Annotated in this window: 55 protein-coding genes and 1 pseudogene; 32 read left to right on the plus strand and 24 right to left on the minus strand. The window is 73.5% G+C overall.

The genetic code is table 11. From position 1 onward, the window contains the following. The 3 genes and pseudogenes from E4P41_RS05685 to E4P41_RS05695 all read right to left on the minus strand — a co-directional run. Nucleotides 1-527 (minus strand): annotated as a pseudogene (locus E4P41_RS05685) (hypothetical protein); the annotation flags it as partial. A gap of 508 nt (nt 528-1,035) precedes the next feature. Further along, a complete protein-coding gene (locus E4P41_RS05690; RefSeq protein WP_135139961.1) occupies nt 1,036-1,347 on the minus strand; it encodes a hypothetical protein in 312 nt (103 codons plus the stop codon). Nucleotides 1,348-1,720: 373 nt separating this feature from the next. Next, on the minus strand, nt 1,721-2,899 hold the full coding sequence (locus tag E4P41_RS05695) for an acyl-CoA dehydrogenase family protein (RefSeq protein ID WP_135139962.1): 1,179 nt from the start codon (nt 2,897-2,899) through the stop codon (nt 1,721-1,723). A gap of 238 nt (nt 2,900-3,137) precedes the next feature. Here E4P41_RS05695 and E4P41_RS05700 point away from each other — a divergent pair, with 238 nt between their 5' ends. From E4P41_RS05700 to E4P41_RS05710, 3 genes are all read left to right on the plus strand, one after another. After that, nucleotides 3,138-4,169, plus strand: a complete 1,032-nt coding sequence (locus E4P41_RS05700; protein ID WP_135139963.1) for an aldo/keto reductase — start codon at nt 3,138-3,140, stop codon at nt 4,167-4,169. A gap of 131 nt (nt 4,170-4,300) precedes the next feature. Next, nucleotides 4,301-5,473 carry an HD domain-containing phosphohydrolase gene (locus E4P41_RS05705; protein WP_135139964.1) on the plus strand — a complete coding sequence of 391 codons (1,173 nt, stop codon included), beginning with the start codon at nt 4,301-4,303 and terminating at the stop codon, nt 5,471-5,473. Between the two features lie 141 nt (nt 5,474-5,614). Further along, the gene (locus E4P41_RS05710) at nt 5,615-7,324 is read left to right on the plus strand and encodes an ATP-binding protein (RefSeq protein WP_167760936.1); all 1,710 of its coding nucleotides are present in this window, start codon (nt 5,615-5,617) and stop codon (nt 7,322-7,324) included. An 86-nt stretch (nt 7,325-7,410) separates the two neighbouring features. Here the strand turns inward: E4P41_RS05710 and E4P41_RS05715 are convergent, their stop codons facing one another. The 3 genes from E4P41_RS05715 to E4P41_RS05725 all read right to left on the minus strand — a co-directional run bounded on the left by E4P41_RS05715 (nt 7,411) and on the right by E4P41_RS05725 (nt 12,663). Continuing rightward, a complete protein-coding gene (locus tag E4P41_RS05715) occupies nt 7,411-10,020 on the minus strand; it encodes an EAL domain-containing protein (RefSeq protein ID WP_135139966.1) in 2,610 nt (869 codons plus the stop codon). 4 nt (nt 10,021-10,024) lie between these two features. Beyond that, nucleotides 10,025-11,911, minus strand: a complete 1,887-nt coding sequence (locus E4P41_RS05720) for a S8 family serine peptidase (RefSeq protein ID WP_209307560.1) — start codon at nt 11,909-11,911, stop codon at nt 10,025-10,027. A gap of 122 nt (nt 11,912-12,033) precedes the next feature. After that, nucleotides 12,034-12,663, minus strand: a complete 630-nt coding sequence (locus tag E4P41_RS05725) for a dienelactone hydrolase family protein (RefSeq protein ID WP_167760937.1) — start codon at nt 12,661-12,663, stop codon at nt 12,034-12,036. Between the two features lie 267 nt (nt 12,664-12,930). Here E4P41_RS05725 and E4P41_RS05730 point away from each other — a divergent pair, with 267 nt between their 5' ends. Together E4P41_RS05730 and E4P41_RS05735 are read left to right on the plus strand one after the other, a co-directional pair. Further along, nucleotides 12,931-13,551, plus strand: a complete 621-nt coding sequence (locus E4P41_RS05730) for a hypothetical protein (protein WP_135139968.1) — start codon at nt 12,931-12,933, stop codon at nt 13,549-13,551. A 225-nt stretch (nt 13,552-13,776) separates the two neighbouring features. Then, nucleotides 13,777-16,032 (plus strand): EAL domain-containing protein, encoded by a 2,256-nt coding sequence (locus E4P41_RS05735; protein ID WP_135139969.1) that lies wholly within the window; start codon nt 13,777-13,779, stop codon nt 16,030-16,032. A 49-nt stretch (nt 16,033-16,081) separates the two neighbouring features. Here the strand turns inward: E4P41_RS05735 and E4P41_RS05740 are convergent, their stop codons facing one another. Next, nucleotides 16,082-17,338: a multidrug effflux MFS transporter gene (locus tag E4P41_RS05740; RefSeq protein WP_245177135.1), complete on the minus strand. Its 1,257-nt coding sequence runs from the start codon at nt 17,336-17,338 to the stop codon at nt 16,082-16,084. Nucleotides 17,339-17,603: 265 nt separating this feature from the next. On the opposite strand from E4P41_RS05740, the gene E4P41_RS05745 reads away from it, so the two are divergent. Continuing rightward, nucleotides 17,604-19,052: a M1 family aminopeptidase gene (locus tag E4P41_RS05745; RefSeq protein ID WP_135139971.1), complete on the plus strand. Its 1,449-nt coding sequence runs from the start codon at nt 17,604-17,606 to the stop codon at nt 19,050-19,052. Between the two features lie 202 nt (nt 19,053-19,254). Here E4P41_RS05745 and E4P41_RS05755 read toward each other — a convergent pair whose 3' ends face one another. The 3 genes from E4P41_RS05755 to E4P41_RS05765 form a co-directional block, all read right to left on the minus strand. Further along, nucleotides 19,255-20,010 (minus strand): succinate dehydrogenase/fumarate reductase iron-sulfur subunit, encoded by a 756-nt coding sequence (locus E4P41_RS05755; RefSeq protein WP_135140015.1) that lies wholly within the window; start codon nt 20,008-20,010, stop codon nt 19,255-19,257. 68 nt (nt 20,011-20,078) lie between these two features. After that, nucleotides 20,079-22,025 (minus strand): fumarate reductase/succinate dehydrogenase flavoprotein subunit, encoded by a 1,947-nt coding sequence (locus tag E4P41_RS05760; RefSeq protein WP_135139973.1) that lies wholly within the window; start codon nt 22,023-22,025, stop codon nt 20,079-20,081. Between the two features lie 13 nt (nt 22,026-22,038). Continuing rightward, nucleotides 22,039-22,740 carry a succinate dehydrogenase cytochrome b subunit gene (locus tag E4P41_RS05765; protein ID WP_245177137.1) on the minus strand — a complete coding sequence of 234 codons (702 nt, stop codon included), beginning with the start codon at nt 22,738-22,740 and terminating at the stop codon, nt 22,039-22,041. 180 nt (nt 22,741-22,920) lie between these two features. Here E4P41_RS05765 and E4P41_RS05770 point away from each other — a divergent pair, with 180 nt between their 5' ends. The 3 genes from E4P41_RS05770 to E4P41_RS05780 all read left to right on the plus strand — a co-directional run bounded on the left by E4P41_RS05770 (nt 22,921) and on the right by E4P41_RS05780 (nt 24,809). Beyond that, a complete protein-coding gene (locus E4P41_RS05770; RefSeq protein WP_135139975.1) occupies nt 22,921-23,529 on the plus strand; it encodes a sulfite oxidase-like oxidoreductase in 609 nt (202 codons plus the stop codon). Further along, nucleotides 23,522-24,232 (plus strand): FAD-binding oxidoreductase, encoded by a 711-nt coding sequence (locus E4P41_RS05775; protein WP_135139976.1) that lies wholly within the window; start codon nt 23,522-23,524, stop codon nt 24,230-24,232. Before E4P41_RS05770 ends, E4P41_RS05775 begins: the two co-directional genes overlap by 8 nt. Before the next feature lie 61 nt (nt 24,233-24,293). Further along, nucleotides 24,294-24,809 carry a GNAT family N-acetyltransferase gene (locus E4P41_RS05780; RefSeq protein ID WP_209307561.1) on the plus strand — a complete coding sequence of 172 codons (516 nt, stop codon included), beginning with the start codon at nt 24,294-24,296 and terminating at the stop codon, nt 24,807-24,809. Here E4P41_RS05780 and E4P41_RS05785 read toward each other — a convergent pair whose 3' ends face one another. Next, on the minus strand, nt 24,810-25,508 hold the full coding sequence (locus E4P41_RS05785; protein WP_135139977.1) for a monooxygenase: 699 nt from the start codon (nt 25,506-25,508) through the stop codon (nt 24,810-24,812). Nucleotides 25,509-25,633: 125 nt separating this feature from the next. Between E4P41_RS05785 and E4P41_RS05790 the strand changes: the two genes are divergently transcribed. Next, entirely contained in the window at nt 25,634-26,446 is an 813-nt protein-coding gene (locus E4P41_RS05790; RefSeq protein WP_135139978.1) for a formate/nitrite transporter family protein, read from the plus strand. An 87-nt stretch (nt 26,447-26,533) separates the two neighbouring features. Continuing rightward, nucleotides 26,534-26,665, plus strand: a complete 132-nt coding sequence (locus E4P41_RS23575) for a hypothetical protein (protein ID WP_280659415.1) — start codon at nt 26,534-26,536, stop codon at nt 26,663-26,665. On the opposite strand, the gene E4P41_RS05795 is transcribed toward E4P41_RS23575, so the two are convergent. Then, nucleotides 26,662-27,207 (minus strand): DUF1990 domain-containing protein, encoded by a 546-nt coding sequence (locus E4P41_RS05795; RefSeq protein WP_135139979.1) that lies wholly within the window; start codon nt 27,205-27,207, stop codon nt 26,662-26,664. The two genes, E4P41_RS23575 and E4P41_RS05795, sit on opposite strands and share 4 nt — an antisense overlap. Before the next feature lie 45 nt (nt 27,208-27,252). Between E4P41_RS05795 and E4P41_RS23055 the strand changes: the two genes are divergently transcribed. Next, nucleotides 27,253-27,507, plus strand: coding sequence for a hypothetical protein (locus E4P41_RS23055; RefSeq protein ID WP_245177138.1), 255 nt, complete (start codon nt 27,253-27,255; stop codon nt 27,505-27,507). Between the two features lie 135 nt (nt 27,508-27,642). Next, nucleotides 27,643-28,128, plus strand: coding sequence for an alkaline phosphatase PhoX (locus E4P41_RS05805; RefSeq protein WP_209307562.1), 486 nt, complete (start codon nt 27,643-27,645; stop codon nt 28,126-28,128). 31 nt (nt 28,129-28,159) lie between these two features. Here E4P41_RS05805 and E4P41_RS05810 read toward each other — a convergent pair whose 3' ends face one another. The 6 genes from E4P41_RS05810 to E4P41_RS05830 all read right to left on the minus strand — a co-directional run bounded on the left by E4P41_RS05810 (nt 28,160) and on the right by E4P41_RS05830 (nt 32,002). Then, entirely contained in the window at nt 28,160-28,462 is a 303-nt protein-coding gene (locus tag E4P41_RS05810; RefSeq protein WP_135139981.1) for a 4a-hydroxytetrahydrobiopterin dehydratase, read from the minus strand. 17 nt (nt 28,463-28,479) lie between these two features. Further along, nucleotides 28,480-29,190, minus strand: a complete 711-nt coding sequence (locus E4P41_RS05815) for a phosphoadenylyl-sulfate reductase (protein WP_135139982.1) — start codon at nt 29,188-29,190, stop codon at nt 28,480-28,482. Then, the gene (locus tag E4P41_RS21935; protein WP_167760938.1) at nt 29,187-29,354 is read right to left on the minus strand and encodes a hypothetical protein; all 168 of its coding nucleotides are present in this window, start codon (nt 29,352-29,354) and stop codon (nt 29,187-29,189) included. The genes E4P41_RS05815 and E4P41_RS21935 overlap by 4 nt, the downstream gene beginning before the upstream one ends. Before the next feature lies 1 nt (nt 29,355). Next, nucleotides 29,356-31,047 carry a nitrite/sulfite reductase gene (locus E4P41_RS05820; protein ID WP_135139983.1) on the minus strand — a complete coding sequence of 564 codons (1,692 nt, stop codon included), beginning with the start codon at nt 31,045-31,047 and terminating at the stop codon, nt 29,356-29,358. A 226-nt stretch (nt 31,048-31,273) separates the two neighbouring features. Beyond that, nucleotides 31,274-31,459 (minus strand): hypothetical protein, encoded by a 186-nt coding sequence (locus E4P41_RS05825; protein WP_135139984.1) that lies wholly within the window; start codon nt 31,457-31,459, stop codon nt 31,274-31,276. Nucleotides 31,460-31,516: 57 nt separating this feature from the next. Next, nucleotides 31,517-32,002 (minus strand): Rrf2 family transcriptional regulator, encoded by a 486-nt coding sequence (locus E4P41_RS05830; protein ID WP_135139985.1) that lies wholly within the window; start codon nt 32,000-32,002, stop codon nt 31,517-31,519. 35 nt (nt 32,003-32,037) lie between these two features. On the opposite strand from E4P41_RS05830, the gene E4P41_RS22600 reads away from it, so the two are divergent. Then, nucleotides 32,038-32,799, plus strand: coding sequence for a (deoxy)nucleoside triphosphate pyrophosphohydrolase (locus E4P41_RS22600; RefSeq protein ID WP_209307563.1), 762 nt, complete (start codon nt 32,038-32,040; stop codon nt 32,797-32,799). Nucleotides 32,800-32,873: 74 nt separating this feature from the next. Here E4P41_RS22600 and E4P41_RS05840 read toward each other — a convergent pair whose 3' ends face one another. Beyond that, nucleotides 32,874-33,047, minus strand: coding sequence for a CsbD family protein (locus E4P41_RS05840; RefSeq protein ID WP_135139986.1), 174 nt, complete (start codon nt 33,045-33,047; stop codon nt 32,874-32,876). 348 nt (nt 33,048-33,395) lie between these two features. Here E4P41_RS05840 and E4P41_RS05845 point away from each other — a divergent pair, with 348 nt between their 5' ends. The 7 genes from E4P41_RS05845 to E4P41_RS05875 all read left to right on the plus strand — a co-directional run bounded on the left by E4P41_RS05845 (nt 33,396) and on the right by E4P41_RS05875 (nt 40,649). Continuing rightward, a complete protein-coding gene (locus E4P41_RS05845; protein WP_209307564.1) occupies nt 33,396-35,057 on the plus strand; it encodes an ABC transporter substrate-binding protein in 1,662 nt (553 codons plus the stop codon). 135 nt (nt 35,058-35,192) lie between these two features. Next, the gene (locus E4P41_RS05850) at nt 35,193-36,116 is read left to right on the plus strand and encodes an ABC transporter permease (protein WP_135139988.1); all 924 of its coding nucleotides are present in this window, start codon (nt 35,193-35,195) and stop codon (nt 36,114-36,116) included. Then, nucleotides 36,109-37,110 (plus strand): ABC transporter permease, encoded by a 1,002-nt coding sequence (locus tag E4P41_RS05855; protein ID WP_135139989.1) that lies wholly within the window; start codon nt 36,109-36,111, stop codon nt 37,108-37,110. Before E4P41_RS05850 ends, E4P41_RS05855 begins: the two co-directional genes overlap by 8 nt. Before the next feature lie 71 nt (nt 37,111-37,181). Next, a complete protein-coding gene (locus tag E4P41_RS05860) occupies nt 37,182-38,189 on the plus strand; it encodes an ABC transporter ATP-binding protein (protein WP_245177139.1) in 1,008 nt (335 codons plus the stop codon). Beyond that, nucleotides 38,161-39,195, plus strand: a complete 1,035-nt coding sequence (locus tag E4P41_RS05865) for a dipeptide ABC transporter ATP-binding protein (protein ID WP_135139990.1) — start codon at nt 38,161-38,163, stop codon at nt 39,193-39,195. Before E4P41_RS05860 ends, E4P41_RS05865 begins: the two co-directional genes overlap by 29 nt. Nucleotides 39,196-39,324: 129 nt before the next feature. Next, the gene (mshB, locus tag E4P41_RS05870) at nt 39,325-40,218 is read left to right on the plus strand and encodes an N-acetyl-1-D-myo-inositol-2-amino-2-deoxy-alpha-D-glucopyranoside deacetylase (protein WP_135139991.1); all 894 of its coding nucleotides are present in this window, start codon (nt 39,325-39,327) and stop codon (nt 40,216-40,218) included. Then, the gene (locus E4P41_RS05875) at nt 40,215-40,649 is read left to right on the plus strand and encodes a hypothetical protein (RefSeq protein ID WP_135139992.1); all 435 of its coding nucleotides are present in this window, start codon (nt 40,215-40,217) and stop codon (nt 40,647-40,649) included. Before mshB ends, E4P41_RS05875 begins: the two co-directional genes overlap by 4 nt. On the opposite strand, the gene E4P41_RS05880 is transcribed toward E4P41_RS05875, so the two are convergent. Together E4P41_RS05880 and E4P41_RS05885 are read right to left on the minus strand one after the other, a co-directional pair. Next, nucleotides 40,622-43,486, minus strand: a complete 2,865-nt coding sequence (locus E4P41_RS05880) for an EAL domain-containing protein (protein WP_135139993.1) — start codon at nt 43,484-43,486, stop codon at nt 40,622-40,624. The genes E4P41_RS05875 and E4P41_RS05880 overlap by 28 nt on opposite strands. A gap of 63 nt (nt 43,487-43,549) precedes the next feature. Then, entirely contained in the window at nt 43,550-44,302 is a 753-nt protein-coding gene (locus tag E4P41_RS05885; protein WP_135139994.1) for a GNAT family N-acetyltransferase, read from the minus strand. Between the two features lie 157 nt (nt 44,303-44,459). Here E4P41_RS05885 and fdxA point away from each other — a divergent pair, with 157 nt between their 5' ends. Together fdxA and dapC are read left to right on the plus strand one after the other, a co-directional pair. Further along, complete coding sequence (gene fdxA / locus E4P41_RS05890; RefSeq protein ID WP_012947287.1) at nt 44,460-44,786, plus strand: ferredoxin; 327 nt, start codon at nt 44,460-44,462, stop codon at nt 44,784-44,786. 8 nt (nt 44,787-44,794) lie between these two features. Then, nucleotides 44,795-45,919, plus strand: a complete 1,125-nt coding sequence (gene dapC / locus E4P41_RS05895; RefSeq protein ID WP_135140019.1) for a succinyldiaminopimelate transaminase — start codon at nt 44,795-44,797, stop codon at nt 45,917-45,919. Nucleotides 45,920-45,947: 28 nt separating this feature from the next. Here the strand turns inward: dapC and E4P41_RS05900 are convergent, their stop codons facing one another. Continuing rightward, nucleotides 45,948-47,786, minus strand: a complete 1,839-nt coding sequence (locus E4P41_RS05900) for a gamma-glutamyltransferase family protein (RefSeq protein WP_245177140.1) — start codon at nt 47,784-47,786, stop codon at nt 45,948-45,950. 223 nt (nt 47,787-48,009) lie between these two features. Here E4P41_RS05900 and E4P41_RS05905 point away from each other — a divergent pair, with 223 nt between their 5' ends. Both E4P41_RS05905 and E4P41_RS05910 read left to right on the plus strand, forming a co-directional pair. Continuing rightward, nucleotides 48,010-48,549, plus strand: coding sequence for a hypothetical protein (locus E4P41_RS05905; RefSeq protein ID WP_135139995.1), 540 nt, complete (start codon nt 48,010-48,012; stop codon nt 48,547-48,549). Continuing rightward, on the plus strand, nt 48,549-48,788 hold the full coding sequence (locus tag E4P41_RS05910) for a hypothetical protein (protein ID WP_135139996.1): 240 nt from the start codon (nt 48,549-48,551) through the stop codon (nt 48,786-48,788). Before E4P41_RS05905 ends, E4P41_RS05910 begins: the two co-directional genes overlap by 1 nt. A gap of 131 nt (nt 48,789-48,919) precedes the next feature. Here the strand turns inward: E4P41_RS05910 and E4P41_RS23580 are convergent, their stop codons facing one another. Next, nucleotides 48,920-49,861, minus strand: a complete 942-nt coding sequence (locus E4P41_RS23580) for a hypothetical protein (protein WP_135139997.1) — start codon at nt 49,859-49,861, stop codon at nt 48,920-48,922. Between the two features lie 116 nt (nt 49,862-49,977). Further along, on the minus strand, nt 49,978-50,952 hold the full coding sequence (gene dapD / locus E4P41_RS05920) for a 2,3,4,5-tetrahydropyridine-2,6-dicarboxylate N-succinyltransferase (protein ID WP_135139998.1): 975 nt from the start codon (nt 50,950-50,952) through the stop codon (nt 49,978-49,980). Between the two features lie 358 nt (nt 50,953-51,310). On the opposite strand from dapD, the gene dapE reads away from it, so the two are divergent. The 7 genes from dapE to E4P41_RS05955 are packed head-to-tail and all read left to right on the plus strand — an operon-like array spanning nt 51,311 to nt 56,220. Continuing rightward, entirely contained in the window at nt 51,311-52,450 is a 1,140-nt protein-coding gene (gene dapE, locus E4P41_RS05925) for a succinyl-diaminopimelate desuccinylase (RefSeq protein ID WP_135139999.1), read from the plus strand. Continuing rightward, on the plus strand, nt 52,447-53,286 hold the full coding sequence (locus E4P41_RS05930) for a TIGR00730 family Rossman fold protein (RefSeq protein ID WP_135140000.1): 840 nt from the start codon (nt 52,447-52,449) through the stop codon (nt 53,284-53,286). Before dapE ends, E4P41_RS05930 begins: the two co-directional genes overlap by 4 nt. A gap of 9 nt (nt 53,287-53,295) precedes the next feature. Continuing rightward, entirely contained in the window at nt 53,296-53,670 is a 375-nt protein-coding gene (locus E4P41_RS05935; RefSeq protein ID WP_135140001.1) for a DivIVA domain-containing protein, read from the plus strand. Beyond that, nucleotides 53,663-54,121: an SRPBCC family protein gene (locus E4P41_RS05940; RefSeq protein ID WP_135140002.1), complete on the plus strand. Its 459-nt coding sequence runs from the start codon at nt 53,663-53,665 to the stop codon at nt 54,119-54,121. The genes E4P41_RS05935 and E4P41_RS05940 overlap by 8 nt, the downstream gene beginning before the upstream one ends. 29 nt (nt 54,122-54,150) lie before the next feature. Next, a complete protein-coding gene (locus E4P41_RS05945) occupies nt 54,151-54,708 on the plus strand; it encodes a Uma2 family endonuclease (RefSeq protein ID WP_135140003.1) in 558 nt (185 codons plus the stop codon). 22 nt (nt 54,709-54,730) lie between these two features. Continuing rightward, the gene (locus E4P41_RS05950) at nt 54,731-55,636 is read left to right on the plus strand and encodes a DMT family transporter (RefSeq protein ID WP_135140004.1); all 906 of its coding nucleotides are present in this window, start codon (nt 54,731-54,733) and stop codon (nt 55,634-55,636) included. A 35-nt stretch (nt 55,637-55,671) separates the two neighbouring features. After that, entirely contained in the window at nt 55,672-56,220 is a 549-nt protein-coding gene (locus tag E4P41_RS05955) for a DNA-3-methyladenine glycosylase I (RefSeq protein WP_209307565.1), read from the plus strand. Nucleotides 56,221-56,394: the final 174 nt, after the last annotated feature.

Raw genomic sequence — 56,394 nt, forward strand, 5'->3', positions numbered from 1 at the left:
TCGTGCCGCGGCGCGTTGACCAGCACGAACCACGACTCGCTGTCGGCGTCGGGGCGGGTGGCCGGGTCGTCGGGGGCGCTGACGTACACGGTGGGGTCGGCGACCGCGTCGGGCGCGGTCTCGGTCGGCGCGGTCTCGGTCGGCTCGTCCCCGGTCGGCTCGCTCCCGGTCGGCTCGGCCTCGGCGACCGGCAAGAGGCTGTCCGAGGTGGCTGTCGAGTATTCGATCCCGTAGTGCCGGTAGAGCGCCCCCTCCTGGTCCCGGGACAGCTCCCGCGAGGGCCCGAACCGTGGTGCGCCGTCCACGTCGGCCCGCGTGACCGTGACCTGCACCCGGCCACCGCTGTCGGTCGCGTCGAGGAGCGGGACCACCACGGTCTCCCCGTCGCGTTCGGCGTACATCCACTCCGGCAGCCCGGTCACCTCGTCGGCCAGCAGGGCGGCGCACACCCCGATCTCGGCTCCGTCGCGGTCGACGACCGTCCTGCCGATCCAGTCCCTCGCCGCGTCCCGGTCGGGCAGTGTCATGGTTGCTTCCTGTCGTGAGCGATGGGCCGCCGCGTCGGCGGCCGTCGCCCGCAGCTACCCAGCAGGTGTCGCGCCAATCCGCACCGTCGGTCGGACACCGGGATCATCCTGGCCGCCGGTGCACCAACGGGACGCGCTGACGACGTCGCGTCAGGACCGGGCCCGGGGCCGGTCGACCGGGCGCTCCGTGTACCCGTCCAGACCCCGGACTCCAGACTCCGGGCTCCTGGGAGGTCCGGGCCGCAGCGACAGGCCTGCATCCGCGCCCTGGCCTCGCCGACCGGGTGGAGGTCCGCGTCGGGGACGTCGAGCACCTGGACTTGCTCGATGCGTCGAGGGACGGTGGGTGTGAATGCGCAGGTCCCCGGCGACTCGGCATCCGCGCACACCGTTGCCGAGGCGTCAGCCGGTGAGGGTCGAGTGGCGTCCGCCGACGAGACGTTCCCGCGGAAACATCTCCGCGGGAACGTCTCCGCGAAACGTCTCCGCGGGAACGTGGACGGTGAGCTCAGGCGGCCAGGGGGTGGTGGCGGCAGCGGCCACCGGCGGTCGCGCGGGCGCCGCACGGCGCACCGGCCTTGGTCCGGCCGCCGCTGTCACCGCAGCGGGCGGGCGCGGAGACGGCCGACGCGGCGACGGCGGAGGCCACGACGACCGGATGCGGGAAGGGCAGGACGACGGCGTCGTGCTCCTCGACCGGCGCGGCCGGGAGGGCAACAGCCTCCGGCGCGGGACGGGTGGCGCGACGGTGCAGGACCGTGGCGGCTGTCGATCCGGCGAGGAAGGCAGCGAGGGCGGTGGCGACGTGGCTGGCGCGCATGCCCGCGTCATCGGCGGGCCGTGCGTAGGGCGAGACCCCGGGTGCCACACGCGCCGCATGTGCCGCAGCGCGCTCACGGGTGCCCTGCATCCCCCGTGGCGGTCGGGGTAGCGGGCTGCTCCGTTGCCCGCGACGAGGAAGGACCAGCGACGAGCCACCGAGGCCGAGAGGTCGATGCAGGTCGACGTCCCGGCGGCACTTCATCGGCGGAGTGGAGGAGGCCGGCCAGCTCCACGACCGGCACTGCACTGGGGCGCCGAGATCGCCCGGTCATCCCAGCGCTCCGTCCGCCACCGGGATCGGCGGGACCGCCCGCATCCGCACCGCGGTGCACCCGAGAGGGCTCGTGCGGCAGAGCGGCTGTCCGCTCCGCTCAGACGAAGGCGCTGTGGCCGGTGAGCGCGCGACCGACGATCAGGTGGTTGATCTCGCGGGTCCCCTCGTAGGAGTAGAGCGCCTCGGCGTCGTTGAAGAACCGGATCACGTCGCGGTCGAGCAGGATGCCGTTGCCGCCGAAGAGCTCCCGGGCCCAGGCCACGGTCTCCCGAGCGCGGCTGGTGACGAAGGCCTTGGCCAGCGCGGCGTGGTCGTCCCGGAAGACGCCCTCCTCCTGGAGCTGCGCCACGCGGACGGCCATGCCCAGCGAAGCGGTCACGTTGCCGGCCATCCGGGCGATCAGGTCCTGGATGAGCTGGAAGCCCGCGATGGGCCGGCCGAACTGGACCCGCTCCTTGGCGTAGGCCAGCGCGGCCTCGAAGGCGCCCATCTGGCAGCCGACCGCGTTCCACGCGACACCGCCACGGGTCAGCTTGAGCACCCGGTTGACGTCCTTGAAGGTGTTGCCGCTCTCGAGCTTGTTCTCGGCGGGGATCCGGCAGTCCTCGAACGTCAGGTCGGCGTTCTGCACCGTGCGCAGCGCGTACTTGCCCTCCATCTTGGTGGCGGTGAAGCCGGGGGTGCCCTTCTCGACGACGAGGGTCTTCACCTCGTCGTCGTCCTCGTCGCGGGCGAAGACGACGACGAGGTCGGCGAAGGTGCCGTTGCCGATCCAGCGCTTGGCGCCGCCCAGCACCCACTCGTCCCCGTCGCGGCGCACCGTCGTCTCGAGGCCCAGGGCGACGTCGGAGCCGCCGTGCGGTTCGGTCAGCGCGAAGCAGCCGATCTTCCGCAGCGCCACCATGTCGGGCAGCCATCGCCGCTTCTGCTCTTCCGAGGCGAGCAGGACGATCGAGCCCATCGCCAGGCCGTTGTGCACGCCGAGGAAGGTCGCCATCGACGGGTCGACCCGGGAGGCCTCCAGCGAGATGAAGCCGGTGAACAACCGGGAGGCACGCGGCGACCCCGCGGTGTCGTAGCTGCGACCGACCAGCCCCTCCTCGGCGAACCGCGGGATGAGATCCATCGGGAAGGTGGCCGCCTCCCAGTGCTCGGCGACCCGGGGCTTCACCTCGGTCTGCAGGAACTCGCGGATACCGCTCAGTTCCTTGCGTTCCTCGTCGGAGAGCAGTGACTCGTAGGAGTAGAGGTCAGCCAGGAGATGGTCGTCGGACATCGCGGCACCCTTCCGTCGTCGCGCCCACCGTCCTACCCCGTCCGTGGCGTCCGAACATGCCGGGCCCGACGGCGGCCGGCAGCCCGCGCGCCGTTGGGGACGACGACGCGCGCGAGGACTGGGCGGGTCCGCCCCGGGGCGGGCTTCCGGTGGTGATCACCCGGTTCCTGCGGCAACGTCCGGCGAGGCTCGTCCGGGAGCCCGGACCGGCGCAGTCCCGAGGAAAAGGAGCACCGTCGTGGAGTACCGCACGCTCGGCCGCAGCGGCTGCTCGGTCTCTGCTCTCACCCTGGGCACGATGACCTTCGGGGCGGAGACCGACGAGGCGGGTGCGCACGAGCAGCTCGACACCTTCGTCGAGGCCGGCGGCACGCTGGTCGACACCGCCGACGTCTACTCGGCCGGCGCGGCCGAGGAGATCGTCGGGCGCTGGCTCGCCTCCCGCCCGGCCGACGTCCGCGACCGCGTCGTCCTGGCCACCAAGGGCCGCTTCCCGATGGGGGAGGAGCCCAACGCCCTGGGCAACTCCCGCCGGCACCTGCGCCGCGCCCTCGACGACTCCCTGCGCCGGCTCGGCGTCGACCACGTCGACCTCTACCAGCTGCACGCCTGGGATCCGATCACCCCGCTCGAGGAGTCGCTGCGCTTCCTCGACGACGCCGTCTCCGCCGGCAAGATCGGCTACCCGGGGCTGTCGAACTTCACCGGCTGGCAGGTGCAGAAGGCCGTCGACCTCGCCGAGCACGAGCACCTGGCCGTGCCGGTCACGCTGCAGCCCTCCTACAGCCTGCTGGTCCGGGACGTCGAGTTCGAGATCGTCCCCGCCTGCCGGCACAACGGCCTGGGCCTGCTGACCTGGGGCCCGCTGGGCGGCGGATGGCTCTCCGGCAAGTACACCCGCGACCAGCGGCCGGAGGGCTCGACCCGGCTCGGCGAGGACCCCGGCCGCGGCATGGAGGCCTACGACCGGGTGAGCTCGCGGCAGCGCACGTGGGACGTGCTCGAGGCCGTGCAGGACGTCGCCGAGGCGCGCGGCGCGTCGATGCCGCAGGTCGCCCTGGCCTGGCTCGTCGCCCGGCCCGCGGTCACCTCGGTGATCCTCGGCGCGCGCACCACCGAGCAGCTGCGCGACAACCTGGGCGTCGTCGACCTGACCCTCGATCCGGAGGACGTCGCGCGACTCGACGCCGTGAGCGACCCGGGGGCGTCCGACTACCCGTACGGCGAGGTGGGAATCGAGGCGCGCAGCCGCGAACCCTCCGGCCCCTGACCTCGAGGAGCCGCCCGCGTCGGCCCTGGGACGGCGGAAGGCCCCGGCTACGCCTCAAGTCGGAACGTCGCCTGCCGAAACCGGTGGTGCGCCTCCACGGGCGCCCAGAGCCGTGATCACCGGAGTGCCGCATGACTTCTCTCCCCGCCGTGCTGCCCGGGGCAGGTGCCGACCTGGCCCCGATCCTCCTCGTCGACGACGAGGTGGCGATCCTCGATGGCCTGCGCCGTCAGCTCCGCAAGAGGTTCGCCGTCCACACGGCGACGAGCGGCGCCGCCGCGCTCGAGCTGCTGGAGACGCAGCCCGTGGCCGTCGTCGTGTCGGACATGCGCATGCCGCAGATGGACGGCGCGACGTTCCTCGCGAAGGTGCGCGCGTCCTACCCGGACGTCGTCCGCATCCTGCTGACCGGTCAGGCCGACACGCAGGCCGCCATCGACGCCGTCAACCAGGGCCAGATCTACCGCTTCCTCACCAAGCCGTGCCCGCCGGACGTGCTGCTGGACGAGATCGGCAGCGCGGTGGAGATCAACCGCCTGGTGACCGCCGAGAAGGAGCTGCTGCGGACGACGCTGCGCCGCACCGTCGAGGCGCTGACCGAGACCCTCTCGCTGGCCCAGCCGGCCGCCTTCGCGCGGGCCCTCCGCGTGACCCGCACGGTCACCGAGCTGACCCAGCAGCTGGAGATCGAGGAGCCGTGGGAGGCGGAGATCACCGCCATGCTCGCGCACCTCGGCGCCGTCACGCTCCCGCCCAGGCTGCTGGAGAAGCTCGACTCGGGGCGCCCCCTCGACGACGACGAGCGGGAGATGGAGCGCCGCGTGCCCGCCATCAGCCGCGACCTGGTCGCCGGCATCCCCCGGCTGGAGTCCGTGGCCGAGGCGATCGGCTGGCACCGTGCCCGCTACGACGGGGCCGGGGCGGTCGGTGACGTCCCGCGCGGCGACGAGCTGCCGATGACGGCCCGGATCCTCCGGGTGGCGGTCGACTTCGACGCCGGCATGTCCCAGCGGCCGTCGGTGCAGGACACGATCCAGGCGATGCGCGCCGACGCCGGCGCGTACGACCCCCGGGTGCTCGACGCCCTGTCCGGCAGCCACGACGTCGAGGGCGGCGAGCCGGCCCCGAAGGCCGTGTCCATCGCCGACCTCGTCCCCGACATGGTGGTCTTCGACGACGTGCTGACCACCGACGGCGTGCTCCTCGTCGGTCGCGGCACGGTCGTCACCGAGCCGCTCGTCCACCGCCTCGAGAACTTCGTCCGTCAGCACCGGGTGCGCGACGAGGTCTGGGTGCGGGGCTAGCTCCTGCTCCACCGGTGGCCCGGACCCGCGGCGATGCGGGACCGGGCCGCCGCCGTCCTCGCCACCGACCGCGCCGGCCCGCGGCCCGAGCGCCCCGGCTCCGCGGACCCCGAGTCCCGACGTCCGAGAGGTAGGGAAGTCATGACCGCCGCACTGGAGACCCCGCTCTCCCTGATGTCCTTCGACGAGGCCAGCGCCGCCGTCGTGTCCTTCCTGAAGACCGCCGTCCCCATGGGGTCCTGGTCGGTCACCCGGGTCGGGGACGGCCGGCAGGTCCACCTCACCGTCGAGGACGACGCCTACGGCCTGACGGCGGGTGACGGGGTCGACTGGTCGGACACCCTCTGCCGGCACATGGTCAGCGGCGCCGCCCCGCAGATCGCCCCGGAGGCCATGGCCGTCCCGGAGTACGCGACGGCGGGGGCCGCCCGGCGCGTCCCCATCGGCGCCTACGTGGGCGTCCCGATCCGCGCCGGGGACGGCAGCCTGTTCGGGACCCTGTGCGGGCTGGACCCCACCGTCCAGAGTCCGGCGCTGCTCGAGCAGGCCCCGGTGTTCCGCATGCTGGCCGACCTGCTGGGCCGCGTGCTGGAGGCCGAGGAGCTGCGCCGCGACGCGGAGGAGCGGGCGGCCGAGCTGCGCCGGCAGACCTCCGCACTGGCGCGGTCGGAGACCCTGCACCGCCTCCTGGCGGAGGAGAGCAGCGACGCCATCAGCCGGCACGCCCCGGACGGCCGCATCCTCTACGTCTCGCCCGTGGCGCAGGACCTGCTCGGCGTCTCCTCCCAGGAGCTGCAGCAGGCGAACCTGGTCGACCTGGTCCACCCCGACGACCTGGCCGACCTCCTCCGCGGTGAGGACGAGCACCAGGGGGAACTGACCTTCCGGCTCCGCCACCGGGAGGGGCACTGGGTGTGGGTCGAGTCGACCCGGTCGGTGCTCCGGGACCCGCGGGGCGAGGTCACCGAGATCCAGATGGTCACCCGCGACATCACCCAGCGCCGCGCCCGGGAGGCCGAGCACCACCGGGAGTCCAAGCTCGAGTCCCTGGGGCGTCTCTCTGCGGGCCTGGCCCACGAGATCAACACGCCGATCCAGTACGTGGGCGACAACGCGCGCTTCCTGGAGGAGGCCTACCAGGAGCTCATCCGCGTCGTCGAGGTCTACCGGGGCCTGCTGGACACCTCCAACCCCATCGGCTGGGCCGAGCGGCAGGAGCGGGTCCGCGAGGCGGAGGCGGGCATCGACTTCGAGTACCTGGAGGAGGAGATCCCCAGCGCCGTCGCGCAGACCCTGCAGGGGATCGAGCGGGTCGCCACGATCGTCCGGGCCATGAAGACCTTCAGCCACCCCGGTCACCAGGAGCAGGCGCCGGCCGATCTCAACGAGGCGCTCGCGGCCACGGTGACGGTGACCCGGCACCAGGTCAGCGACGTCGCCGACCTGCACCTCGAGCTCGGCGAGCTCCCACCCGTGCGGTGCAACATCGCCGACCTCAACCAGGTGTTCCTCAACCTGATCGTCAACGCCGCGGACGCGATCGAGGAGACCGGGCGGCGCGGCTCGATCACCGTCTCCACGTCGGTGGACGGCGAGGACGTCGTCGTCCGGATCACCGACACCGGCGGCGGCATCCCCGACGACGTCCGCGCCCGGATGTTCGACCCGTTCTTCACCACCAAGGACGTCGGCCGTGGCAGCGGACAGGGGCTGCCCCTGGCCCGCGGCGTCGTGCAGGAGGGCCACGGCGGCAGCCTGGTCTTCGACTCGGTCCTCGGGCAGGGGACGACCTTCGTCGTCCGCATCCCCGTCGAGGGCCGGGCACCGGAGACCGACGGGGCGGACGCCTGACCTCCGGCGCGGCCGGGCCCGGTGCCCGGCCGCGCACCGGAACGGCCGCCGCCGGGGAGGACACGTCCCCGGGCGGCCGTCCGTGGTCAGGCGGTCGCCCCGACCTCCTGCCGGGACGGCGCGAGGGCGGAGGTCGCCGTGCCGGCCATGACCGCCAGGACGGTCTCCGCGTCGACCGGGCGGGAGAACAGGTAGCCCTGCGCGAGGTCGCAGCCGAGCCCGGCCACGTGATCCTGCTGGTGTGGGGTCTCGATCCCCTCGGCGACCGTGAGCAGCCCCAGGGCCCCGGCGAGCTCCACCACGGCCCGGGTCACCACGTCGGCGTTGGCGTCCCGGCCCAGGCCGTCGACGAACTCCCGGGCGATCTTGAGCATGTCCAGCGGAAAGCGGCACAGGTAGGCCAGCGAGGAGTAGCCGGTCCCGAAGTCGTCGATGGCGATGCGGACGCCGAGGGCCTTGAGCGCCGCGAGGTTCGCGGCGGCGGCCTCCCGGTCCTGCATGAGGACGGTCTCGGTGATCTCCAGGACCAGCCGGTACGGGTCCAGCCCGGCCTCGGCGAGGGCGGCGCCGACCTGGTCGACGATCCGCGGATCGGTGACCTGCCGGGCGGACAGGTTCACCGTGACCATGGGCGCCGGGACGGCGGCGTCCGGGCCGGTCCACCGCGCGGCCTGCCGGCACGCGTCGCGCAGCACGAAGGCGCCGATCTCGGTGATCAGGCCGGTCTCCTCGGCCAGCGGGATGAAGGTGTCCGGCGGGCGGAAGCCGTCGGTGGGGTGCTGCCAGCGGACCAGCGCCTCGGCACCGGCCGGCCGGCCGGTGCGCAGGTCGACCAGCGGCTGGTAGACGACGGTGAACTCGCCGCGCGCCAGGCCGGCGGCCAGCTCGGCACCCGGGTCGGGCCGCTCGGGCTCGCCCTCGCCGAGGCCGGGCTCGTAGAAGGTGGAGATGCCCCGCCCGCCGCGCTTGGCGGCGTACATCGCCACGTCGGCGTGCCGGATGAGGGTGTCGACGTCGGTGCTCGGATCCGCGATCGCCACGCCGATGCTCGCGCCGACGGTCGCGACCCGGCCCGCGCCGAGGTCGATGGGCAGGTCCAGCAGCGTGCGGATGCGCGCGAGCACCTGCCGGACGCCGGCCTCGTCGATCGGTCCGTGCAGCAGCACGGCGAACTCGTCCCCGCCCAGTCGGGCGGCGGTGTCGGCAGCGCGCAGGCACCCGTGCAGCCGCTCGGCGAAGGCACGCAGCAGGACGTCGCCGGCCTCGTGGCCGTAGGTGTCGTTCACCGGCTTGAAGCCGTCCAGGTCGATGTAGAGCACCGCCGGCCAGAGCCCGTTGCGGCCGGCGAGGTTGAGGGCGTGCTCGGTCCGGTCCAGGAACAGCGTGCGGTTGGGCAGCCCGGTGAGCGCGTCGTGCATGGCCTGGTGGCGCAGCTTCTCCTTGAGCTCGGTGACCTGGCGCAGGTCGTGCTCGAGCCGGCCGCGCTCCAGCGACGTCGCCACGTGGCGGGCGAAGGTCTCGAGCAGCGTCAGGTCGTTGCGGCTGAACGTGGCCACGTCCCCGAGCCGGTCGCCCACGAGGAGCAGCCCGTGCGTCCGGTCGTCGGTCCGGAGCACCGACACCATGGCGTCCTTGAGGCCGCGGTCGGCCGCGTAGCGGTCCAGCGCCTGGCCGCGCGCGGCGCCGGTGCGGGTGGTGAACGTGCCGGTGGCGATGGCGCAGTCCACCAGGCGAGTGGCCCCCTGCGGCTGCTCGAGCGGTGTCAGCGCCACCGGCTCCTGGCCGTCACGGCTGCGGCTCATGGTCGCGGCGCCGTCCTCGCCGAGCAGGACCAGTTCGGCCACCCCCGCGGAGAACGCGCCGCGCACGGAGGTGAGGAACTGCCCCAGGGCGGTGTCCGCGTCACCGGTGTAGAGCAGCGACGTGGTCTCGTGCAGCAGCCGCAGGTTGTCCTGCTGCTCCCGCGCCCGCGTGTAGGCCCGATAGGCCGCGAAGACCAGCGCGGTGGGCACCGCGAGCAGCCCGAGGGCCGCAGGGTCGTCGATGGCCATCCGCTCCACGACGAGGCCGACCGCGCCGGCGCCGAGGCTGAAGGGCAGCGAGAGGGTCAGCATGCCCGGCAGCCGGCGCCAGTCGGCACGGCCCTCGGACAAACTGATCACGGCGAAGATGCACACGTCGGACGTGACGGTCAGCACCAGGACGGCGACCAGGGCGGCCAGCCAGTGCCACGGGTTGCTGCCCGCCTGCCCGCCGGTCAGGGCGACGAAGACGATCACCGCCAGGGTGCTGCCCAGCAGGAGCACGGCGGCGTTGAACGCCAGCTTGACGCCCCGCTGGCGCCGGTACAGCAGCAGGGCGACACCGGCGCCCACCACCTGCGCGAGCACGAGATCGGCCGGGGCGAGGAGCAGCAGCCCGGCGGCCAGCAGGACGTCGCCGAGGGAGAAGGTGTGCGCCTCCCGCTGGAACGGCACGTGCACCACGACGACCTCGCTGAGGGCGAAGGCGACCACCCACACGAGCCAGGGCAGCGCGACCGTCGTCGCCGGAGCCGGCAACGCCTGGACGACGACGACGAACAGCGCCACCGCGGCCGCGGCCACGGTCGCCGTCAGCGCCCAGATCCGCTGGATCGAGCCCATGCGGGACCTCCGGATGCCGGCGGCGAGGCCGCCGTTCGTCATCGTCGTCATGGCGTCACGCCCCCCAGATGGCGCTGGACCAGGTCTTGGCCGACCAGGTCTTGGCCGACCAGGTCTTGGCGGACCAGGTCTTGGCGGACCACGTCTTGGCCGACCACGTCTTGGCCGACCACGTCTTGGCCTCGAGCGCGCTCTCGCCCCCCTCTGCCCACGGCGCGATCCACTGCGTGCCGTCCCAGAACTGGCCGTAGAAGCCGTCGGCGTTCCAGGTGTGGCCGTTCCAGGCCGCCCCGTTCCACGCGCCCGCGGTGAAGCCGGTGCTGTGCTTCTCCCGGACGACGGTGCCGCCCTGCCAGGTCCGGCCGGCCGCGGCTGCCTGCGCCCACGTGGCCGGCGACCAGGTGGCGCCGGTGGCGTCGGTCTCGCCGGTCAGCTCGGCGCCGGCGATCTGGACGTGCGCCGTGCCGCGGGCGGCCTCCAGTGAACCGGCGCCGGTGGCGCGGGGCCACGTCTGCACCGATTGCGGGGTGGCCGCGTCACGGGCGTTCACCAGGTCGAGCATCCCGCCGCCCTGGGCGATCCGGTCGGCGACCGGCAGCGTCTCGGCGGTGCCCGTCAGCAGCGCCTTGAGCTGGTCGGGCGTCATCTGCGGGCGTTGCTGGAACAGCAGGGCCGCCGCCCCGGAGACGACCGCGGCCGCCTGCGAGGTGCCGCTGCCGCGGAAGAATCGCTCACCCTGCCGAGCGGCCGGATACTGCGTGTCCAGGTAGGACCCCGGGCTCCGCAGGCTCACGACCGAGGCGCCGGGGGCGACCAGGTCGGGGTTGCGGGTGCCGTCACCGGTGCTCGACCACGCCGGGACGACGTCGTCCTGCACGCCGTAGGTGCCGCGGCTGTCCGCGCCGCCGACGGCGATCAGGTACGGGTCGTAGGCCGGGTTGTTCAGCTTCGGCGTGCCGTACCCGCCGTTGCCGGCCGCGACGACGACGGCGATGCCGCTGTGCCAGGCCACCTCGGCGGCGTAGGTCAGCGGGTCGAGCTGGTAGTCCTGCACGCCGTCGGTGCCGAACGACAGGTTGAGCACCCGGATGTTCAGCCCGTTGCGGTCCCTGTTCTGCACCACCCAGTCGACCGCGGCGATGACCTGGGAGACGTCGGTGGCGCCCGTGGCGTCGGCGACCTTGACGCTGACGATGCGGGCACCCGGCGCCATGCCGGCGAACGTCTCCGGGTCGCGGTAGCTGCGCGGGTTCGCGTTCGAGTCCCGCCCGGCGATGATGCCGGCCATGGCCGTGCCGTGACCGAAGGAGTCGAGGTTCTCGGCCGGGCCCGCGACGCAGCCGGCCTCGTCGCACACCTCGGCCTCGAAGGAGAGGTCCGGGCCGTAGACGACCTTGCCCCTGGTGTCCAGGCCCTCGACCGGCACGACACCGGAGTCGATGACGGCGACGTCGACGCCCGTGCCGTCGATGCCGCGCTCCCACATCGCGGTCGCGCCGGTCACCTCGTGGGTGATCCGGTACATCGACCCGGCCTGGCCGGTGGTCCCGGCGGTCTCCCTGCCGTGCAGCTGCACGGCGGCGTCCTCGGTGACCGACGCGACGCCGGCCGCCGCGTTCAGCGCGCCGAGCCGCCCGGCCGGGACCGTGGCGCTGAAGCCGTCGATGATGCCGAGCGGCTCCTCGACGGTGCCGCCGAGCGCGGTCACCGCCTCCTCGGGGGCGGTGCCGGCGCCGGGGACCTCCCGGACGATGACCGGCACCGGCTCGGTACCAGCGTCGGCCGAGGCCTGCGCGGTGGCCGGGCCGGCCAGTCCCGCGGCGACGGCCGCGGCGGTGGCGACCGTGATGACCCGCTGGGGGACGCGGGACAGCCTGCCCCGCGGTCCTCCGGACGGGAGCCCGGCCGGTGGCCGCCCCCTCGCCGTCGTGTTCCTGCGCATGGCCTCTCCTCTCTGCCTGGATCGCTCCAGCAGGGAGGTCGGCACGGAACGGGATCGGCTGTATCACCCGGCGGGCACGAGGTGCGAGGTTCACCCCCGAGTGGGAGGTCGGGTGCGCGGGCCTACCCCGCGGTCGCGCCGAGCTGCACGAGCACCCGCTGCCGCGCGCGCTCGGTGGCCGCCGCGTCGTGGCCGGGGGAGCCGACCTCGGCGAACCAGTGCCCGCACCCCTCGTACCGGTGGACGACGACCTCCGCTCCGACGTCGCGGAAGCCGGACGAGACCTCACCGAGCTCCTCGTCGGTGAACCAGGGGTCGCCCGGCGCCACGTGCAGCTCCACCCGGCGGGTCCGGACGTCGGCGCCCGCGGGCGGCCGGCCGCCGTAGAAGAGGACGAGCTCGTCGGGGCCCGCGGCTCCCCGGCCGGCCAGGGGGCAGGCCAGGAAAGCCCCCAGCGAGAACCCCATCGCCGCCCACGGCGCGCCCTCGGCGGCGAGCGCATCGGCGCAGCGCGCCACCAGCGCCGCGGTCGCGGGGTCGGCCAGGGTGGCGTCGGCAAGTGCCTCGGCCTCCTCCTCGGTGGCCGGCGTCGCGCCGCCGAAGAGGTCCGGGAGCACCACGCGGCGGCCGCCGCCGGCCAGCTCGTCGGCCCACCACCGCACCGCCGGCGTCACACCCCACCACGGGTGCAGCAGCAGGACACCCGGCGCTCCGTCCGGTCCCAGCGTCGTCACCTGGTCACTCGTCGGCATCGCTGCACCGTAGCCCCGCCGTCCCGCCCGGCGCCCGGACCGTGGGCAGGAGGACCCCGACCGCGGGAAGCCGGGAGCGATCCGGGCGTTCCCCGATGTGCCCGGCACGGCGTCCCGCGAGCCTCTTCCCATGACCTCTCCTCTCCCTCCCCAGGGCTCCGCTCCGCGGCGCTCGCCGGCACCCGCACGTCGGCTGCGGCCGGCGACCCGGGATGCGACACGATGACGCCGCAGGCCCCCGCACCCGATCAGCACGGGAGACCCGACGTGACCGTTCCGCCCGGACCGCAGCCGCCCGCCCCCATGGTGGTGCCGGCCTTCTTCGTCAGGCAGCGGATCACGCTGATGGTCAACCGCTACGAGGTCCTCGCCGCCAACGCCGACGGCTCCGAGGGCCCGCTGCTCGCCCTCGCCGAGCAGAAGCGGATGAAGCTCAAGGAGGAGGTCGTCTTCTACGCCGATGCCTCGAAGAGCCGCCCGGTCTTCTCCTTCAGGGCGCGCCAGCGGCTCGACGTCCACGCGCAGCACGACGTCTTCGACGAGTTCGGGACGCCGCTGGGCACGTTCGGCAAGCAGTTCGGCGCCAGCCTGCTGCGCTCGACCTGGAACCTGGCGGCGCCGGGCATCCAGGCGGTCGGCCGGGAGCGCCGGCAGTCCATCGCCATCCTGCGGCGGGTCTGGGACCTCATCCCGTACGTCGGTGACGTGTGGGTGCCCTTCGTCTTCCACTTCGACTTCGTCGACACCGCCACCGGCGCTCCGGTGCTGATCAGCGAGCGGCGGAAGGCGGTCCGCGACCGCTACGTCGTGACCGTGCCCGACCCGCGGTTGGACTTCCGCGTCGCGGCGTCCATGGCGGTCGCGCTGGACGCGCTGCAGAGCCGCTGAGCAGCCAGCGCCCGGCTGCTCCAGCGGTCGGACGCCCCGACCGGACCCGTGGCCGGGCATGAGCACGTGGCCGGGGCCGACCGCCGGGACGACGCGGCAACGGCCGCCGGCTGACCGTGCGGCCTCCCTCCACGGGGGAGCAGCGGCCTCGGGGACGGCTTCCGGCTGGAGTGGCCGGGCGTTCCGGCCGATCCCGTGTGCATGCAGCGGGGTGGATGGCGCGCGATGCGGCGCGTCGGGGACCGGCGGCCGGCCGACCGGCTGCTGCGGCTCGTCCGCCGGGCCGCGGCCGTCCTCGGGGCCACCTACGCGATCTCCGTGCTGATCACGGTCCTGGGCAGCGGGGCCCTCGCCACGCTGGCGGTCAGCGGCAAGTGGGTGTTCCTCGCGGGGCTGACCGGGCTGCTCGCTCTCCGGGCGCGCGTGTCCCCCGAGGACCGCACCGCCTGGCTCTGCTTCGCCGGTGCCGTCGCGACCTACACCGTCAGCGCCTCGGGCTACGCCCTGTCCAGCCGCGGGACGGCGGTCGTCGACCGTCCGGCCTGGTTCGACCTCGGCTTCATCGCCTTCTACCCGCTGGTCAGCGCGGCGCTGTTCGGCATGCTGCGGGCGCGGGTGCGCCGGCTGACCTCCAGCATGTGGCTCGACGGCGTGGTCACCGGGCTGACCGCGGCGGCCTTCGCCGCGGCGTTCGTGCTCGGCGCCTCCCTGCACACGGCCCTGGACCGGGTGGCGCTGGTCGCCGTCTACCCCGTGGCCGACCTGCTGCTCCTCGTGCTCATCGCCGGGGCGCTGGCCGTCATCGGCCGTGGTGCCGGTGGGTGCTGGTGGTGGCTCACCGCCGGCACCGGGCTGTTCGTGCTCACCGACACCGCCTACGCCTACCAGGTCGTCCAAGGCAGCTACGCCGCCGGCGGCCTCCTGGACGTGGGCTGGGGGCTGGTCTTCGTCTGCTACGGCCTGGCCGCCTGCCAGCAGCCGTCGCCCGCGGTGACCGCGCGGCTCCGCACCATGCGCGTTCTGGTCATCCCGGGAGCGTGTGCGCTCGCTGCGCTGGCCCTCCTGCTGCGGGGCTACGTCGAACACGGCGACCCGGTGGCCGGGGTGCTCGCCTTCGGTGCGGTCCTCGCCGCGCTCGCCCGCACCGCGCTGACCTTCCGCGAGGTGAAGGCCCTGGCCGACAGCCGACGTCAGGCGCGGACCGACGAGCTCACCGGCCTGCCGAACCGGCGGCGGCTCTTCGAGACGCTGGGCGCCGCCGACGTGCGGATGGCCCGGGGCGGGACCACCGCGGTGCTCGTCCTGGACCTCGACCGGTTCAAGGAGATCAACGATTCCCTCGGACACGCCGTCGGGGACGCCCTGCTGCGCGAGGTGGGCCCGCGGCTGGCCGGCCAGCTCCGATCCGGCGACCTGCTGGCCCGCCTGGGCGGGGACGAGTTCGTCGTCCTCGCCGCGGGCCTGGACGACGCCGGTGCGCTGGCCCTGGCCCAGCGGCTCTGCGCCACGCTGCAGCGGCCCTCCCAGCTCGCCGGCATGGCGCTCAGCGTGGACGCCAGCGTCGGCGTCGCGGTCGGTCCGCTGCACTCGACGCGCGCGGAGGAGCTGCTGCAGATGGCCGACCTGGCCATGTACTCGGCCAAGGCCGGCCGCAGCGGCGCGGTCGTCTACGACGAGGGGCGCCACGGCTCCGGCCGGCACCGGCTCGAGGCGATCGCCCAGCTGCGCCGCGCGATCGACGACGGCGAGCTGGTGCTGCACTACCAGCCCAAGCTGAGCCTGCCGACCGGCCGGGTCGACGGGGTGGAGGCGCTGGTGCGCTGGGAGCACCCCGAGCGCGGACTGCTGTTCCCCGACGCCTTCATCGAGCTGGCCGAGTCCGCCGGCCTCATGCCCGCTCTCACCACCAGGGTCGTGGACCTCGCCCTCGCCCAGCGGCGCACCTGGGCCGACCGGGGCTGGGAGCTCACCGTCGCCGTCAACGTCAGCCCGTCGAACCTGGTCGACGAGCGGTTCCCCGACGAGGTGACCGCGCTGCTGGCCCGGCACGGTGTCCCGCCGGCCGCGCTGGTCCTCGAGGTCACCGAGAGCCTGCTCATGGAGGACCGGGAGCGCGCCGTCCGGGTGCTCGCCGGGCTGCGGGAGGCGGGCGTCGGCGTCTCCATCGACGACTACGGCACCGGGTACTCGAGCCTGTCCTACCTCGCCACCCTCCCGGTGACCGAGCTCAAGCTCGACCGGACGTTCGTGAGTGCGATGACCGGCAGCCCCCGGGCGGCGGCGATCGTGACCTCGACCCTGCAGCTGGCGCACGCCCTCGGCCTGGTGTTCGTGGCCGAGGGGGTCGAGGACCAGCACACCGTGGACGCGCTGGCCGCCCTGGACTGCGACGTCGTCCAGGGCTACCACCTCAGCCGGCCGCTGCCGGCCCAGCAGGTGCAGCGCTGGCTGGAGGCCAGGACGGTCATCCCCGTCGGCTGACCACCCACCGCGGCCGGCACCTCGTGGCGCACGCCGGGCCGGCGCGGGGTCAGGCCGGCACGGCGTCCTGCGGCTCGGGCAGCTGCCACGGCCGCACCACGACGACCAGGACGGCGATCGCCACGAGCAGGGCAGCCACCACGACCGTGCCCATCGCCGCGGCATCGTTGCCCAGCAGCCCGACGACCGGTGCCACCGCGGCACCGACGCCGAACTGCACGGCGCCCAGCAGCGCGGCCGCCGCCCCCGCCGATTCCCCGTGCCGGGACAGCGCCAGCGCCGGGGCGTTGGGCAGGGCTAGCCCCGCCGCGAAGAGCACCGCCCACAGCGGCAGGACGACGCCGAGCAGCCCGCCCGTGCCGGTGGCGGCCAGCCCCACCAGCACGGCGCCCGCTCCCGCCCCGATCGCGACACCGGCGACCAGCACGTGTTCCGGGGACCAGAACCGCAGCGCCACGGGGTTGAGCTGCGTCGCGGCGATCAGCCAGAACGCGCCGGCACCGAACAGCAGCCCGAACTGCTGCTCGTCCAGGCCGAACTCCCGCTGGAAGACGAACGAGGAGCCGGAGACGTAGCTGAACAGCCCGGCCATGGTCAGTCCGGCGACCAGCACCAGGCCGACGTACGTGCGGTCGCGCAGCAGTGCCCGGTAGGTCCGCAGCGTCCCGGTGACGCCCGTGCCGACCCGGCGCTCCGGTGGGAGCGTCTCGCGCAGGCCTAGCGCGCCGACGATCAGCAGCAGTCCGGCGTAGGCGGCGAGGGCCACGAAGATGCCGCGCCACGAGGTGAACCGCAGCAGCTCCCCGCCGATCGTCGGCGCCAGCACCGGCGCGGCACCGAGCACGAGGAACAGGCGGGACAGCATGGTGGCCGCCGCCCGCCCGGTGAAGAGGTCACGGACGACGGCCATCGCGATCACCGCGCCGGCCGCGCTGCCCACGCCCTGCAGCACGCGCAGCACCCCGAGGACGGCGATGTTCGGCGCGAGCAGCACGAGCAGCGAGGCCACCGCGTACAGCGCCGTCCCGGCCAGCAGCGGACCACGGCGGCCGAACGCGTCCGACAGCGGCCCGAGCACCAGCTGGCCGAGCGCGAGGCCGACCAGCGTGCCGGTGAGGGTGAGCTGCACGGTCGACGGCGTCGTCGCGAGGTCCTCGGCGATGGTCGGCAGCGCCGGCAGGTACATGTCGATGGTCAGCGGCCCCACAGCGACGAACGCGCCGAGCACCAGGGCGAGCACCGCCCGGCTCGGCGGGGCCGCGGGGACCTCCACGGCGATGGTGGGGGTCTCCCGGGTCGCGGTCACAGGCGTCCTTCCGTCTCGGTGGTCGCCGGCAGACCACGCCGGGGACAAGGTGGGCGAGGCCGCCGGCATTCCACGGCCGCCGCCTCGCCGACCGGGTCCCGGAGGGATGCGCCGCCGCAGAGCCGGGGGGTGCTCGACGGTTGCAGTTCCGCGCGCCGGGACCTGTCGCGGCTCGACCCCGTTCTCTATGGTCCTGGCGAGCGGGGCGGCTGGGAGCAGACCCGTCGGGCGCGGGCCGGGCCGACCTGCCGGGTGAGCTGAGCCGATGCGCCACGCGACCGTCCGCACCACACCGAGCCTCCGATGGGCCCGTACCCGGGTCTGGGCCTGCGGCGCGGTCGTCCTCCTCGCCGGCTGCACGGCGGCCGACGACCCCGTGGCCACACCGCCGGCCGCCGGCTGCCCCACCGTCGAGCGGGCCGAGCCCGACCCGGACCGGCCGGTCGTCGGCCTCGACTTCCGGCTCGGGGACGACCTCAGGACCGTGACCGGCACCGAATCCGTGGCCCTCACCCCGGACCTGCCGGTCGAGGAGCTGTGGTTCCGGCTGATCCCCAACGCACCCCAGTCGGCCGGACACCGGCTCACCGTCGAGTCGGTGCGCGGGGACCTCGTGGCCGGCGGCGGCTACGTGGACGCCGGGGCCGCGCGCGGGACCCCGGGCGGCCTCTACCGCGTGAACCTCCGCGAGCCGGTGCCGGCGGGGCAGACCGTCTCGGTGGAGCTGGACTTCCGGTTGCGGCTCACGTCCGAACGCACGCCGGCCGGCTTCGACCGTCTGGGCGCCGACGACGGCGTGACCTGGTGGGCCAGCGGCTTCCCGCTGCTCACCTGGGAGCCGGGCTCCGGCTGGGCGCGGGACCCGATGGTCGAGATCAGCGGGGAGACCACCGCCGCCCCCGCGGCCGACACCACCATCCGCGTCTCGGTGCCCGACGACCTCGTCGTCCTCATGTCGGGCGACCAGGCGGAGCCGCGGGACGCCGCCGGCGGGCGCCGGGTCTGGGAGTCCCACGACCCCGTCGCCCGCGACGTGAGCGTCGCGGTGGGGCAGTTCGACACCGCGACGGTCGACGTGCGCGGCACGCGGGTCACCGCCGGCGTGCTCCCGGAGGCCGACACCTCCGCCGACGAGCTCGCCGAGGCCACCGCCGAGGCGATCGGTGTCCTGGAGGGGCGCTTCGGCCCGTTCCCGTACCCGACCCTCACCGTGCCGCTCGTCTCGGACGGGGAGGACGGCGGCGGCGAGGAGTACTCCTCCTCGATCCTGCTCGGCGGCACCGACGCCGGCCTGGTGGTCCACGAGGTCGCGCACATGTGGTTCTACGGAATGGTGGGCAACTCGCAGTTCCGCGACCCCTGGCTGGACGAGGCCTTCGCCAGCTTCGCCGAGACGGTCGCCGACCCGCACACGCACGAGGAGGACCTCGACCTCCGGGGCGCCGTCGGCGGCTCGATGGCCGACTTCGACGACCAGGACCAGTACGAGGCGCTGGTCTACGGCAAGGGCGCCGCGGCGCTGGAGGCCGCGCGCGAGGCGGCGGGGGAGGAGGCGTTCGACCAGGCGGTGCGCTGCTACGTGGAGACCCAGGCCTGGACCATCGCCCGGCCCGAGGACCTGGCCCGCGCGCTCTCCGGGCTCGAGCCGGCGCTCGACGTCCTGGTCGAGGCCGGCGCGCTGGACCGGCGGGACGTCGAGGCCGCCGACGACTGAGTGGGAGGAGTGGGGACCGGAGGCCTCCCCGACGAGCAGAAGGACCCCGTCCTCCCCACCCCTCGCACGCTCGGGGCGGGACCCGGGACGGGGCCGCGGCGATCCTCTGGACGGGGCCGGCCCGGGACGGGGCCGAGGCTCAGCGCTCGTCGGGGACGGCTCCTGGCCGCGGTGTCGGCCGGTAGGCCGACGACGTCACCACTCAGCTCTTCGGCCGGGCGCCCGCCCGCAGGGCACCGAGCAGGTCGTGGTTGAGCCGGGAGATGTTCTCCATCGAGATGCCCTTCGGGCAGGCCGCCGAGCACTCACCGATGTTGGTGCAGCCGCCGAAGCCCTCGCGGTCCTGCTGGGCGACCATGTTCACCACCCGGTCGTTGCGCTCGGGCTGGCCCTGCGGCATCAGCCCGAGATGGCTGACCTTCGCCGCGGTGAACAGCATCGAGGAGGCGTTCGGGCACGCCGCCACACAGGCGCCGCAGCCGATGCAGGTCGCCGCGTCGAAGGCCGCATCGGCGTCCTTCTTGGGAACCAGGACCGAGTGGGCCTCCGGGGCGGTGCCGGTCGGGGCGCTGATGTAGCCGCCGGCCTGGATGATCCGGTCCAGCGCCCGCCGGTCGACCGCGAGATCCTTGATCACCGGGAAGGCGCTGGCCCGCCACGGCTCGACGTCGATCGTGTCGCCGTCGGAGAACTTGCGCATGTGCAGCTGGCACGTCGTCGTCTGCTCCGGGCCGTGCGCCTGCCCGTTGATCATGACGCCGCACATGCCGCAGATCCCCTCGCGGCAGTCGTGGTCGAAGGCCACCGGGTCGTCGCCGGCCTGGATCAGCTGCTCGTTGAGCACGTCCAGCATCTCCAGGAACGACATGTCCGGCGAGATGTCGGTGACCGTGTAGGAGACCATCCGGCCCTTGTCGGCGGGGCCCTTCTGTCGCCAGACCCGCAGGGTCAGGGTCATGTCGTGCTTGGCCATGGCCGGGTCGGCCGCCGTACCGGATGCGAAGGTCGCGCCCTCACGTGTCGCTGTCACTTGTAGCTCCGCTGGGCGAGGTGGACGTACTCGTACTCGAGGGATTCGCGGTGCAGGACCGGGGGAGCGCCTTCCGGCGTCCACTCCCACGCGGCGACGTAGGCGAAGTTGTCGTCGTCGCGCAGCGCCTCGCCCTCGGGGGTCTGGCTCTCGGCCCGGAAGTGGCCACCGCAGCTCTCGGCGCGGTGGAGGGCGTCGACGCACATGAGCTCGGCGAGCTCGATGAAGTCGGCGACCCGGCCGGCGTGCTCCAGGGTCTGGTTGAAGCCGCCCTGGTCCCCGGTGACCTTCAGGTTGGTCCAGAACTCCTGGCGGATCTCGGGGATCCGGTCCAGGGCCTTGCGCAGGCTCTCCTCGGAGCGCTCCATGCCGCAGAGGTCCCACATCAGCCGGCCGAGCTCCCGGTGGAAGGACGCCGGGGTGCGGGTGCCGTTGATGGACAGGAGCTTCTGCACCTGGCCCTGCACGTTCTGCAGCGCCTCGACCGCGGCCGGGTGGCTGTCGTCGATCTTCTCGAACGGGCCGTCGGCCAGGTAGTCGTTGATGGTGTTGGGCAGGACGAAGTAGCCGTCGGCCAGGCCCTGCATCAGCGCGCTGGCGCCCAGGCGGTTCGCGCCGTGGTCGGAGAAGTTCGCCTCACCGATCACGAACATGCCGGGAATCGTCGACTGCAGGTCGTAGTCGACCCACAGCCCGCCCATCGTGTAGTGGACCGCCGGGTAGATCCGCATCGGGGTCTCGTACGGGTCCTCGCCCGTGATCTGGGCGTACATGTCGAAGAGGTTGCCGTACTTGGCCTCGATGGCCGGCCGGCCCAGTCGCTTCATGGCGTCACCGAAGTCCAGGTAGACACCGAGCCCGCCCGGGCCGACGCCGCGGCCCTCGTCGCACACGTTCTTCGCCTGGCGCGAGGCGATGTCACGGGGCACCAGGTTGCCGAACGAGGGGTAGATCCGCTCGAGGTAGTAGTCGCGCTCGGACTCGGGGATGTCCCGCGGGTCGCGGGTGTCGCCGCGCTCCTTGGGCACCCACACGCGGCCGTCGTTGCGCAGCGACTCGCTCATCAGCGTGAGCTTGGACTGGTAGTCGCCCTTGACCGGGATGCAGGTCGGGTGGATCTGCGTGTAGCAGGGGTTGGCGAAGTACGCGCCCCGCTTGTGCGCCCGCCAGATCGCGGTGGCGTTGGAGCCCTTGGCGTTCGTGGAGAGGTAGAAGACGTTGCCGTACCCACCGGTGGCCAGGACGACGGCGTCGGCGAAGTGGGTGCTGATCTCGCCGGTGACCAGGTCCCGGGCGATGATCCCGCGGGCCCGGCCGCCGACGATGATCAGGTCGAGCATCTCGGTGCGGGCGTGCTGCTCGACGGTGCCGGCCGCCATCTGCCGCTCCAGCGCCTGGTAGGCGCCGTAGAGCAGCTGCTGGCCCGTCTGGCCGCGGGCGTAGAAGGTGCGCGACACCTGCGCGCCACCGAACGAGCGGTTGTCCAGCAGGCCGCCGTACTCGCGGGCGAAGGGCACGCCCTGGGCGACGCACTGGTCGATGATGTTGACGCTGACCTCGGCCAGGCGGTGGACGTTGTTCTCCCGGGAGCGGAAGTCGCCGCCCTTGACGGTGTCGTAGAACAGCCGGTGCACGCTGTCGCCGTCGTTGCGGTAGTTCTTCGCGGCGTTGATGCCGCCCTGCGCGGCCACGCTGTGCGCCCGGCGCGGACTGTCCTGGTACCAGAAGGACTTCACCTGGTAGCCGGCCTCGCCGAGCGTCGCGGCGGCGGAGCCGCCGGCCAGGCCGGTGCCGACGACGATCACGGTCAGCTTGCGGCGGTTGGCCGGGTTGACCAGGCGGGCCCGGAACCGGCGGGTGCTCCAGCGCTCGCCGATCGGCACGTCCATCGGCGCCTTGGTGTCGGCGATCGGGTCGCCGACGGAGAAGAGGTCGAGCGGCATCGCGGGGAGCTCCTTAGTCGACGAGCCCGAAGAGGACGGAGAAGGGGACGATCAGGAACCCGCCGATCAGCACCACGGAGAACACGAGGGCGAAGAGGTTGACGGTCTTCTCCCGGCGCTTGTTGCTCTGCCCGAGGGTCTGCGTGGCGCTCCAGATGCCGTGCCGCAGGTGCATGCCCAGCAGGATCAGGGCGATCACGTAGACCGCGGTGACGAACGGGTTGGAGAAGCCGGCCACCGCGCGGTCGTAGGGGCTGGCGTCGGTGCCCGCGGGGTTCACGGCGCCGACCGTGAGGTCGAGGATGTGGTAGACGATGAACAGGCCGACGATGACGCCGCCCCACCGCATGGTGCGCGAGGCGTAGCTCTGGGCCACGGGTTTCTTGGTGACGTACCGCTGCGGCCGGGCCTGCTTGGCCTGCCGCCACAGCGACACGGCCGCCCAGAAGTGCGCGACCACCGCGACCAGCAGCACGATCCGGATGATCGTCAGCGTGGTCTGCGCCGGGACGGCGGGCTCCCCGATGGTGCGGATCCACTCCGAGTAGCCGTTGAACGACTCCCGGCCGGCGAAGATCTTCAGGTTCCCGATCATGTGGGCGATCAGGTACAGCAGCATGACGATGCCGCTGACCGCCATCACGACCTTCTTGAAGACCGAGCTCGTCTTGGCGGCCCTGGGCGCTCTGCGCTGGCCGGGTTCTGTCGCCGTCACCACAACACCAAAGCTAGGTCTCTACCAGGTTCCCGGCCAAATCAACACATGGTGACTCAGCTCTCGTAAGGGTGCCCTAACCGTTTGGAGCCGCTACAGTGCGCCGGCTCGACCGCGGTGGTGCGCCGCCGGACGTCTCCCGCGGGGTTGGCGAACGCCCCGGCGGGGGAGGAGCAGGGCATGCCTGGACCCACGCGAGGCTTCCTCGGCCGCCGCCGCGAGCGCGACCCCCGGCTGCCGCCCGGGCAGTACGACGTCGGCCGCGACTGGCCGGTGCTGACCGCCGAGCCCACCCCGCGGATCGCCCCCGAGACCTGGAGCATCACCGTCGACGGCCGGGTGGAGAACCCGACGACGTGGACCTGGGACGAGGCGCACCTCCTGCCGCGCTCGGAGTACCGCGGCGACATCCACTGCGTCACCACGTGGTCGAAGTTCGACACCTGGTTCGCCGGCGTCAGCGTCGACACGCTGCTCGAGGCAACCCGCCCTACCGCGGACGCGCACTTCGTCGTCGCGACGTCGAAGACCGGCTACACCACCAACCTGCCGCTCGCGGACGTCACCGGCGGGAAGGCGTGGGTCGTCTGGGAGTACGACGGCGGGCCGCTGCCGGTCGAGCACGGCGGCCCGGTGCGACTGCTCGTACCGCACCTCTACTTCTGGAAGAGCGCCAAGTGGGTCACCCGGCTGACCCTCCTGCAGCGCGACCAGCCCGGTTTCTGGGAGCAGAACGGCTACCACGACCGCGGCGACCCCTGGCGCGAGCAGCGCTACCAGGGTGACTGAACCCGGCCGGCGCGCCCCGAGCGGCGGGTGGCGGACGGCGACCGTCGCCGGCGTCCGGCGGCCCGTCCCGCGGGGGGTGGAGCTGCGGCTCGACGTCGCCGACCGGGTCGAGCACCTGGCCGGCCAGCACTACGTCGTCCGGCTCACCGCCGAGGACAGCTACACCGCCCAGCGGTCGTACTCGGTGGCCTCCGCGCCGGGCGACCCGCTGGTCGAGCTCTTCGTCGAACGCCTCGACGAGGGTGAGGTGTCCACCTACCTCGCCGACGTCGTCGAGCCCGGCGACGAGCTCGACGTGCGCGGCCCGATCGGCGGCTGGTTCGCGTGGGACGGCGCACGCCCGGCGCTGCTGGTCGGCGGCGGTACCGGCATCGTCCCGCTGGTGGCCATGGTGCGTACCGCACGCGAGCTCGGCCGCACCGACCTGCTACGGATCGCGGTCTCGACGCGCACCCTGGCCGAGCTGCCCTACGCCGGCGAACTGCTCGCGGCCGGCGCGCTGGTGGCGACCACCCGCGAAGCACATGGTCTCCGGACCGCCGGGCGGCTGACCGCCGCGGACCTCGTACCGCTGTGCGAACGGGGCCAGACCGCCTACGTCTGCGGATCGGCCGGCTTCGCCGAAGCGGCCAGCCAGCTGCTCGTCGGCATGGGGATCCCGGCCGCCGACGTCCGGGTCGAACGGTTCGGTCCGAGCGGCTGAGCGGGGCGGCCGGGTCCCGCCCGCGTCCAGGGGCCGGCGGCCGCATCCGGAGAATCAAGCCGTGCACACCGAGGTCTGCCCGGTCGGGGCCGTCGACGACGAGCTCCGGTCGCAGCTGCTCACCTGCTGGGCGGACGTGACCAACGCCGGGGGATCGGTCGGCTTCGTCCCCCCGGTGACGGAGGCGGATCTCGCGCCCTACCTCGACGCGGTCGTCGAGCGGGTGCACCAGGGCCGCGAGGTCATCGCGCTCCTGCGGGTGGACGGCGAGGTAGCCGGGTTCGCCGTGCTGTCGCTGTCGGTCAGCCCGCTGCGGCGGCACTGGGCCACCGTGCTGCGCGTGCAGGTGCGCCCGGAGCGGCAGGGAGCGGGGCTCGGGCGGGCGCTCATGACCGGCGTGCACGCGATCGCCCGCGAGCGCGGGCTGGAGTTCCTGCACCTGACCGTGCGCGGCGGCACCGGCCTCGAGGCGTTCTACCAGGGGCTCGGCTACCGGGAGTTCGGCCGGATGCCCGGCGCGATCCGGGTGGCCCCGGGCGACGACCGCGAGGAGCTGCACCTGACGTGCCGGCTGTAGTCACCCGAGCGGGTCGCGCCCGGCCACCGTGCCCTCGGCCGAGAGCAGGGCGAGGCGGGCGAAGAGCTCCTCGGCGTACCAGCCTTCCTGGGCGGTGCGGGTGACGACGGCGGCGTGCGGTGCCCGGTCGTAGGCGAAGCAGTTCAGCGCCGCGGCGGAATCCCAGACGCTGAAGGTGCCCTGCAACCCGAGCGGCGCCTCTCCGACGCCGAGCGCGAGGCGCAGGCCGGAGCTCTCGTGCAGGTCGGCCGAGACCGGCGGGACGGCGCGCCAGAAGGTCAGCGCCTTGCGCGGGGTCAGCCGGGCGCGGGTGACCGCGGCGACCGGGCCGTCCCACCGCTGCGGCCAGGGCCGCCCGAACGGCTCCTGCCGCGACCACCGGCCACGGGCGGCGAGCGGACGCATCCGGGCGGCCCACTGCTCGTCGGCGATCCGCTGCCACCGGCGGACGACGTCGCCGGTCTCGAACGCGGCGGCCGCGCGCTCGTCGTCCCACACCGCGAGGAGCGCCCACCGGCGCGGGTCGGCGTCCCGGACGGTGAAGGTGCGCCCGCTGCCGGTGCCCAGCAGCTTGGCGAACCGCAGCCCGGGGGTGCGGCGCAGCGGACGCCGGTCGGTGGCCATCCGCAGCAGCGCGGCGGGCACCGACCGGCCGGGCACGCCCCACACGTGCAGGGTCGCCAGCCGTCGTGTGGTCACGGGCCGATCCTCCCCGCCCGCGGCCGGACGTGTGCGGCCCCGGGCGTACCGGGGTAGCCCCCGCCCGGCCGTGCCGGCAGCCGGAGGACCCGGGCCAGGGACGGGCAGCCGAGAGGAGACCTGCCGTGACGCAGTCTGCGCGCGAGGAGCTGGGTGACAGCGACGCACCGATCGAGGACCAGGTCGTCGAGGCATTCGACCGGATCGTCAGCGAGGGTGCGCAGCGGCTGCACCGGTCGTGGCCGGAGATGTTCGCCACCGGCCTCTCCGGCGGGTTCGAGATCGCTACCGGCCTGCTGGCGCTGCTCGCCGTCTACGCGGCGACCGGCAGCGACCTCCTCGCCGGGCTCGCCTTCAGCGTGGGGTTCGTCGCGCTCGTGCTGGCGCGCAGCGAACTGTTCACGGAGGGGTTCCTCGTGCCGGTCACCGCGGTGGCCGCCGGTCGGGCGAACCTCGGGCAACTGGGCAAGCTGTGGTTGGGCACCCTCGTCGCCAACCTCATCGGCGGCTGGCTGGTGACCTGGCTGGTGGTGCGCGCCTTTCCGGACCTGCGCAGCACCGCGACCGAGCTGGCGGTGCACTTCATCGACGCGCCGCTGGACCTGACCTCGATCTCCCTGGCGGTGCTCGCGGGGATGACCATCACCCTGATGACCCGCATGCAGCACGGCACCACCTCGGACGGCGTCAAGGTCGCCGCCGCCGTCGTCGGCGGCTTCCTCATCACCGGGCTGCAGATGTTCCACTCGGTCGTCGAGTCCCTGCTCGCCTTCGCCGCCCTGCACGCCGGAGCACCGTTCGGCTACGCCGACTGGCTGGCGTGGTTCTGGTACGTGGCGCTGTTCAACCTCCTCGGCGGCCTGGTGGCGGTCACCCTGACCCGGCTGGTGCGCAGCAAGGAGCTGATCCAGCGCGAGCGGGCCGACGCCGCGTCCTGAGGACACCGTCCCGCCGAGCCTCCCGCGCGCACCGCACGGTGCTCGTCGTGCTGCCGGCCGTGATCGAGTTCGACGCAGGCGCTGCCCGTGCTGCGGGTGGGGGAGGACTCCTTCCTCGCCGTCCCGACCGGCTGGGCGGTCGGGCTGGTCGTGTGCAGCGCCTGGGCGCTCGGCGCGTGCTCGATGGGGGCGGTGCTGCTCGAGAGCCGCGACGTCTAGCCCCGAGCGGCCCGGCGGATCGCGGTCAGGTAGCGCGCGGTGGCCAGCCGCTGGACCAGCGTGCTCACCGGCCCGCCGAGGCGGGCCAGCGGCGAGGCCAGCCGGGCGAACACCCGCAGCGTGAAGACGACGTCGTCGCCCGGGGTCAACCGGACGACGAACGCCTCCTCGCCGCTCTCCGGATGCCCGGGCAGCGTGCCGTAGGCGAAACCGCGCTCGTCGCCGGTCGTCTGGGCCCACACCACCCGGCAGGGGATGTCGTACCCCGGCCGCGTCAGCCCGGCGGTGAGGACGACGACGGTGCCCGGCTCGCTCGCCGGCCCGGTGGCCCGCACCCGCAGCCCGACGCCGCGCTGCGCCCGCCAGTCGAACACCGCGGTCACGGCCCGCTCGAACGCCTCCCGGCCGGAGCCGACCACCGCCGACCGCTCCAGGTGGTCGTAGCCGGTCGGGAGCGTGGCGTCCCGCGTCGCGCCCACCTCGGGGTAGGTGAACGGGACGCCGGTGAGGTCGGCGGGGTCGAGGACGCGCAGGATGCCCACGCCGGCAGTCTGCCCGGCGCGCCCGCCGGTGGGGTCCCGGCCACTGTGCTGCCCGCCGTCACCGCCATCCGCTACGTCACCCCGCTGCGCGAGGGTGGCTCGCTGCCCGGACTCATGGAGGCCGACGACCTGGGCACCTACGTGGTCGAGTGGCGGGCCGCCGGGCAGGGCGGGGAGGTGCTCGTCGCCGAGACGCCGAGGCCGACCGGCTGCTGCGGCTGCTCGTGCTGCCGCTGTCAGACCGGTGACCGGCGGGTCGAGGGGCTGTCCGCGGGCATGACGGCTCGGGTCTGCCCGTAGCCCATTCGAGTGAACGCACGGTGACCGAAAAGCGCCTGGAAGTTCCGGACGGCGTCACCTCGGCGTCGATCGGCCTCCCTAGCGTCCCTGGCGACCCACTGGCTACATTGAGGAGCTTCGATCGACCGCTATGGCGTGGGTGGCGACCGGTTCAACTGGGCCACCCACGACCCGCGGTTCGTCGTCACTCCCACCGATTCGCACGAGCCCAACCGGTTCGGTTGGGTGGTCGAGATCGACCCGTTCGACCCTCACTCCACGCCGGTCAAGCGGACCGCCCTCGGACGGCTGAAGCACGAGGGTGCCTTCGTGCACACGGCCGAGAACGGCCGCGTCGTGGTCTACATGGGCGACGACCAGGTCGACGAGTACGTCTACAAGTTCGTCAGCGCCGAGACGTGGGAGTCCTGCCGGAAGAGCGGCAAGAGCCCGCTGGACGAGGGGACCCTCTACGTCGCCCGGTTCAACGACGACGGCACCGGCGACTGGCTACCGCTGGTGCACGGGACCGGTCCGCTGACGGACGGCGGCAGCACCTGGCCGCAGAACGACGAGTTCGACACCCCGCGGTCGGCCACCGTGGTCATCACCAAGGACGACGGCGGGATCATCGGCACCTGACCGGCCGCCCCTCTCCGTCGCGGGGCGCGCATCAGGAGGGGAACAGCTCGTCAACCCGTTGGGCCAGCCCCAGGTCCAGCTCGGTCACCCCGCCGGCGGAGTGCGTGACCAGTGTCAGGTGCAGGGTGCGCCAGCGCAGGTCGACGTCGGGGTGGTGGTCCATCTGCTCGGCGGCGAAGCCGATCCGCACGAGGGCGGCCACGGCCTCCGGGAAGCCGGGCAGCGCGACGCTGCGGCGGATGCCGTCACCGTCGCCGGACCACAGCGGCAGCCCGGAGAGGGCGGCGGAGAGCTCGTCGGGGGAGAGGCGCGGCGGTCGGGGCACGGCGGTCATCCTGCCGCCCGGGGCACCTACAGGTGCAGTCCGCACTCGGTCTTGCCACGCCCGGCCCAGCGGCCGGCGCGCGGGTCCTCGCCCGGGGCCACCGGCCGGGTGCACGGTGCACAGCCGATCGAGGCGTAGCCGATCTCCTGCAGCGGGTTGACCGGCACCTGGTGCTCGGCGACGTAGGCGTCGACGTGTCCTTGAGTCCAGGAGGCCAGCGGGTTGACCTTCACCATGCCGCGCTTGGCGTCCCAGTCGACGACCTTCGTCCCGGCGCGGGTCGGCGACTCGTCGCGGCGCACGCCCGAGCCCCATGCGGCGTACCCGGCGAGGGCTCGCGCCAGCGGCTGCACCTTCCGCAGCGAGCAGCACAGGTCGGGGTCGCGCTGGTGTAGCTCCGGGCCGTGCTCGGCGTCCTGCTCGGCGACCGTCTGCGGCGGTTGCACGTTCACCAGCGTGATCGGCATGACGCCGCTGACCCAGTCGCGGGTGCCGATCGTCTCGGCGAAGTGGTAGCCGGTGTCGAGGAAGACCACGTTGACGCCGGGGACCGCCCGGGAGGCCAGGTGCGCCAGCAGCCCGTCGGCCATGGACGACGTCACCGCGAAGTCGTCGCCGAAGGTCTCCCCGGCCCAGCGCAGGACGGCCAGGGCCTGCTCGACCGGGTCGGCGACGCCCTCGAAACGGGCGTCGGCCTCGGCGGCGAGCTCGGGGGTGGGCCGGACGGCGGTCGTCATGGCTGCTGCACTCCTGTTCCGGTGAGCCGGACGGTGAAGGTCCGCAGGCACGCGGCGCAGCGCCACTCGCCTCCGTCCCCGTGCGGGGTCAGCTCCTCGTCCCCGCAGTACGGGCAGAAGAACACCGGCAGCTGGCGGGCCCTTCCCGTCGGCTGGTCCTCCATCTCAGAGCAACCAGGCTTCCTCGGCGCGCGCGACGTACGCCGCGAACCGCTCACCCGGCTCGCGCCGCTCCAGGTAGCCGCGCAGCACCCGCTCGCAGTAGTCGGCGGTCTCGGCCTTGGTCACCTTGTGGCCGCGGAACTTGCGGCCGAACGCGGCGTCGACCCCGAGGTGGCCCCCCAGGTGCACCTGGAAGCCCTCGACCATCTCGCCGGAGTCGTCGCGGACCATCGAGCCCTTGAAGCCGATGTCGGCGGTCTGGAAGCGCGCGCAGCTGTTCGGGCAGCCGTTGACGTTGATCCCGATCGGGGTGTCGAACTCCGGCAGCCGCTTCTCCAGCTCGGCGTAGAGGTCCTGGGCGTGCTGCTTGGTCTCCACGATCGCGAGTTTGCAGAACTCCAGCCCGGTGCAGGCCATGGTGCCCCGGCGGAAGGCGCTCGGGCGCACCAGCAGGTCGTGCTCGGCCAGCGCGGCGACCAGGTCCTCCACCCGCTCGTCGGGGACGTCGAGGATGACCATCTTCTGCTGGGTCGTCGTCCGGATGCGCCCCTGCCCGTACTCGTCGGCGAGGTCGGCGATCCGGGTGAGCAGGCTGCCGCTGATCCGGCCGGTGCGCAGGGCGAAGCCGACAGCGTTCGTGCCGTCCTTCTGCCTGCGGACGCCGACGTGGTCGCGCTGGTCGTGCGTGGCCGGCGCGGGGGCGGGACCGTCGGGCAGGGCCTCGTGCAGGTACTCGTCCTCCAGCACCTGGCGGAACCTCTCCGGCCCCCAGTCGGCCATGAGGAACTTCATCCGGGCGTGGTTGCGCTGCCGGCGGTAGCCGTAGTCGCGGAAGATCGAGGTGACCGCGGCCCACACCTCGGTGACCTGGTCGGGCCGGACGAAGACGCCGATCCGCTGGGCCAGCTTGGGGTTGGTGGACAGCCCGCCGCCGACCCACAGGTCGTACCCGGCCTGGCCGTAGTCGTCGACCACACCGACGAACGAGACGTCGTCGAGCTCCGGCTCGGTGCAGTGGTCGGGGCAGCCGGACATCGAGGTCTTCCACTTGCGCGGCAGGTTGCTGAACTCCGGGCTGCCGACGTACTTCGCGACCGTCTGGGCCATGACGCCACTGGCGTCGATCACCTCGTCCTCGAGGACGCCGGCCAACGGGCAGTTGAGCATGCCGCGCGGGGTGTCGCCGCAGGCCTCGGTCGTCGTGAGACCGACCGCCGCCAGCCGCTCCCAGATCTCCGGCACGTCGTCGATCCGGATCCAGTGGTACTGCACGTTCTGCCGGTCGGTGACGTCGGCGACGTCGCGGCCGAAGTCCGTGCTGATCCCGCCGATGGTCCGCAGCTGTGCGCTGCTCAGCGCCCCGCCGTCGGTCCGCACCCGCATCATGAAATAGGAGTCCTCGAGCTCCTCGGGCTCCAGGACGGCGGTCTTGCCTCCCGGGATGCCCTGGGCGCGCTGGGTGTAGAGGCCCATCCAGCGGAACCGGCCGCGCAGGTCGCTGGGGTCGATGCCGCCGAAGCCGGTGTGCGCGTAGATGTCGAGGATTCGCTGACGGACCTCGAGCCCGTCGTTGTCCTTCTTCATCCGCTCGTTCGGGTTGAGCGGCTCGCGGTAGCCCAGCGCCCACTGGCCCTGACCGCGCTGGGGTGCACTGCGGCGTGACGGCCGGTCGCTCGTAGAGGGAGGGATGGTCACAGCGGGTCTTCCTTACTGCGCCGTCCGTCCAGAACGCCGGGAACGGACGGGCGCTGCCGGATCGGGGGGCACAGCGGACGCTGCGCGGGGGATCGGAGGTCAGCGCGCGGGGCGACAGACCGCGCTGCTCACCAGCGCCAGGTCGATGTGACGGCGCGCGACGAGGAGGAGGTCGCGATCGGTCACGTGTCGATGGTCCCACATCCGCGCCACGGGCGAGTGTGAGTCAGCCGACGGGAGAGGACTCCTCGTTCATCGCGCCGCGGATGCGGGCGACCGACCCGGCCAGCGGGGTGACCGAGGTGTCGATGACGGCCTCGGCCCGAGCGGGCGGCTCGTAGGGGTCGTCGATGCCGGTGAGGCCGGTGAGCGTGCACCAGCACGAACCGGCTGTGCCGCTCGACCAGCGCACGGGCGTCCTCGTGGGCGGCCTCGTGGGCGGCCTCGTAGGGTGCGATCGCCGCGGCGGTCACCGACCCTGGTCCGCGGCGGCCTCGTCGCCGAAGCTCCGCCAGGCCTCCTCGAGCGCGGCCAGCTCGGCGACCGGGGCCGGCAGCGTGCCGGCGACGACGTCCGCGAGGGTGACCTGCTCGAGGACTCGCCGGTAGGCCTCTCGCGCGGCGACCCACACCGAGGCCAGCGGGACGGCCGTGCCCGAGTACTCGACGTCCTCCGGGCGCTGGCCGTGCACCTCCGCGAGGAACCCCTGCTCCACCCGCATGACCCGGGCGATCGAGACCTCGGACGGTGGCAGGGCCAGCCGGTAGCCGCCCTCCCGGCCGCGCTGGCTGGTGACCAGGCGGGCGTGCTGCAGGTCGCCCAGGATCGACTGCAGGAACCGGCCGGGGATGCCCTGCGCCGTGGCGATGCGGTCGCAGGTGAGGGCGCCGGGTGCCGCCGCGGCCAGCTCCACGGCGGCCCGGACGGCGTAGTCGACCCGGGCGGTGATGCGCACAACGGCAAGTCTGCCCTGTCTGGGAGTGTGGGACGGTGCCGCAGCTGCGTTTCACCACCTTGGTGGAGGCGCCGCTGACCGTGGCGTTCGACGTCGCCCGCGCCCTCGGCCGGCCCTGGCCGGTGCCGCTGGAGGAGGTCGTCTCGGTTCGGCCGGTCCGCGACGTGTACGCCGTCGGGCCCGGCCGGGGCTGGCGCTGGCTGACCCACTCCCGCCGCTACACGGCCACCGGCGCCGGCACCCTCGTCGACGAACAGGTCGACTGGGCGACCGCGCTGCCGGGGGTGCCCGGGCGGGGGCTCGACCTGCTGCTGCGCCGGCGCGTCCTGCGGGCGATGCAGGCCCACCTGGACGCCTACGCCGCCGCGGCCGCCCGGCGGGCGCTCGACGTCGTCCAGGTGGTGGGCGCGGCCCTGGTGGACGGCGACCGGGTGCTCGTCGCCCAGCGCTCGGGCGGGCCCTACGACGGCTGCTGGGAGTTCCCCGGCGGCAAGGTCGAACCGGGGGAGGACGAGCTCGCGGCCCTGGTCCGGGAGATCGGGGAGGAGCTCGGCGTCGTCGTCGTCCCGCAGGCGTTCGTGGGCGAGGTGGTGCTCGACGGCGTCGTCGCCGGCGGGCTGCCGGGCGCCTCCACGCTGCGGGTGTGGTGGGCCCGCGCCGAGGCCGGCGGACAGATCACCGCCCACGAGCACAGCGAGCTGCGCTGGCTGGCCGCCGACGAGCTCGAGGCGCTCGACTGGATCCCCGCCGACCGCCCGTTGCTGCCCGCCGTCCGCGCCCTCCTCGCCCGCCTCTGACCCCCCGGACGGCGACGGACGCCGGCCCGGGAAGGACGGCGTCCGTCGTGGTGGGGGAGGGTGCCGGCCGAGGCCTACTTCTTGAAGACGTCCTTGACCTTCTCGCCGGCCTGCTTGAGGTTGCCCGAGGCCTGGTCGGCCTGGCCCTCGGCCTGCAGGTCGCGGTCACCGGTCGCGTTGCCGGCGGTCTCCTTGCCCTTGCCGGACAGCTCCTCGGCCTTGTTCTTCATCTTGTCCATGCCACTCATGCCGGATTCCTCTCGTCGGTCCGGCCTTCGGTACCCGGGACGGCGGACCTGACACGCCGGGCGGCAGGATGGCGGAAGACGTCCGGCGGGACGGCACTTCGGGTGGAACTCCTGCGCAGGGCGCGTGGCCGGGTCGGCGCAAGCGTTGTTCCACCCTGTGAGATCCTGAGCCGAGGTCACAAGTCGGTGACGGTCGTGGACGCCCTTCGCGAAGCGCGCCTAGGGTCCCCGCTCGTACCGGGTTGACTCCGGTACCTGTCCGCACGATCCCGGCCGCCCGTCCGATGGCGCGGGCTGCCGGAGAACGGTCCGTTCCCCCCGCAGAGCGGGATGAGGGAGGCATTGCACGTGAGGTTGAGCAAGCGCTCTGCTGCGCTCGTCGCGTCCGGTCTGTCCGGCGCGATGCTGCTGTCCGCCTGTGGCGGCGGCGACGACGACGGTGGCTCGGCGAGCGGGGGCGGCGAAGGCGGCTCCTTCAGCATCTACATCGGCGAGCCCGAGAACCCGCTGATCCCCGGCAACACCAACGAGACCGAGGGCGGCCAGGTCGTCGACTCGCTGTGGACCGGCCTGGTCGAGTACGACCCGGACAACAACGAGGCCGTGTACACCGGCGTCGCCGAGTCCATCGAGTCCGACGACCAGCAGACCTGGACCGTCACCCTCAAGGACGGCTGGACGTTCCACGACGGGTCGCCGGTGAACGCGCAGTCGTTCATCGACGCGTGGAACTACGTGGCCTACAGCCCGAACGCCCAGGGCAACTCCTACTTCTTCGCCAACATCGCCGGCTACGAGAACCTGCAGGCGCCCACCGACCCCGCCACCGGTGAGCCGACGGGCGAGCCCCCGGCAGCAACGGAGATGTCGGGCCTGCGCATCATCGACGACCTCACCTTCGAGGTCGAGCTCGCGACCCCGTACGCGCAGTGGCCGACGACCACCGGCTACACCGCCTTCTTCCCGATGCCGCAGGTGTTCTTCGACGACGTGGAGGCGTTCGGCGAGCAGCCGGTCGGCAACGGCCCGTTCCAGGCCGAGGAGCCCTTCGTCCCGGGTCAGGGCATCACGCTGACCAGGTACGAGGAGTACGGCGGTGAGCGCCCGGCCAACGCCGACGCGGTCGAGTACCGGGTCTACACCGAGATCAACACCGCCTACACCGACCTGCAGGGCGGCTCCCTCGACATCGTCGACCAGGTCCCGCCGGACGCCATCGCCTCCGTGGCCGAGGAGTTCGGCGACCGCTACATCGAGAACCCGCGCGGTGACATCACCTCGCTGGGCTTCCCGACCTACGACGCCCGCTTCGCCGACCCGAACGTGCGCAAGGCCTTCTCGATGGCCATCGACCGGGAGGCGATCACCGAGGCCATCTTCCTCGGCACCCGCACCCCGGCGGCGTCGTTCGTCAGCCCGGTGGTCAACGGCTACCGCGAGGACGCCTGCGACGTCTGCGAGCTCAACGTCGAGGAGGCCAACCGGCTGCTCGACGAGGCGGGCTTCGACCGCAGCCAGCCGGTCGACCTGTGGTTCAACGCCGGTGCCGGCCACGAGGAGTGGATGCAGGCGATCGGCAACCAACTCCGCGAGAACCTGGGCGTGGAGTACCAGCTGCGCGGCGACCTGCAGTTCGCCGAGTACCTCCCGCTGCAGGACGCCCAGGGCATGACCGGTCCGTTCCGCTCCGGCTGGATCATGGACTACCCGGTCATGGAGAACTTCCTGGGCCCGCTGTACTCGACCTCGGCGCTGCCCCCGGGCGGCTCCAACTCGGTCTTCTACAGCAACCCGGCGTTCGACCAGGCGTTGGCCGAGGGCAATGCCGCCGACACCGACGAGGCGGCGATCGAGGCCTACCAGACGGCGGAGGACATCCTCATCAGCGACCTGCCGGCGGCGCCGCTGTTCTACGGCGTCATCCAGGGTGCGCACTCGGAGGACGTCACGAACGTCGTCATCGACGCCTTCGGGCGCATCGACGCGGCGGCCGTCGAGGTCGTCCAGTGACGGTCTGACCGAGTCGGACAGCTGAGTCACGACAGGTGCGCCCGGCCCCGCGGGGCCGGGCGCACCTCCGTGTCCGGCCCTACCCTGGGTCCGGCTCGACCCGGGCCTCGTCCCCGATGAACAAGGAGGCAGCGCATGGGCCGCTACGTCGCCCGACGCCTGCTGCTCACCATCCCCGTGCTGATCGGGGCCTCGTTCCTCATCTTCGCGATGGTCTACGCGCTGCCCGGGGACCCCATCCGGGCACTGGCCGGTGACCGGCCGCTGTCACCGGCCGTGCAGGCAGCGCTGCGCGACGAGTACAACCTCGACGACCCGCTCTGGCTGCAGTACGCGAAGTACGTCTGGGGCCTGCTCCAGCTCGACTTCGGCACCGACTTCTCCGGCCGCGAGGTCTGGGACATCATCGAGCGCCGGCTGCCGGTGACCGCGAAGCTGGCCCTGGCCGCCGTCATCTTCGAGGCGCTCATCGGCCTGGCCGCCGGCATCCTGGCCGGCATCCGCCGCGGCTCGTTCTTCGACAACCTGGTGCTGGTGACGACCACGCTGATCGTCTCCATCCCGGTGTTCGTCCTGGGCTTCGTCGCCCAGTACCTCTTCGGCCTGCGGATCCCGATCTTCCCGACGTCCGGCATCCGTGACGGCTGGTACAGCTATCTGCTGCCCGGCCTCGTGCTGGCCAGCCTGTCGCTGGCCTACGTGGCCCGCCTGACCCGGACCAGCCTGGCGGAGAACCTGCGGCAGGACTACGTGCGGACGGCGCGGGCGAAGGGGCTCAAGCCCTCGGTCGTGATCGGCAAGCACACGCTGCGCAACAGCCTGATCCCGGTGGTCACGTTCATCGGTGCCGACATCGGGGCCTTGATGGGCGGCGCCATCGTGACCGAGACGATCTTCAACATCCCCGGCCTCGGGCGTGCGGTGTACGACGCGGTGCTACGCCAGGAGGGGGCGGTCGTCGTCGGCATCGTGACGCTGTTCGTCTTCTTCTACATCTTCTTCAACCTCGTCGTGGACATCCTGTACGCCCTGCTCGATCCGAGGATCCGCTATGACTGAGCACAGATCCGACCCGGCGCTGCGGACGAAGGACGCCGGGGGCTCCGACCCGCTCGACCGCGAGGTGATCCACCGGGACGAGGCCGCCGACCGCACCGGCGACTGGGCCGAGACCACCCTCGAGGCGAAGGCCGCCGGGCCGGACATCGAGGAGGCGAGCCTCTGGTCCGACGCCTGGCGCAGCCTCCGGAAGAATCCCTTCTTCATCGTCGGGGCACTGTTGCTCGCCGTCTTCCTCGTGATGGCCGTGTTCCCGCAGCTGTTCACCGACGTCGACCCCCGGGAGTGCGACCTGGCCCGCTCGGCCGAGGGTCCGAGTGCGGCCGCCTGGTTCGGCTACGACGTCCAGGGCTGCGACTACTACGCCAACGTCGTGTACGGCGCGCGGGTGTCGGTGACCATCGGCTTCCTCGCGATGCTCGGCACGTTGGCCATCGGGGTGCTGGTCGGCTCGCTGGCCGGCTACTACGGCGGCTGGATCGACAGCGTCCTGGCCCGGATCACCGACATCTTCTACGGGCTGCCGCTGATCCTGGGCGCCTTCATCCTGCTGTCGGTGCTGCCCGAGCGTGGTGTCGTGGAGGTCTCCCTCGCGCTGATCGTCTTCGGGTGGATGACGTCCATGCGGCTGGTGCGGTCGACGGTCGTGTCGGTCAAGGAGGCCGACTACGTGCAGGCGGCGCGGGCGCTCGGTGCGCCCACGCGGCGGATCCTGGTGCGGCACATCCTGCCCAACGCGATCGCCCCGGTGCTCGTGTACTCCACGATCTTCATCGGAACCCTCATCGCGGCCGAGGCGACGCTGACCTTCCTGGGCATCGGGCTGCAGCTGCCGGAGATCTCCTGGGGTCTGCAGATCAACTCCGCACAGAACCGGCTCCGGGACGCCGCGCACCTGATCTTCTTCCCGAGCCTCTTCCTGTCGCTGACCGTGCTGTCCTTCATCCTCATCGGCGACGCGCTCCGCGACGCCCTCGACCCGAAGCTGCGGTGATTCCGACGTCGACTGCCCTGTCCCAGACCCCGTCCTCGCCGGCGCCCCTGCCGGGCGCGCCCGTCCTGGAGGTGGAGGACCTCTCCGTCGAGTTCCGGACTCCCAAGGGCGTCGTCAGGGCGGTCAACGGGATCAGCTACGAGGTCAACCCCGGGGAGACCGTGGCCATCCTCGGCGAGTCCGGCTCCGGCAAGAGCGTCAGCGTCCAGGCGGTCATGGGCATCCTCGACTCGCCCCCCGGGTTCGTGACCGGTGGACGGGTGCTCTTCGAGGGCCGCGACCTGCTCGGGGCCAGTGCCGAGGAGCAGCGCGCCGTCCGCGGTCCCGGCATCTCGATGATCTTCCAGGACGCGCTGTCCTCGCTGAACCCCGTGTTCACCGTCGGCCACCAGATCGCCGAGATGTTCCGGGCCCACCAGGGCACCAGCCGCAAGGAGGCCAAGGAGGCGGCGATCGAGCTGCTCGACCGGGTCCGCATCCCCGCGGCCCGCGAGCGGGTCAACGCCTATCCGCACCAGTTCTCCGGCGGCATGCGCCAGCGCGTCATGATCGCCATGGCGCTGGCCCTCAACCCGAAGGTGCTCATCGCCGACGAGCCGACGACGGCCCTCGACGTGACGGTCCAGGCGCAGATCATGGAGCTGCTCAAGGACCTGCAGCGCGACACCGGTATGGGGCTGCTGCTCATCACCCACGACCTCGGCGTCGTCAACGAGGTCGCCGACCGCGTCCTGGTCATGTACGCCGGCAACGTCGTGGAGACCGGCACCGTCGACGAGGTCTTCAGCGATCCCAGCCATCCCTACACCGAGGGCCTCATGGCCTCGGTCCCCGCGGTGGAGGACAAGGGGAAGCGCCTGCAACCCATCGTCGGGACGCCGCCGGACCTCTCTCGCATCCCGCCGGGCTGCTCGTTCCACCCGCGCTGCCCGCGCCGCGTCCTCGAGGGGGCGCCCCCCGGCAAGAACTGCCAGGACGACATCCCCCTGCTGCTGCCCGTCGGCACCGCCGGCCGCGCCAGCGCCTGCCACTACCGGAAGGAGGTCCTCCGTGCCCGCAGCGCAGGAACCCCGGCCTGACGGGCCATTGCTCGAGGTGCGCGGCCTCGTCAAGCACTTCCCGCTGACCCAGGGGATCATCGCCCGCCGCGTCGTCGGCCACGTCCACGCGGTGGACGGCGTGAACCTCACCCTCCGCCGCGGGGAGACCCTCGGGCTCGTGGGCGAGTCCGGCTGCGGCAAGTCGACCGTGGCCAAGCTGCTCATGGGGCTGGAGAAGCCCACCGCCGGGCAGATCCTGTTCCACGGCGAGGACGTCGCGCAGATGAACCGCCGCCGGCTCAAGGAGTACCGCCGCCGGGTCCAGATCATCTTCCAGGACCCGTACGCGTCGCTGAACCCCCGGATGACGGTGGGCGACATCGTCGCCGAGGGCTGGGAGGTCCACAAGGACGTCGTCCCGGCCAAGGACCGCCGCCGGCGCGCCCGCGAGCTCATCGAGCGGGTGGGCCTCAACCCCGACTACGTGAACCGGTACCCGCACCAGTTCTCCGGCGGCCAGCGGCAGCGCATCGGCATCGCGCGGGCCCTGGCGCTGCAGCCGGAGATCATCGTCTGCGACGAGCCGGTGTCGGCCCTCGACGTGTCGGTGCAGGCCCAGGTCGTCAACCTGCTGGAGGACCTGCAGGACGAGTTCGGCCTCTCCTACGTCTTCATCGCCCACGACCTGTCGGTGGTGCGCCACCTCTCCGACCGGGTCGCGGTGATGTACCTGGGCAGCGTCATCGAGGAGGGCACCGACGAGCAGGTCTACGGGGCAGCAGCGCATCCGTACACCCAGGCGCTGCTGTCCTCGGTCCCGCTGCACGAGCCGCACCTGCGCGGCCAGGGGGACCGGATCATCCTGCAGGGCGACGTGCCCAGCCCCGCCGACCCGCCGTCCGGCTGCCGGTTCCGCACCCGATGCTGGAAGGCCCAGGACGTCTGCGCCGAGGAGGCGCCGGCGCTGGTCGACCGCGGCCAGGGCCACCCGTCGGCCTGCCACTTCGCCGAGGCCCGCACCGTGGTCCCGCTGGACGCCGGCTGAACCGACCCCACGACACTCCCACGGCACCGTTCTTGCGGTGTTCCGTTCGCTCTTGCGGTGTTGCGGCACCGCAAGAGCTTGCGGAGCACCGCATAAGGCTCGCGGGACGCGACTCGGCAGGATGGACGAGTGACCGCTGATCGCCGCCTGCTGCTCGTGCACGCCCACCCGGACGACGAGACGATCAACAACGGTGCCACCATGGCCCGCTACGTCGCCGAGGGGGCCTCGGTCACCCTGCTCACCTGCACCCTCGGCGAGGAGGGCGAGGTCCTCGTCCCCGAACTGGAGCTGCTGGGCCCCGAGCACGCCGACCAGCTCGGCGGCTACCGCATCGCCGAGCTGCGGGCCGCGATGCAGGCCCTGGGGGTCACCGACTGGCGCTTCCTCGGCGGCCCCGGCCGCTACCGGGACTCGGGGATGATGGGCACGCCGGCCAACGACGTGCCGCGGGCGTTCTGGAACGCAGACCTCGACGAGGCGGTGGCGCACGCCGTCGCCGTCGTCCGGGAGGTCCGGCCGCAGGTGCTGGTCACCTACGACGAGAACGGCGGCTACGGCCATCCCGACCACATCCAGGCCCACCGGGTCGCCATGGGCGCGGTCGAGGCCGCCGCCGACCCCGGGTACCGGCCCGACCTCGGTCCGGCCTGGGAGGTGGCCAAGGTCTACTGGTGCTGCGTGCCGCGCTCGGTCATGCGGCAGGGCATCGAGGCGATGGCCGCGCTCGGGGAGGCATCCCCGTTCGCGTCGCTCGGCGAGGTCGAGGACGTGCCGTTCGCCGTCCCCGACGAGCTGGTCACCGCGGCGGTCGACGGACGGGCGCACGCGGGCCGCAAGGACGCCGCGATGCGCGCGCACGCCACCCAGATCACCGTCGACGGTCCGTTCTTCGCGCTGTCGAACAACCTGGGCCAGGAGGTGCTCGGCACCGAGTACTACCGGCTGGTGCGCGGCGAGCGGGGGCCGGGTGCGGGACCCGCCGGGTGGGAGGACGACCTGTTCGCCGGCCTGCCCGGATGAGGCTCGGCCTCCGTCTGGCGGCGGGGCTGCTCGTCGTCGTCCTCGCCGCCTGGCTGGCGCTGGTCGAGGTGTTCTGGCTGCCGCTGCGGGTGTTCGGCGTCCTCGTGCCGGTGTCGGTGGTCGCAGCGGTCGCGGGCAACCTGCTCCTGGTGGCGCTGGCCGCCCGGCTCACCAGGTCCCGGCTCGCGGCCGTCCTGCCGGCCGGGGTCTGGCTGACCGTGGCGGTCGCCGCCAGCATCCGGCGGCCGGAGGGGGACCTGGTGCTCACCGGGGATGGCGCGCTGGGGTTGGCGAACCTGGCGTTCCTGCTGCTCGGCGTGGTGGCCGCGGCGTTCGCCGTCGGCCGGGTACTGGCGGCTCCGCGGCGACCGATCGCTCCGGGCCCGAGGTCGGTCGCCGATCGTCAGCGCGTCCCGGGCGGGAGCGGCTGACGTCCCATCGGCGTCGAACAGGGTGCCTCCGCTGCCGGCCGGTCCCGCAACCAGGCCAGGAAGGGGACGGCCGGCATGGGGCGGGCGATGTGGTAGCCCTGTGCGAGATCGCATCCCCACTCGCGGAGCGCCGCCAGCGTGCCGGCGTCCTCGACGCCCTCCACCACCATCGTCATGCCGAGGTCGCGCGACAGCTGTCCGGTGCTGCGCACGATCGCGGTCGCCCGCGGGTCGGACGTCAGGTTCATGGCGAAGGTCCGGTCCAGCTTGAGCTCGTCGACCGGCAGGGCCCGCAGGTAGGTGAGCGAGGAGTAGCCGGTCCCGTAGTCGTCGATGGACAGCCGCACCCCGAGCTCGCGCAGCCCGGCCAGCACCTGCTGACTGCGGGCCGCGTCGGCCATGAGCACGTCCTCGGTGATCTCCAGCGTGAGCGCCGGGGCGGGCACCGAGAGCGTCTCGAGCAGCATGGCCACCTGTGCGGGCAGGGCGAGGTCCTGCAGGTTGGACACCGAGAGGTTGACCGCGACCGAGAGGTGCGCGCCGTCGTCCCGCCACGTCCGCAGGTCCCGCAGCGACTGCTCCAGCACGCGCAGCGCCAGGCGGCGCATGAGGCCGGCCTGTTCGGCGAGCGGCAGGAAGACGTCGGGGGAGAGCAGTCCCCGGGTGGGGTGCTCCCAACGGACCAGCGCCTCCGCGCCGACCACGGCTCCGGTCCACAGGTCGACCTTCGGCTGGTAGTAGGGCACCAGCTGGTCGGTGTCGAGGGCGGCGCGCAGCTGCTCCAGCGTCTCGAGCCGGTCCCGGGAGTCGGGGGTGCCGTCGGCCCGCCAGACCCGGTGGCCGTGCCGGCCGCGCTTGGCGCCGTACATCGCCGTGTCGGCGCGAGCCAGGAGCAGGGAGCGGTCGCGGCCGTGCTCCGGGCACAGCGCGATGCCGATGCTGGCGTCGACGTGCAGCGGCATGCCGTCCAGGACGAACGCCTCCCGCAGTGCGCCGCCGAGGCGGTGGGCGACCTCCTCGGCGCGGCCGCCGTCGGCGTCGGGCAGCAGGACGGCGAACTCGTCGCCGCCCATCCGGGCCAGCAGGTCACCGGCTCCCAGCGCGGACTGCAGCCGTGGCCCCATCTGGCAGAGCAGTTCGTCGCCGACGCTGTGGCCGAAGCTGTCGTTGATCTCCTTGAACCGGTCCAGGTCGATCATCAGGACGGCGCAGGACCGGCTCGGCGCGGCGTACACCGTCCGCTCCAGCTCCTCGATGAAGCGACGGCGGTTGGCCAGCCCGGTCAGCGGGTCGTGGTGGGCCTCGGTGGCCAGCTGCTGGAGCCGTAGCCGCTCGGTCGCGCGCAGTTCGGCGTTCTCGACCACCAGGGCCCCCTCGAGGGTCGCCTGGCGGATCGCGCCGCGTACCGACGACGACCAGGTGCGCGGCACGGAGACCGAGCCGCTCACGACGAGCCCGAGCAGCCGGTCGCCGGAGAGGAGCGGGACGCTGACGTAGGAAGCCAGGTCCAGCTCCCGCACGAGTCGCTGGTCGAGGAGGTCGCTGTCCGCGGTGTCCTCCACGAAGACCGGCAGCTTCTGCTCGGCGGTCAGCCGCCACAGCGCCACGTCGGCCGCCGGCCGGCCGACCAGCCGGGTCCGGACGACGTCCTTGTGGGCGTCGGGCCAGTCGATGTGCCGGACCTCGTCGATCCGGCCCGCCCCGTCGAGGAGGTAGGCAGCGCTGCGGTCGGTCCCGGCCAGGTGCTGCACCGCGCGGGCCATGACCTCGGCCGCCTCGGCCACGCCGGTGGCCGAGGAGCCCTCGACGAGCAGCTGGCGGACGACCCGGGCGGTGCGCAGGGAGGCGGCCCGTACCTCGTTGGTGCGCGCCTGCTGGATCACCCCGCCGAGGTGGGCCCCTGCCGCGGACGCCAGCCGCCGGACGTCCTCGGAGAACGGCCGGAGCCGGGTGGTGTCGAGGGTGAGGACCCCGGCGAGCTGCGGCTTGCGCCCCAGCGGGACGGCCAGCGCCGACGCGATCGAGAAGGAGTTGACCCACCACCCGGCCAGCAGCTCGGAGTCCCGGTCCGCGGCGATCGGCTCCCCGGTGCGCAGCACCGTCTCGGCGAGCTGCAGCGGCACGGGCGCGGACCGGAACTGCTGCCAGGTGCCCAGCTCGCGTCGTCCATCGGCATAGCTCGCCATGCGGGGCACCAGCCGACCGTCCTCGAGCAGGAAGACGCAGGCGCGGTCCACCTCGCCCAGCTCCGCCAGCTTGGTGCAGGCCTCACCGAGGAGTTGCTCCATGGAGCGCGCGTTGGCGGCGGTCTCGATGAGTCCGAGCAGCACCTCGGCCTGGGCCAGGCGGCGCTGCTCGGACCGCCGCCGCCACGCCTCCATGAGGGTGCGGGCCAGCCGTGGTGCCTCCTGGGCGAGCAGCTCGGACACCGCGGTGGCCGGTTCGACCACCAGGACGCCGACGACGTCCCCGTCCAGGGACAGGGGTTCCCCGTGCACGGACGTGGCGCCGAGCCCGGCGATCTCCGCGGCCACGGGTCCTGACCCGCCGGCATGGACGGTGACCGGTCGGCCGTCGTGGATCACCGTCGACGCGAAGGGCGAGCGGGACAGCTCGAGCGGCGCGTACAGGCTGTCCGGCAGCGTCGCGGTGTCCGCGCCGACCGACTGCCGGAAGGGCACGGCCATGTCGGTGGTCGGCTCGTGCACCCACGCGGACACCCGCTGAGCCCCGCACGCCACGCGCAGGGCCGTGAGCAGGTGCTGGAGCTCCGCCGCGGCGTCGAACCGCGACAGGTGTGCCGGCTCCGAGGCGGAGTGGCCGTCGTCCTGGGACATGCTGTGACCATCGGCACGTTCCGGCCGATCTTGATCCGCCTGCCGGCGCCTGCCCCCATGGGGTCAGGCGGGGGCGTACCGGTAGTGGTACCGGTGGTGCTCGATGAACCCCGCCCTCCGGTAGAGCGCTCGCGCCGGTGCGTTGGAGGCGGTCACCTGCAGGTACACCCAGCGGGCGTCGCGGTCGGCCGCCCAGCGCTGCAGCGCGGCCATGACGGCGGTGGCCAGCCCCCGACGGCGGTGCGGCTCGTCGACGGTGACCGCCGAGACGCCCAACCACCCGTCGGTGACCACCCCACGGGCCACGGCGGCGAGCGGAGCGGGCTCGGGGTCCAGGCGCACGGACGCGAAGACGACGTCCTCGGCGTTGGTCAGGACCTCCCGGGCGACCGGCGGCAGTGGCCCGTCCCCGTGCCGGTAGCCGGCCAGCCAGGCGTCGTCCGGCTCGGGGGAGAGACCGACCGGCGCGGGGCCGTCGGGTGACGCGGAGAGCGGGGCGGTGAGGACCAGCACGTCCTCAGGGCGTTCCCAGCCCGCCGCGGCGCAGGCCGCATCCGCGGCGCGGGACTGGCGGCCGGGCAGCATGGCACACGGCCGCAGACCGCGGTCGGCGTACCACCGGGCGACGGCGTCCACCGCGTCCGGCAGCGGCAGTCCCGGGTCGCCGACGACGAGCGCGGAGTTGGCCCGGCCGGTGAAGCCGCCGCCGGCGCGCAGCAGCCAGTCGCCGAGGTGTTTTTCCTCCGCGCCCCGCCAGCCGCGTGCGGCCAGCCGCTCGAGGTCCGCGACGTCCAGGGGTGACCGGCTCTGTCCCACGGCACGATCCTGCGTGGTCGGGACCGGCTCTTCCCGACGGGGGTCCAGCGGGCCACCCGTGACGTTTCCCCGCTGTCCCACGGGCCATACTGAGGATCGGAACGACCGGCCGCATCGGCGGCGGAGCAACCCCGCGCGTCCCCGGGAGGGAACCACCGTGACCTACGTGATCACCCAGGCCTGCGTCGACGTCCTCGACAAGGCGTGCATCGACGAGTGCCCGGTGGACTGCATCTACGAGGGCGACCGGATGCTCTACATCCACCCCGACGAGTGCGTGGACTGCGGCGCCTGCGAGCCGGTGTGCCCGGTGGAGGCCATCTACTACGAGGACGACGTCCCGGACAAGTGGAAGGACTTCTACAACGCCAACGTGGAGTTCTTCTCCGACCTGGGCAGCCCGGGCGGCGCCGCGAAGACCGGCAAGATCGGCAAGGACCACCCGCTGGTGGCCGCGCTGCCGCCGCAGGGGGAAGGTCACTGACGACTCAGCTGCCGGGGGACCGAGCCCCCGGGACGGCGGCCGGCCGGCTCCCCGACTTCCCCTGGGACTCGCTCGCCGGGGCGCGGGCCAGGGCGGCGCGCCACCCCGGCGGTGTCGTCGACCTCTCCATCGGGACGCCGGTCGACGACACCCCCGAGGAGCTCGTCACCGCCCTCGCCGGCGCGGGGAACGCCCCCGGCTACCCGACGGCGCTGGGCACCGCCGAGCTCCGCACCGCGGCCGCCGGCTGGCTGCAGCGCCGGCTCGGGGTGCGGCTGGCCGACCCGCTGGACGCCGTCCCCTCGGTGATCCCGACCGTCGGGTCCAAGGAGCTCGTCGCGCTGCTGCCGACGATGCTGGGCCTGCGCGGCGCCGGCACGGTGATCGTCCCGGAGGTCGCCTACCCGACCTACGAGGTCGGCGCGGTGCTGGCCGGGCTCGGCGTGCGGCGCACCGAGACCCCGCCGGACGACGCCGCCGGCGTCGTCCTGGTCTGGCTGAACTCCCCGGGCAATCCGCACGGCCGGGTGCTGTCCGGCGAGCAGCTGCGCGGCTGGGTGGCGTGGGGACGGGCGCACGGCGTCCCGGTCGTCGCCGACGAGTGCTACATCACGCTGGGGTGGGACGTGACCCCGCGGTCGGTCCTGCACCCGACGGTGGCCGGCGAGGACCACACCGGCCTGCTGGCGGTGCACTCGCTGTCCAAGCAGTCCACCGCGGCGGGTTACCGGGCCGGCCTGCTGTCGGGAGATCCGGCGCTGGTCCGCCAGGTGTGGGAGGTGCGCCGGCACCTCGGGCTGCTGGTGCCCACGCCGGTGCAGGCGGCGATGGCCGCCGGGCTGGCCGACGACGCGCACGTCGACGAGCAGCGGGAGCGCTACCGGACCCGCCGGGACCGGCTGGCCACCGCCGTCCGCGCCGCCGGCGCCCGTATCGACCACTCCGAGGCCGGGCTGTACCTGTGGGTCACCCGCGACGAGGACTGCTGGACGACGATCGACTGGCTGGCCGGGCTGGGCATCGTCGCCGCCCCGGGCTCCTTCTACGGCCCGGCCGGCGGGCGGCACGTCCGCCTGGCGCTCACCGCCACCGACGAGCGGATCGCCGCCGCGGTCGACCGCCTGGCGGGCTGACCCGGTCGCCGTCCGGCCACGCCGCGGCTCAGCGTCCAGCGGCGTAGCCCTGCATTCCGCGGGGGTTGGCCGCCGCACGCAGCACCCCGGTCCCGGGGTCCCGGCTGACCGCGGAGAGCCGTCCCAGTGACCAGGGGCCGCTGACGGTGACCGTGTGACCGCGGCGGCGCAGCTCGGCGACGACGTCGTCCCCGATGCGGGACTCGACGACCACCTCCCCGGGCGTCATCGCCCGTGGGTAGAACGACGAGGGGAAGCCGGTGGTGTGCCAGGCCGGCGCGTCGATCGCCGCCTGCAGGTCCAGACCGTCGAGGACGTGCGCGAGCCAGAAGCACAGCTGCCACTGCTCCTGCTGGTCCCCGCCCGGGGTGCCGAAGGCCAGCGTCGGGACACCGTCGCGCGCGGCCAGCGACGGCGTGAGGGTCGTGCGCGGCCTCTTGCCCGGTGCGAGCGAGTTGGGCAGGCCCTCCTCGAGCCAGAACATCTGCGCCCGGGTGCCGAGGGAGAAGCCGAGCTCGGGGACCACCGGCGAGCTCTGCAGCCAGCCGCCCGAGGGGGTCGCGGAGACGAGGTTGCCCCAGCGGTCGACGACGTCGACGTGGCAGGTGTCCCCCCGGGTGGTGCCCCGGGCGTCGACGGTCGGCTCACCGATCCCGGCAGCCGCGGCGCCGGCGGCGGCGAGGGACGGCGGGGTCCCGGCCGCGCTGAGGGTCACGTGTGCCGGGAGCCGCGGCGGGCGTCCCCCGGGGGACCCCGGTCGCAGGTCGGTGCTGGCCCGGTCCCCGATCAGGGCCCGCCGCTCGACGGCGTAGGCAGGCGAGAGCAGTTCGTCCACCGGCACGTCCGCGGCGTCCCCGTACCAGGCCTCCCGGTCGGCCATGGCCAGCTTCACCGCCTCGACGCTCGCGTGGACGAGCTCGGCGTCGGGGGCGGAGGCGGACCGACCGGAGCGGCTCTCCGGCAGGACGCCGGCCAGCGTCGCCAGCGCCTGCAGCAACGCCGGCCCCTGCGACCAGGGCCCGGCCTTCGCCAGGGTCCAGCCCCGCCAGTCGAGCGTGACCGGCGGCTCGTACGTCGGCGCCCATCCGGCCAGGTCGTGCGCGGTGAGGAACCCGGCGTGCCGGCGTCCGGAGTCGTCGAGCACCGGGCCGCGGCAGAACCGGTCGATCGCCTCGGCGACGAACCCGCGGTACCAGGCGTCCAGGGCGGCGTCGATGCGGGCCTCCCGCGAGGGGCCGACCGCCGCGTCGAGCAGTCGGCGGTAGGTGCCGGCCAGGACGGGGTTGCGGAACCGGGAGCCGGCGGCCGGGGGAGCACCGTCGGGGGTGAGCCAGGTGGCGGCCGAGGTGGGCCAGTGGAGGCGGAACTGCTCGGAGACGGCGGCGACGGTCGCGCTCACCCGCGGGACGAGGGGGTGCCCGTTCTCGGCGTAGTCGATGGCGAAGCGGAGGACGGCGTCCAGCGGGAGCGTGCCGTGGTCGCGCAGCAGCGTCAGCCAGGCGCCCACCGCGCCGGGCACCGTCGCGGCGAGCAGGCCGGTCCCGGGGACCAGGTCCAGCCCCAGGTCGCGGAAGGCCTCGATCGTGGCGCCGGCCGGGGCGACGCCCTGGCCGCACAGGACGACCGGAGCCGCTCCGCCGTGCCGTCCGTCACCTCGGGCGAAGACGACGGGGACCTCGCCACCCGGGCCGTTGAGGTGCGGTTCGACGACCTGCAGCGTGAGACCCGTCGCGACCGCGGCGTCGAAGGCGTTGCCCCCGGCCTCCAGGGTCGCCATGCCCGCGGCCGTGGCCAGCCAGTGGGTCGAGGCCACCATGCCGAACGTGCCGGCGAGCTCCGGTCGGGTGGTGAAGGACGCGTCGTCCACGGGCGCAGGAACCTCCTCGGTGCCGGGCGGCCGTCGACCGGCGCCCCATCCTCGCAGCAGCGAAGAGGTGTCAGCGGACAGCGAAGAGGTGTCAGCGGACGCGCTGTCAGGCGGATCCCCGTACTTGACACCCCGCTGGCGACGACGCTCTCGTGCATCCCGACATCGGAGCCGCGTCTGCCCCTCGGGCGCGTTATGTGGGTTGCTAGCGGCAACTGATCTCTTGCTGCCCACCGAGGATCTGTTCGTCCACGTCTACGTGCTCGTCGATGACGCGATCGCCGCCGGCGACATCGATATCCCGGCCCGGCCCGGTCCGACGCCGGCCTGCAGCGACGCCGAACTGCTCACCATCGCGCTGGTCCGCCATCTGCTGGACCGGCGCAGCGAAGCCGGGTTTCTGGCCGAGGTGGCCCGCGACTGGCCGCAGCTGTTCCCCCGGCTGCCACACCAGTCCGAGGTCAACCGGCGCACCCGCTGGCTGTGGGCGGCCTTCGAACAGCTACACCAGGCGCTGGCGGCCGATGACCGCGCCCAGGTCGACACCACCGCGCTGCCGGTCAAGCACCCGTCCCGGGTGCGCGGGCCGGACGGCTGGGATACGAGCCGGCACCGGTCTACTGGATCGCGACCGCTGTCATCGGCATCTCGGCCCTCTGCATGCCGCTGGGTGGGCTGCTCGGCGACCGGATCGGACGGGTGCGGCTCGCGGAGATCGGGTTCGTCGGATACGTCCTGCTCACCTATCCGATGCTGGCGTTGATGGACAACGGCCTGGCCATCGCGGCCCTCGCCTACCTGCTCATCATGATCAACACGGTGGGCGCCCAGGTCGGCGCGTACACCATGCTGTCGCTGCTGTTCGACAAGCGGTCGCGGTACACCGGTGTGGCGATGGGCTGGAACCTCGGCGTGATCGCCGCCGGTGGGACGGCGCCCTACCTCGCGCGGTGTGGCTCATCGAGCGCACGGGCAACGAACTGGCGCCGGCCTTCTTCGTGATCGTCGTGGCCGTGGTCGGTCTGGCAGCCCTGTTCTCGATCCGGCGCGGATCCCTGCACCGGGTCGAGGGCACTCGCGACCTGGACGAGGCGCAGGCAGTCGAGCACATCTGACGGACGCGCGCGGCTCGTTCAGCGGGACAGCTCCAGGCGCACCGCGTCGGCGCCGGCGTCCGAGGGTGTCCACCCGCCGCCGGTCGTCCACTCCGACCCGGCGAAGGACACCGACCGCAGACCCAGCCGCTCGGCGTGCGCGACCGCCCAGGTCACCCCGGGCCAACCGGCCGCCGGGTCGACCTCCACCGCGCCGAAGCGCTCGGTGGTCGCCGCGCCCAGCTCCCGCTCCACGGCCGCGGCGACGGCGGTGGTCCGCTGGCTGAGCCGCCCGCCAGGGGCCCGGGGTTCGTACGTGCAGGTCAACCGGCCCGGTTCGGCCGCGGTCAGGGCCGCGGTGAGCTGCTCGGCCATGGTCGCATGCTGCTGATAGGCCTCCGGATAGCCGCTGCGCTGCACGCGCTGTGCTGCATCGGTCAGTCTCAGTGACTCCCAGTTCCGCACCCGGACCAGGCCGTCGTAGAACTTCCCGGCCGCGTACACCGGGTCGGTCACCTGCTCGGGGGTGCCCCAGCCCTGCGAAGGTCGCTGCTGGAACAGGCCCAGGGAGTCGCGGTCGCCGTAGTCGAGGTTGCGCAGCGTCGACTCCTGCTGGGCGGTCGCCAGGGCGATGACGATCGCGCGCTCGGGCAGTCCGCGGGCGCGGCCGACCGCGGCGATCGTCGCGGCGGAGGAGGCCTGCTCGCTGGTCAGCGTCAGGTCCGTGCCCGCCACGGTGCAGGAGCCGGTGAGCTGCACCGGGTCCGGGTCCTCGAGGCTGCGCACCAGCGCGACCACCCCCAGGACGACGAGCCCGACCAGCCCCAGCGGCAGCCAGGAGCGCCACGACCCGGCGGGCGCGCCCCGGCTTCCGCGCTTCGCCGCAGGCCGACGCCGAGGGGCCGGGCGGCGTGCCGGTGAGCGGCGGGCGGCCGCCGTCCGACTGCCCCGTCGTGCCGTCGCGCTGCGTGTGCCGCTCATCGCCCGCGACTGTAGGTGCGGTTCCTGGACGGATCCTGGAGTCCCGAGGGAGGTGTCGGCCGCGCTGCAGGGTCCCGTCCCGAGCCCGCGCGCAGTGGGGGCAGGGGGGTCCTTGATCAGTTCGCGTGCAGCTGGGCGTTGAGTTCGCCCCAGGTGCCGGTGCGGGGCAGCGCCTCCAGCGCACCGGAGACCGAGTTGCGACGGAAGAGCAGCCCGTCGCAGCCGGAGAGCTCGGCGGCCTTGACCACCGACCCGTCGGGCAGGGTCACGCGCGAGCCCGCGGTCACGTAGCAGCCGGCCTCCACGACGCAGTTGTCGCCCAGGGAGATGCCGATGCCGGCGTTGGCGCCGAGCAGGCAACCCGAGCCGATCGAGACGACCTGCTTCCCACCGCCGGAGAGGGTGCCCATGATCGAGGCGCCGCCGCCGATGTCGCTGTCGGCGCCGACCACCACGCCGGCGCTGATCCGGCCCTCCACCATCGACGGGCCGAGCGTGCCGGCGTTGTAGTTGACGAAGCCCTCGTGCATCACCGTCGTCCCCTCGGCGAGGTGGGCGCCCAGCCGCACGCGGTCGCCGTCGGCGACGCGGACGCCGGAGGGGATGACGTAGTCGACCATCCGCGGAAACTTGTCGACGCCGTGGACGGTGACCTGCCCGTGGGCGGCGCGCAGCCGGTGCGGGTTGAACGACGCGGCCTCGACCGGGCCGGCGCTGGTCCAGGCGACATTGGTGAGCAGACCGAAGACGCCGTCCATGTTGATGCTGCGCGGGGTCACCAGCCGGGCGGAGAGCAGGTGCAGCCGCAGCCAGACGTCGTGGGTGTCGACCGGCGGCGCGGCGAGGTCGGCGATGACCGTGCGGACGGCGACCACCTCGACGCCGCGGGACTCGTCGCTGCGCACCAGGCCGCCGTAGTCGGGACCGAGCTCACCGGAGATCTCCAGGGCGCCCAGCCGGGCGGTGCCGGACGGAGCGCCCTCGGGCGCGCCGAGCCGCGGCTCGGGGTACCAGGTGTCGAGCACCGTGCCGGCGGGGGTCACGGTGGCCAGACCGGTGGCGACGGCGGACTGCGTGGCGGAGTCGGTCACGGCGACGACGCTACCCAGCGCCACGGGTGCTGCTCCGACGCGGGCGGCCCGGCTGTCCGGCCTGACACCCCCGTCCGCAGGCGGTCGTGCCGGGCCCGCGGTGCCGGGCAGTCCGGTTCGCCGCGCTCAGGCGGTGAATGCCACTGCACTCACCGCCTGAGCACTCCGGACAGGACAACCTCCCCCGCCGGGACACCGGCGGTCGAGCGCGAGCCCGCCCGAGGAACCCCTTCTCGCCGATGGCCGGGCTCGGTGTGCCGACGGCGCCCGGGCGCACCGGCGACCCGGGGCGAACGGATGGGTGGCCGACCGGCGCTGCGGCGGCCCGGGCGGGACGCCGCCCGTAGGCTCGGGCGCCGTGAGTGACCTGACCCCGCTGGACCCATCCGCCGACGTCCTGACGCTCACCCGCGCGCTGGTCGACGCCCCGTCGGTGTCGGGCAGCGAGGGACCCCTCGCCGACGCCGTCGAGGGGGCACTGCGGGCGCTCGGCGGGCTGGAGGTGGAGCGGGTCGGCGACGCCGTCCTCGCCCGGACCGACCTCGGTCTGCCCACCCGCGTCGTCCTCGCCGGCCACCTGGACACCGTGCCGATCGCCGACAACGTGCCCAGCCGGCTCGACGAGGCGAGCGGGCGGCTCTACGGCTGCGGCACCAGCGACATGAAGGCCGGCGACGCGGTGATGCTGCGGCTGGCCGGGCGCTTCGGCGTCCCCGGCGCCGAGCCCGCGCACGACCTCACCTTCGTCTTCTACGACAACGAGGAGGTCGAATCGGTCAAGAACGGCCTCGGCCGGGTGGCGCGGGAGCGCCGCGGCTGGCTCTACGGCGACCTGGCGATCCTGCTGGAGCCCACCGACGGCGAGATCGAGGCCGGCTGCCAGGGCACCCTGCGCGCGGTGCTCGAGGTGTCCGGGCGCCGTGCGCACAGCGCCCGCAGCTGGCTGGGGGAGAACGCCATCCACGGCGCGGCCGGCATCCTCGCCACCCTGGCGGCGTACGAGGCGCGCGAGGTCGAGATCGACGGCTGCCGCTACCGCGAGGGCCTCAACGCCGTCCGCATCGAGGGCGGGGTGGCCGGCAACGTCATCCCCGACGCCTGCACGGTGACGGTCAACTTCCGCTACGCGCCCGACCGCGACGAGGACGCCGCCGAGGCGCACGTCCGCGAGGTCTTCGTCGGCGCGCTCGCCGCCGGCGCGACGCTGGCCGTCGTCGACAACGCAGGCGGCGCGCTGCCCGGCCTGTCGGAGCCCGCGGCCGCGGCCTTCGTCGCCGCGGTCGGCCGCCCGGCGCGGGCCAAGCTCGGCTGGACCGACGTCGCCCGGTTCGCCGCCTTCGGCATCCCCGCCGTCAACTACGGTCCCGGCGACCCGCAGCTGGCCCACACCCGCGAGGAGCACGTCCTCGTCGAGCGGCTGCAGCCGGCCGAGGACGCGCTCGTCGCGTATCTCTCCGGGCAGGCCGTCCGACCGCCCACGAGCCAGGAGCGCGCATGACGACCACCCCCGAGCCCGCCGGCGCCCGCAAGCCGCGGCCCACCCGCCACCGCGGCCCGGTGATGCTGCGCGGCGGCGAGCCCGACCCGCGTGATCAGGGGACGACGACCGACCAGCGGCTGCTCGACCGCCGCGGCCCCACGGACTGGGTGCACACCGACCCGTGGCGTGTCCTCCGCATCCAGAGCGAGTTCGTCGAGGGCTTCGGGCTGCTGGCCGAGCTGCCGCGCGCGGTGAGCGTCTTCGGGAGCGCCCGCACGCCGCAGGGCTCGCCGCACTACGCCGCCGGCGTCGAGATCGGGGCGGCGCTGGCCCGCGCCGGGTACGCGGTCATCACCGGCGGCGGGCCCGGCGCGATGGAGGCGGCCAACCGCGGCGCCTCCGAGGCCGGCGGGCTCTCGGTCGGCCTGGGCATCGAGCTGCCGTTCGAACAGGAGCTCAACGAGTGGGTCGACGTGGGCATCGCGTTCCGCTACTTCTTCGTCCGCAAGACGATGTTCGTGAAGTACGCGCAGGCCTTCATCATCCTGCCCGGTGGCTTCGGCACCCTCGACGAGCTGTTCGAGGCCCTCACCCTCGTGCAGACCCGCAAGGTCACCCGCTTCCCGGTGGTCCTCTTCGGGTCGGAGTACTGGTCCGGGCTGGTCGACTGGATCCGGACGACGATGGTGCCGGCGGCGACCATCAAGGAGACCGACCTGGACCTGTTCACCGTCACCGACGACATCGACGAGGTGGTCCGGATCGTCCAGGAGGCCGAGGCGGCCCGGGCGGCCGGCGACAACGGCGGCGGCATGCGGGCGGTGCCGGCCGACGCCGGCCCGAGCGACGCCTGAGGCCGGCGAGTGCTCTCCGCGCTCGTCTCCGTCGCCACCGTCCTGGTGGTCGGGGGGCTGCTGTTCCTCGTCGGCTCCCTGCTGCTCGGCCGGGGGGAGACCCAGCCGCCGGCCGACCCCGACCGCTCGCCGCTCGAGCTGCCCGAGGACCGGCCGGTCACCGCGGACGACGTCCGGGGAGTGCGCATGACGGTGACCGTGCGCGGCTACCGGATGACGGAGGTCGACTGGTTGCTCGAGCAGCTCGCGCGGGTCCTCGAGGAGCGCGACGAGCAGGTCGCGGCGCTGCGCGCCCGGCTGGACGAGGCCGGACGGGCGATGGACGGTGCGGACGACGCCCCGCCTCCCGGGGTGGGCGGGAACGGAGGGCGCGCCGATGCGTGAACTGGTGGAGGCGGTGGACGTCGACGCGCCACCGGAGCGGGTGTGGGCGGCGCTCACCGACTGGACCCGCCAGGGGGAGTGGATGCTGCTCACCGACGTGGAGGTGGTCGGCGGCGACCCGCACGCGGTCGGTGGCCGGCTCGCCGCCCGCACCGGCATCCCGTGGCGGCGCGGCCGGCACCTCGGGGTGCTGGACACCATGGTCGTCACCGAGTGGGACCCGCCGCGGCGCGCCGTCGTCCAGCACACCGGACGGATCGTGCGTGGACCGGGCATCTTCGAGGTCGCCCCCCAGGGCACCGGCTCGCTCCTGACCTGGACCGAGCAGCTGTGGCTGCCCTTCGGCGTGCTCGGCAAGCTGGGCTGGCCGCTGGTCAAGCCGGTGGCCATCGCGGGGATCCGGCTCTCGCTGCGCCGGTTCGCCGCCTTCGCCGCGAGCTACCGGGGCTGACGCCACTCCGCCGGTCGTAGGGTGTCGTCATGTCCACCGCGCCGGCTCAGCAGAGCGCGCTGATGACCGCCGAGCAGCTGTTCGAGCTGCCCGACGACGGCATGCGCCACGAGCTGGTCGAGGGGGTGCTCCACACGGTGGCGCCTGCAGGGGCGGAACACGGTTGGGTCGGTGCGCGGCTGCTGGTCCGTATCGGGGCCTTCTTGGATACCCGGGATCTGGGGGCCGTCTTCACCGCCGAGACCGGGTTCCGATTGCGCCGCGACCCCGACACCGTGCGCGCCCCCGACGTCGCCTTCGTCCGTGCCGATCGCGTGGCCGAGGCACGCGTCCCCGGCTTTCCGTCGCTGGCCCCCGATCTGGTCGCCGAGGTGGTCAGCCCGAACGACCGCGCGTCCGAGGTCGTCGGCAAGGCCCTGGCCTGGCTGGACGCCGGGGTGTCGGCCGTCTGGGTGGTCGACCCCGAGAACCGGACGGTGACGGTGTACCGGCACGACGGAGTCCGCGTGCTGCGCGGGTCCGACACGCTGCAGGACGAGGAGGTGCTGCCCGGCTTCACCCTGCCGCTCGGAGAGCTGTGGAGCTGAGCAGCCGAGCGCGCGGACAGCGATGAGCCGACGGGGCTGGGCGCTGTTCCTCGCGATGTCGCTGATCTGGGGCATCCCGTACCTGCTCATCAAGGTGGCCGTCGAGGACCTGTCGCCGGTGGTCGTGGTCTTCGGCCGGTGCGTCCTCGGCGCGGCGCTGCTACTGCCGTGGACCGTGGCCCGCGGGCAGCTCCGCCCGGCGCTGCGGCGCTGGCGGCCGCTGCTGCTGTTCACCGTGCTCGAGATGACCGGCCCGTGGCTGCTGCTCGCCTATGCGGAGCAGACGCTGTCGAGCTCGCTCACCGGTCTGCTCGTCGCCGGCGTGCCGTTCGTGGCCGCGCTGGCCGCGCGCCTCGTCGGCGAGGAGGAGCGGCTCGGTCGGGTCCGGCTGGCCGGCATGGGGCTCGGCGTCGTCGGCATCGCCGTGCTGCTGGGCCTGGACGTCGAGGGCGTCGGGCTCCTGCCGCTGCTCGCGATCGCGCTCGTCGTCGTCGGGTACGCCACTGCGCCGCTGGTGGTCTCCCGCGCTCTCCCCGACGTGCCGGGGGTGGCCGCCAGCGCGATCGCGCTCACCGTCACCGCGGCGGTCTACGCGCCGTTCGCCGTCCCCCAGCTGGACGACGCGGCCCGGGCACCGGGCGAGGCGCTGGTGGCCGTGCTGGTCCTCGGCGTGGTGTGCACCGCGGTCGCGCTGGCGCTGTTCTTCGCGCTCATCCGCGAGGTCGGCCCGCAGCGCGCGCTGGTCATCACGTTCCTCAACCCGGCGGTCGCGGTGCTGCTCGGCGTGCTCCTGCTCGACGAGCCGTTCACCCTCGGCCTGGCGGTGGGCCTGCCGGTCATCGTGCTCGGCTGCGTGCTGGCCACCCGGCGCAGCCCGGTGCGCACCACGCGCTCCGAGCTCACCGACGTCGACGCCGCCGTCCCGTGACCGGGACCGTCCCCGACCGCGGTCACCGTGCCGGCGTGGACCGGATCCGCTGTGCCTGGGGGGACAGCGCCCCCGAGTACGTCGCCTACCACGACGAGGAGTGGGGCACACCGCTGCACGGCGACGACGCCCTGTTCGAGCGGCTCTGCCTCGAGGCCTTCCAGTCCGGGCTGTCGTGGATCACCATCCTGCGCAAGCGCCCGGCGTTCCGGGCCGCGTTCGCCGGCTTCTCGATCGACGCGGTGGCGGACTTCGCCGCGGACGACGAGGCGCGACTGCTCGCCGACGCCGGCATCGTCCGCAACCGCGCCAAGGTGGCCGCCGCGATCGGCAACGCCCGCGCCGCGCAGCGTGTCCCGGAAGGCCTCTCGGCGCTGCTGTGGTCCTTCGCCCCGACCGTGTCGCGGTCCCGCCCGGCCACCCTCGCCGACGTTCCCGCCACCAGCCCGGAGTCGACCGCCATGGCCCGTGAGCTCAAACGCCGCGGCTTCGTCTTCGTCGGCCCGACCACCGCATACGCCCTCATGCAGGCCACCGGGATGGTCGACGACCACGTCGCCACGTGCTTCCGCGCCACCTGGTGAGAAAGGACCTCCCTGCCCCCCGCCACTCGCGAGCTCGCGGCGGGACCCTGCAGGGAAGCCGCCCCTCGGGTTGGACCTCGGCCCGGGATACGGGATCATGGGGGTGGAGCTCACAGCATCGACCAGACGCCGCGCCGCAGCCCCCCGGGGTGCGCACGGCCGACGAAGGAGGCA

It is taken from the genome of Geodermatophilus sp. DF01-2, from assembly GCF_004571065.1.
Taxonomy (GTDB): Bacteria; Actinomycetota; Actinomycetes; order Mycobacteriales; family Geodermatophilaceae; genus Geodermatophilus.

What these genes read in the sequence shown, in the direction of transcription:
- E4P41_RS05715 (WP_135139966.1), bottom strand. Translation starts at nt 10,020, where the DNA reads ATGACGACGATGACGAACGGCGGCCTCGCCGCCGGCATCCGGAGGTCC.
- E4P41_RS05745 (WP_135139971.1), top strand. Translation starts at nt 17,604, where the DNA reads ATGCGCCACGCGACCGTCCGCACCACACCGAGCCTCCGATGGGCCCGT.
- E4P41_RS05755 (WP_135140015.1), bottom strand. Translation starts at nt 20,010, where the DNA reads ATGACCCTGACCCTGCGGGTCTGGCGACAGAAGGGCCCCGCCGACAAG.
- E4P41_RS05735 (WP_135139969.1), top strand. Translation starts at nt 13,777, where the DNA reads ATGCGGCGCGTCGGGGACCGGCGGCCGGCCGACCGGCTGCTGCGGCTC.
- E4P41_RS05945 (WP_135140003.1), top strand. Translation starts at nt 54,151, where the DNA reads ATGTCCACCGCGCCGGCTCAGCAGAGCGCGCTGATGACCGCCGAGCAG.
- E4P41_RS05880 (WP_135139993.1), bottom strand. Translation starts at nt 43,486, where the DNA reads ATGTCCCAGGACGACGGCCACTCCGCCTCGGAGCCGGCACACCTGTCG.
- E4P41_RS21935 (WP_167760938.1), bottom strand. Translation starts at nt 29,354, where the DNA reads ATGGAGGACCAGCCGACGGGAAGGGCCCGCCAGCTGCCGGTGTTCTTC.
- E4P41_RS05930 (WP_135140000.1), top strand. Translation starts at nt 52,447, where the DNA reads ATGACGACCACCCCCGAGCCCGCCGGCGCCCGCAAGCCGCGGCCCACC.
- E4P41_RS05950 (WP_135140004.1), top strand. Translation starts at nt 54,731, where the DNA reads ATGAGCCGACGGGGCTGGGCGCTGTTCCTCGCGATGTCGCTGATCTGG.
- E4P41_RS05875 (WP_135139992.1), top strand. Translation starts at nt 40,215, where the DNA reads ATGAGGCTCGGCCTCCGTCTGGCGGCGGGGCTGCTCGTCGTCGTCCTC.
- E4P41_RS05710 (WP_167760936.1), top strand. Translation starts at nt 5,615, where the DNA reads ATGACCGCCGCACTGGAGACCCCGCTCTCCCTGATGTCCTTCGACGAG.
- E4P41_RS05855 (WP_135139989.1), top strand. Translation starts at nt 36,109, where the DNA reads ATGACTGAGCACAGATCCGACCCGGCGCTGCGGACGAAGGACGCCGGG.
- E4P41_RS05705 (WP_135139964.1), top strand. Translation starts at nt 4,301, where the DNA reads ATGACTTCTCTCCCCGCCGTGCTGCCCGGGGCAGGTGCCGACCTGGCC.
- E4P41_RS05850 (WP_135139988.1), top strand. Translation starts at nt 35,193, where the DNA reads ATGGGCCGCTACGTCGCCCGACGCCTGCTGCTCACCATCCCCGTGCTG.
- E4P41_RS05725 (WP_167760937.1), bottom strand. Translation starts at nt 12,663, where the DNA reads ATGCCGACGAGTGACCAGGTGACGACGCTGGGACCGGACGGAGCGCCG.
- E4P41_RS05695 (WP_135139962.1), bottom strand. Translation starts at nt 2,899, where the DNA reads ATGTCCGACGACCATCTCCTGGCTGACCTCTACTCCTACGAGTCACTG.
- E4P41_RS05910 (WP_135139996.1), top strand. Translation starts at nt 48,549, where the DNA reads ATGGACAACGGCCTGGCCATCGCGGCCCTCGCCTACCTGCTCATCATG.
- E4P41_RS05690 (WP_135139961.1), bottom strand. Translation starts at nt 1,347, where the DNA reads ATGCGCGCCAGCCACGTCGCCACCGCCCTCGCTGCCTTCCTCGCCGGA.
- E4P41_RS05760 (WP_135139973.1), bottom strand. Translation starts at nt 22,025, where the DNA reads ATGCCGCTCGACCTCTTCTCCGTCGGCGACCCGATCGCCGACACCAAG.
- E4P41_RS05940 (WP_135140002.1), top strand. Translation starts at nt 53,663, where the DNA reads ATGCGTGAACTGGTGGAGGCGGTGGACGTCGACGCGCCACCGGAGCGG.
- E4P41_RS05720 (WP_209307560.1), bottom strand. Translation starts at nt 11,911, where the DNA reads ATGCGCAGGAACACGACGGCGAGGGGGCGGCCACCGGCCGGGCTCCCG.
- E4P41_RS23580 (WP_135139997.1), bottom strand. Translation starts at nt 49,861, where the DNA reads ATGAGCGGCACACGCAGCGCGACGGCACGACGGGGCAGTCGGACGGCG.
- E4P41_RS05810 (WP_135139981.1), bottom strand. Translation starts at nt 28,462, where the DNA reads ATGACCGCCGTGCCCCGACCGCCGCGCCTCTCCCCCGACGAGCTCTCC.
- E4P41_RS05840 (WP_135139986.1), bottom strand. Translation starts at nt 33,047, where the DNA reads ATGAGTGGCATGGACAAGATGAAGAACAAGGCCGAGGAGCTGTCCGGC.
- E4P41_RS05815 (WP_135139982.1), bottom strand. Translation starts at nt 29,190, where the DNA reads ATGACGACCGCCGTCCGGCCCACCCCCGAGCTCGCCGCCGAGGCCGAC.
- E4P41_RS05770 (WP_135139975.1), top strand. Translation starts at nt 22,921, where the DNA reads ATGCCTGGACCCACGCGAGGCTTCCTCGGCCGCCGCCGCGAGCGCGAC.